The sequence below is a fragment of the Ideonella margarita genome, assembly GCF_038066635.1.
GTDB classification, from domain to species: Bacteria; Pseudomonadota; Gammaproteobacteria; order Burkholderiales; family Burkholderiaceae_C; genus Ideonella; species Ideonella margarita.
The window spans coordinates 113,954-170,091 of record NZ_JBBUTI010000004.1 but is presented as its reverse complement, the minus strand read 5'-3'; the positions used below and the strand labels follow the sequence as shown (position 1 = coordinate 170,091).

Annotated in this window: 52 protein-coding genes, 3 tRNA genes and 1 riboswitch (2 of these 56 running past the window's edge); of the genes, 25 read left to right on the top strand and 30 right to left on the bottom strand. The window is 66.1% G+C overall.

Annotation, left to right across the window (positions count from 1 at the left end):
* The 4 genes from eno to AACH00_RS06130 all read left to right on the top strand — a co-directional run.
* Positions 1-1,086: the 3' portion of a phosphopyruvate hydratase gene (eno, locus tag AACH00_RS06145; RefSeq protein WP_341398205.1), read on the top strand. Its footprint begins 198 nt before the window's first position; only the last 1,086 of its 1,284 coding nucleotides appear in the window; the start codon falls outside the window, past its left edge; it ends in the stop codon at positions 1,084-1,086.
* Between the two features lie 94 nt (positions 1,087-1,180).
* Positions 1,181-1,456 (top strand): septum formation initiator family protein, encoded by a 276-nt coding sequence (locus tag AACH00_RS06140; protein ID WP_341398204.1) that lies wholly within the window; start codon positions 1,181-1,183, stop codon positions 1,454-1,456.
* A 54-nt stretch (positions 1,457-1,510) separates the two neighbouring features.
* Positions 1,511-2,197, top strand: coding sequence for a nicotinamide riboside transporter PnuC (pnuC, locus tag AACH00_RS06135; protein ID WP_341398203.1), 687 nt, complete (start codon positions 1,511-1,513; stop codon positions 2,195-2,197).
* On the top strand, positions 2,190-2,915 hold the full coding sequence (locus AACH00_RS06130; protein WP_341398202.1) for an AAA family ATPase: 726 nt from the start codon (positions 2,190-2,192) through the stop codon (positions 2,913-2,915). Before pnuC ends, AACH00_RS06130 begins: the two co-directional genes overlap by 8 nt.
* Before the next feature lie 17 nt (positions 2,916-2,932).
* On the opposite strand, the gene hslO is transcribed toward AACH00_RS06130, so the two are convergent.
* The gene (gene hslO, locus AACH00_RS06125; protein ID WP_341398201.1) at positions 2,933-3,889 is read right to left on the bottom strand and encodes an Hsp33 family molecular chaperone HslO; all 957 of its coding nucleotides are present in this window, start codon (positions 3,887-3,889) and stop codon (positions 2,933-2,935) included.
* 57 nt (positions 3,890-3,946) lie between these two features.
* On the opposite strand from hslO, the gene AACH00_RS06120 reads away from it, so the two are divergent.
* The 3 genes from AACH00_RS06120 to AACH00_RS06110 all read left to right on the top strand — a co-directional run bounded on the left by AACH00_RS06120 (position 3,947) and on the right by AACH00_RS06110 (position 6,504).
* Positions 3,947-4,774: a ferritin-like domain-containing protein gene (locus AACH00_RS06120; RefSeq protein WP_341398200.1), complete on the top strand. Its 828-nt coding sequence runs from the start codon at positions 3,947-3,949 to the stop codon at positions 4,772-4,774.
* Between the two features lie 95 nt (positions 4,775-4,869).
* Positions 4,870-5,733, top strand: coding sequence for a basic amino acid ABC transporter substrate-binding protein (locus AACH00_RS06115; protein ID WP_341398199.1), 864 nt, complete (start codon positions 4,870-4,872; stop codon positions 5,731-5,733).
* Between the two features lie 18 nt (positions 5,734-5,751).
* Positions 5,752-6,504 carry an amino acid ABC transporter permease gene (locus AACH00_RS06110; protein WP_341398198.1) on the top strand — a complete coding sequence of 251 codons (753 nt, stop codon included), beginning with the start codon at positions 5,752-5,754 and terminating at the stop codon, positions 6,502-6,504.
* Between the two features lie 120 nt (positions 6,505-6,624).
* Here the strand turns inward: AACH00_RS06110 and lpdA are convergent, their stop codons facing one another.
* Genes lpdA through aceE form a run of 3 tightly spaced genes read right to left on the bottom strand, consistent with a single transcriptional unit; the run spans position 6,625 to position 12,892 of the window.
* Positions 6,625-8,457: a dihydrolipoyl dehydrogenase gene (lpdA, locus tag AACH00_RS06105; protein ID WP_341398197.1), complete on the bottom strand. Its 1,833-nt coding sequence runs from the start codon at positions 8,455-8,457 to the stop codon at positions 6,625-6,627.
* 16 nt (positions 8,458-8,473) lie between these two features.
* The gene (gene aceF, locus AACH00_RS06100; protein ID WP_341398196.1) at positions 8,474-10,165 is read right to left on the bottom strand and encodes a dihydrolipoyllysine-residue acetyltransferase; all 1,692 of its coding nucleotides are present in this window, start codon (positions 10,163-10,165) and stop codon (positions 8,474-8,476) included.
* 21 nt (positions 10,166-10,186) lie between these two features.
* A complete protein-coding gene (gene aceE / locus AACH00_RS06095; RefSeq protein ID WP_341398195.1) occupies positions 10,187-12,892 on the bottom strand; it encodes a pyruvate dehydrogenase (acetyl-transferring), homodimeric type in 2,706 nt (901 codons plus the stop codon).
* A 186-nt stretch (positions 12,893-13,078) separates the two neighbouring features.
* Here aceE and AACH00_RS06090 point away from each other — a divergent pair, with 186 nt between their 5' ends.
* From AACH00_RS06090 to AACH00_RS06070, 5 genes are all read left to right on the top strand, one after another.
* On the top strand, positions 13,079-15,649 hold the full coding sequence (locus AACH00_RS06090) for a PAS domain S-box protein (protein ID WP_341398194.1): 2,571 nt from the start codon (positions 13,079-13,081) through the stop codon (positions 15,647-15,649).
* Positions 15,646-16,269, top strand: a complete 624-nt coding sequence (locus tag AACH00_RS06085; RefSeq protein ID WP_341398193.1) for a response regulator transcription factor — start codon at positions 15,646-15,648, stop codon at positions 16,267-16,269. The genes AACH00_RS06090 and AACH00_RS06085 overlap by 4 nt, the downstream gene beginning before the upstream one ends.
* An 88-nt stretch (positions 16,270-16,357) precedes the next feature.
* The gene (gene folD / locus AACH00_RS06080; protein WP_341398192.1) at positions 16,358-17,218 is read left to right on the top strand and encodes a bifunctional methylenetetrahydrofolate dehydrogenase/methenyltetrahydrofolate cyclohydrolase FolD; all 861 of its coding nucleotides are present in this window, start codon (positions 16,358-16,360) and stop codon (positions 17,216-17,218) included.
* A 52-nt stretch (positions 17,219-17,270) separates the two neighbouring features.
* Positions 17,271-19,298, top strand: coding sequence for a M3 family metallopeptidase (locus tag AACH00_RS06075; RefSeq protein WP_341398191.1), 2,028 nt, complete (start codon positions 17,271-17,273; stop codon positions 19,296-19,298).
* Positions 19,299-19,333: 35 nt separating this feature from the next.
* Positions 19,334-19,948 carry a glutaredoxin family protein gene (locus AACH00_RS06070; RefSeq protein ID WP_341398190.1) on the top strand — a complete coding sequence of 205 codons (615 nt, stop codon included), beginning with the start codon at positions 19,334-19,336 and terminating at the stop codon, positions 19,946-19,948.
* A gap of 33 nt (positions 19,949-19,981) precedes the next feature.
* On the opposite strand, the gene AACH00_RS06065 is transcribed toward AACH00_RS06070, so the two are convergent.
* The 7 genes from AACH00_RS06065 to AACH00_RS06035 all read right to left on the bottom strand — a co-directional run bounded on the left by AACH00_RS06065 (position 19,982) and on the right by AACH00_RS06035 (position 27,311).
* A complete protein-coding gene (locus tag AACH00_RS06065; protein ID WP_341398189.1) occupies positions 19,982-21,232 on the bottom strand; it encodes an MFS transporter in 1,251 nt (416 codons plus the stop codon).
* Positions 21,229-22,530, bottom strand: a complete 1,302-nt coding sequence (locus AACH00_RS06060; RefSeq protein WP_341398188.1) for a DNA recombination protein RmuC — start codon at positions 22,528-22,530, stop codon at positions 21,229-21,231. Before AACH00_RS06060 ends, AACH00_RS06065 begins: the two co-directional genes overlap by 4 nt.
* A 32-nt stretch (positions 22,531-22,562) precedes the next feature.
* Positions 22,563-23,570, bottom strand: coding sequence for a 2-hydroxyacid dehydrogenase (locus tag AACH00_RS06055; protein ID WP_341398187.1), 1,008 nt, complete (start codon positions 23,568-23,570; stop codon positions 22,563-22,565).
* Positions 23,571-23,600: 30 nt separating this feature from the next.
* The gene (locus tag AACH00_RS06050) at positions 23,601-25,016 is read right to left on the bottom strand and encodes a sodium:proton antiporter (RefSeq protein ID WP_423221902.1); all 1,416 of its coding nucleotides are present in this window, start codon (positions 25,014-25,016) and stop codon (positions 23,601-23,603) included.
* A 102-nt stretch (positions 25,017-25,118) separates the two neighbouring features.
* A complete protein-coding gene (locus AACH00_RS06045) occupies positions 25,119-25,823 on the bottom strand; it encodes a nitroreductase (RefSeq protein WP_341398186.1) in 705 nt (234 codons plus the stop codon).
* The gene (locus tag AACH00_RS06040; protein WP_341398185.1) at positions 25,820-26,308 is read right to left on the bottom strand and encodes an acyl-CoA thioesterase; all 489 of its coding nucleotides are present in this window, start codon (positions 26,306-26,308) and stop codon (positions 25,820-25,822) included. Before AACH00_RS06040 ends, AACH00_RS06045 begins: the two co-directional genes overlap by 4 nt.
* 46 nt (positions 26,309-26,354) lie before the next feature.
* Positions 26,355-27,311, bottom strand: coding sequence for a histone deacetylase family protein (locus tag AACH00_RS06035; protein ID WP_341398184.1), 957 nt, complete (start codon positions 27,309-27,311; stop codon positions 26,355-26,357).
* A gap of 225 nt (positions 27,312-27,536) precedes the next feature.
* On the opposite strand from AACH00_RS06035, the gene phaP reads away from it, so the two are divergent.
* Positions 27,537-28,088, top strand: a complete 552-nt coding sequence (phaP, locus tag AACH00_RS06030; RefSeq protein ID WP_341398183.1) for a TIGR01841 family phasin — start codon at positions 27,537-27,539, stop codon at positions 28,086-28,088.
* A 152-nt stretch (positions 28,089-28,240) separates the two neighbouring features.
* On the opposite strand, the gene AACH00_RS06025 is transcribed toward phaP, so the two are convergent.
* Complete coding sequence (locus AACH00_RS06025) at positions 28,241-29,170, bottom strand: patatin-like phospholipase family protein (protein ID WP_341398182.1); 930 nt, start codon at positions 29,168-29,170, stop codon at positions 28,241-28,243.
* Positions 29,171-29,310: 140 nt separating this feature from the next.
* Here AACH00_RS06025 and AACH00_RS06020 point away from each other — a divergent pair, with 140 nt between their 5' ends.
* From AACH00_RS06020 to AACH00_RS05965, 12 genes are all read left to right on the top strand, one after another.
* Positions 29,311-31,017 carry a nitrite/sulfite reductase gene (locus AACH00_RS06020; protein ID WP_341398181.1) on the top strand — a complete coding sequence of 569 codons (1,707 nt, stop codon included), beginning with the start codon at positions 29,311-29,313 and terminating at the stop codon, positions 31,015-31,017.
* Between the two features lie 8 nt (positions 31,018-31,025).
* Positions 31,026-31,514, top strand: a complete 489-nt coding sequence (locus AACH00_RS06015; protein WP_341398180.1) for a DUF934 domain-containing protein — start codon at positions 31,026-31,028, stop codon at positions 31,512-31,514.
* Complete coding sequence (locus tag AACH00_RS06010; protein WP_341398179.1) at positions 31,511-32,329, top strand: phosphoadenylyl-sulfate reductase; 819 nt, start codon at positions 31,511-31,513, stop codon at positions 32,327-32,329. The genes AACH00_RS06015 and AACH00_RS06010 overlap by 4 nt, the downstream gene beginning before the upstream one ends.
* Before the next feature lie 13 nt (positions 32,330-32,342).
* Positions 32,343-33,116, top strand: coding sequence for a uroporphyrinogen-III C-methyltransferase (cobA, locus tag AACH00_RS06005; protein WP_341398178.1), 774 nt, complete (start codon positions 32,343-32,345; stop codon positions 33,114-33,116).
* Between the two features lie 105 nt (positions 33,117-33,221).
* Complete coding sequence (gene fdxA / locus AACH00_RS06000) at positions 33,222-33,545, top strand: ferredoxin FdxA (protein WP_300455724.1); 324 nt, start codon at positions 33,222-33,224, stop codon at positions 33,543-33,545.
* 156 nt (positions 33,546-33,701) lie between these two features.
* Positions 33,702-33,804: riboswitch (TPP riboswitch) on the top strand.
* A gap of 83 nt (positions 33,805-33,887) precedes the next feature.
* Positions 33,888-36,056, top strand: coding sequence for a TonB-dependent siderophore receptor (locus AACH00_RS05995; protein WP_341398177.1), 2,169 nt, complete (start codon positions 33,888-33,890; stop codon positions 36,054-36,056).
* 37 nt (positions 36,057-36,093) lie between these two features.
* A tRNA-Asn gene (locus tag AACH00_RS05990) sits at positions 36,094-36,169 on the top strand.
* Positions 36,170-36,221: 52 nt separating this feature from the next.
* Positions 36,222-36,297, top strand: a tRNA-Asn gene (locus AACH00_RS05985).
* A 332-nt stretch (positions 36,298-36,629) separates the two neighbouring features.
* Entirely contained in the window at positions 36,630-36,860 is a 231-nt protein-coding gene (locus AACH00_RS05980; RefSeq protein WP_341398465.1) for a hypothetical protein, read from the top strand.
* Between the two features lie 115 nt (positions 36,861-36,975).
* Complete coding sequence (locus tag AACH00_RS05975; RefSeq protein WP_341398176.1) at positions 36,976-37,329, top strand: H-NS histone family protein; 354 nt, start codon at positions 36,976-36,978, stop codon at positions 37,327-37,329.
* Between the two features lie 84 nt (positions 37,330-37,413).
* Complete coding sequence (locus AACH00_RS05970; protein ID WP_341398175.1) at positions 37,414-38,949, top strand: hypothetical protein; 1,536 nt, start codon at positions 37,414-37,416, stop codon at positions 38,947-38,949.
* A complete protein-coding gene (locus AACH00_RS05965; RefSeq protein ID WP_341398174.1) occupies positions 38,924-39,208 on the top strand; it encodes a hypothetical protein in 285 nt (94 codons plus the stop codon). The genes AACH00_RS05970 and AACH00_RS05965 overlap by 26 nt, the downstream gene beginning before the upstream one ends.
* 49 nt (positions 39,209-39,257) lie before the next feature.
* Here AACH00_RS05965 and AACH00_RS05960 read toward each other — a convergent pair.
* The 18 genes from AACH00_RS05960 to AACH00_RS05875 form a co-directional block, all read right to left on the bottom strand.
* Positions 39,258-39,334, bottom strand: a tRNA-Pro gene (locus AACH00_RS05960).
* A 31-nt stretch (positions 39,335-39,365) separates the two neighbouring features.
* Positions 39,366-39,818 (bottom strand): MerR family transcriptional regulator, encoded by a 453-nt coding sequence (locus tag AACH00_RS05955; protein WP_341398173.1) that lies wholly within the window; start codon positions 39,816-39,818, stop codon positions 39,366-39,368.
* Positions 39,819-39,865: 47 nt separating this feature from the next.
* A complete protein-coding gene (locus tag AACH00_RS05950) occupies positions 39,866-40,240 on the bottom strand; it encodes an integration host factor subunit alpha (RefSeq protein ID WP_341398172.1) in 375 nt (124 codons plus the stop codon).
* Between the two features lie 11 nt (positions 40,241-40,251).
* Positions 40,252-42,675 carry a phenylalanine--tRNA ligase subunit beta gene (pheT, locus tag AACH00_RS05945; protein WP_341398171.1) on the bottom strand — a complete coding sequence of 808 codons (2,424 nt, stop codon included), beginning with the start codon at positions 42,673-42,675 and terminating at the stop codon, positions 40,252-40,254.
* 51 nt (positions 42,676-42,726) lie between these two features.
* The gene (pheS, locus tag AACH00_RS05940) at positions 42,727-43,782 is read right to left on the bottom strand and encodes a phenylalanine--tRNA ligase subunit alpha (protein WP_341398169.1); all 1,056 of its coding nucleotides are present in this window, start codon (positions 43,780-43,782) and stop codon (positions 42,727-42,729) included.
* A gap of 109 nt (positions 43,783-43,891) precedes the next feature.
* On the bottom strand, positions 43,892-44,248 hold the full coding sequence (gene rplT, locus AACH00_RS05935) for a 50S ribosomal protein L20 (protein ID WP_341398168.1): 357 nt from the start codon (positions 44,246-44,248) through the stop codon (positions 43,892-43,894).
* A gap of 27 nt (positions 44,249-44,275) precedes the next feature.
* The gene (gene rpmI / locus AACH00_RS05930; protein ID WP_341398167.1) at positions 44,276-44,479 is read right to left on the bottom strand and encodes a 50S ribosomal protein L35; all 204 of its coding nucleotides are present in this window, start codon (positions 44,477-44,479) and stop codon (positions 44,276-44,278) included.
* A 120-nt stretch (positions 44,480-44,599) separates the two neighbouring features.
* On the bottom strand, positions 44,600-45,124 hold the full coding sequence (infC, locus tag AACH00_RS05925; protein ID WP_341398166.1) for a translation initiation factor IF-3: 525 nt from the start codon (positions 45,122-45,124) through the stop codon (positions 44,600-44,602).
* 107 nt (positions 45,125-45,231) lie between these two features.
* Entirely contained in the window at positions 45,232-47,151 is a 1,920-nt protein-coding gene (gene thrS / locus AACH00_RS05920) for a threonine--tRNA ligase (RefSeq protein ID WP_341398165.1), read from the bottom strand.
* A gap of 217 nt (positions 47,152-47,368) precedes the next feature.
* Positions 47,369-48,451, bottom strand: a complete 1,083-nt coding sequence (locus AACH00_RS05915; RefSeq protein ID WP_341398164.1) for a patatin-like phospholipase family protein — start codon at positions 48,449-48,451, stop codon at positions 47,369-47,371.
* Positions 48,452-48,468: 17 nt separating this feature from the next.
* Positions 48,469-50,817, bottom strand: a complete 2,349-nt coding sequence (locus AACH00_RS05910; RefSeq protein WP_341398163.1) for a Tex family protein — start codon at positions 50,815-50,817, stop codon at positions 48,469-48,471.
* A 159-nt stretch (positions 50,818-50,976) separates the two neighbouring features.
* On the bottom strand, positions 50,977-51,879 hold the full coding sequence (locus tag AACH00_RS05905) for an SDR family oxidoreductase (protein WP_341398162.1): 903 nt from the start codon (positions 51,877-51,879) through the stop codon (positions 50,977-50,979).
* A gap of 31 nt (positions 51,880-51,910) precedes the next feature.
* Positions 51,911-52,876, bottom strand: coding sequence for a glutathione S-transferase family protein (locus tag AACH00_RS05900; RefSeq protein WP_341398161.1), 966 nt, complete (start codon positions 52,874-52,876; stop codon positions 51,911-51,913).
* Positions 52,864-53,367 carry a GNAT family N-acetyltransferase gene (locus AACH00_RS05895; RefSeq protein WP_341398160.1) on the bottom strand — a complete coding sequence of 168 codons (504 nt, stop codon included), beginning with the start codon at positions 53,365-53,367 and terminating at the stop codon, positions 52,864-52,866. Before AACH00_RS05895 ends, AACH00_RS05900 begins: the two co-directional genes overlap by 13 nt.
* Complete coding sequence (locus AACH00_RS05890; RefSeq protein WP_341398159.1) at positions 53,367-54,386, bottom strand: NADP-dependent oxidoreductase; 1,020 nt, start codon at positions 54,384-54,386, stop codon at positions 53,367-53,369. The genes AACH00_RS05895 and AACH00_RS05890 overlap by 1 nt, the downstream gene beginning before the upstream one ends.
* A gap of 16 nt (positions 54,387-54,402) precedes the next feature.
* On the bottom strand, positions 54,403-54,879 hold the full coding sequence (locus AACH00_RS05885) for a PaaI family thioesterase (RefSeq protein WP_341398158.1): 477 nt from the start codon (positions 54,877-54,879) through the stop codon (positions 54,403-54,405).
* Positions 54,880-54,886: 7 nt separating this feature from the next.
* Positions 54,887-55,678, bottom strand: a complete 792-nt coding sequence (locus AACH00_RS05880) for an SDR family oxidoreductase (RefSeq protein WP_341398157.1) — start codon at positions 55,676-55,678, stop codon at positions 54,887-54,889.
* Between the two features lie 21 nt (positions 55,679-55,699).
* A protein-coding gene (locus tag AACH00_RS05875; protein ID WP_341398156.1) for an acyl-CoA dehydrogenase family protein crosses the window boundary here: on the bottom strand, positions 55,700-56,138 show its end. Its footprint extends 1,424 nt past the window's final position; 439 of the gene's 1,863 nt are visible here — the last part of the coding sequence; the start codon falls outside the window, past its right edge; the stop codon is at positions 55,700-55,702.

The following is a 56,138-nucleotide window of genomic DNA, read 5'->3' as shown; positions in this document are numbered from 1 at the left end:
GCCGTCCAGAACATCAACACCGAAATCTGCGAAGCCGTGCTGGGCCTCGACGCCAGCGAACAGGCCTTCCTGGACAAGACCCTGATCGACCTCGACGGCACCGACAACAAGAGCCGCCTGGGCGCCAACGCCATGCTGGCCGTGTCGATGGCCGTGGCCCGTGCAGCCGCTGAAGAAGCCGGCCTGCCGCTGTACCGCTACTTCGGCGGCATGGGCGGCGTGCAACTGCCGGTGCCGATGATGAACGTCATCAACGGCGGCGCACACGCCAACAACAGCCTCGACCTGCAAGAGTTCATGATCATTCCGGTGGGCGCTCCGACCTTCCGTGAAGCGCTGCGCTACGGCACCGAGGTGTTCCACGCGCTGAAGAAGATCATCGACGCCAAGGGCCTGAGCACCACCGTCGGCGACGAAGGCGGTTTTGCACCGAGCCTGCCAAGCCATGAAGCCGCCATCCAGCTGATCCTGGAAGCCATCGACAAGGCTGGCTACACCGCCGGCGAGCAGATCGCCATCGGCCTGGACTGCGCTGCTTCCGAGTTCTACAAGGATGGCAAGTACCACCTCGAAGGCGAAGGCCTGACGCTGACCGCCGCCGAGTGGACCGACATCCTGGCCACCTGGTGCGACAAGTACCCGATCATCTCGATCGAAGACGGCATGGCCGAAGGCGACTGGGACGGCTGGAAGCACCTGACCGAGCGTCTGGGCAAGCAAGTCCAGATCGTGGGTGACGACCTGTTCGTCACCAACACCAAGATCCTGAAGGAAGGCATCGACAAGGGCATCGCCAACTCGATCCTGATCAAGATCAACCAGATCGGCACCCTGAGCGAAACGTTCGCCGCCATCGAGATGGCCAAGCGCGCCGGCTACACCGCCGTCATCAGCCACCGCTCGGGCGAAACCGAAGACTCGACCATCGCCGACATCGCGGTGGGCCTGAACGCCGGCCAGATCAAGACGGGCTCGGCCAGCCGTTCGGACCGCATGGCCAAGTACAACCAGCTGCTGCGCATCGAGGAAGACCTCGGCGAAGTGGCCGTGTACCCGGGCCGCGGCGCGTTCTACAACCTGCGCTGATCGCCTGCGCCGTTTAGCCGCTCCGCTCGGGGCGGCTAAACGGCCAGCTCACGCACAACGGCTCGTGCACAACACCTCGTGCACAATCACGCCCATGCGCATCGTCCCCATCGTCTTCGCCGTGCTGGCCTTGCTGGTGCAGGCCGAACTCTGGTTCGGCAAAGGGGGCGTTCCTCACGTGATGGCCTTGAAGGCCGAACTGGCTGAACAAAAGGCCAGCAACGAGCGCCTGCGTGAAGGCAACGGCCGCCTGGCCGCTGAAGTCGCCGACCTCAAGGACGGCCTCGAGATGGTCGAGGAAAAGGCCCGGCTGGAGCTGGGCATGATCAAGCCGGACGAGACACTCGTGGTGGTTTCGGGCGCCCGCTGATCAGCTCCGCAGACCCCATCTCCTCCTCCACCCTCCCCGTACCCGATTTCCCGGATGGATAGCCTCCTGCAGGCCCTGGCGCCGCTCATGGCGTCGGCCTTCACCCTGTGGGGCAGCCCTGTCACCTGGACCGAGATCCTGGCCTTTGGCCTGTCGATCTGGATGGTGGTGTGCAACATGCGTGTCCACCCCTTGGGCTGGCCGCTGGCCATGCTCGCGTCAGCCCTTTATGGCCTGCTCTTCGCGTACAGCAAGCTCTACGGCGAGGCTTCGCTCCAGATCTTCTTCATCGTGGTGGCCGGCTGGGGCTGGTGGCAATGGCGGCGTGGCCGTGATGCCAGCGGCCAGGCGCTCACCGTTCGCTCGATGAGCCGCCTGTGGCGCATCCGGGCCGCCGCATTGACGCTGCTGGCATGGCCGCTGCTGGCCGCGCTGCTGATGCGCCACACCGACAGCGACACCCCGTGGCTGGACGCCCTGCCCACGGTGGCCAGCGTCACCGGCCAGATCCTGCTGGGCCGCAAGCTCATCGACAACTGGCCGATGTGGGTTGCCGTCAATCTGGTCAGCATGGCCCTGTTCGCCCACAAGGCCCTGTGGCTGACCGTGGTGCTCTACGGCGTGTTCACGTTGATGGCCATGGCCGGCTGGCGTGCCTGGGCACAGCTGGCGGGGCACCAGGATGCCCGAGCGGCGGCGCGTGAGGCGTCCGCCACCAAGCCCGGGTCGGCGCATGTCTGAGGCCACAACGGCAGGCGCGTCGCGCCCGCGATCGCCCGGTTTGATCATCGCGGTGGTGGGTGCCGAAAGCACGGGCAAGAGCACGCTGGCGCAGGGCCTGGCCGCGCGTCTGGCGGCCGACACCGGCCTGAGCTGTACCTGGGTGCCGGAGGCCCTGCGCGAGTGGTGCGACGCGCACGGCCGCACGCCGGCCCTGAATGAACAACAAGGCATTGCCGAGCTGCAGGCCCGGCGCATTGAAACCGCGGCACAGGCCTTTGACATCGTGCTGGCCGACACCACGCCGCTGATGACGGCGGTGTATCACCGGCAGGTTTTTGATGACCGCTCGCTCGATGCCATGGCCACCGCCTGGCAACGGCGTTGCGCCCTCACCCTGCTCACCGCGCTCGACCTGCCCTGGGTGGCCGACGGCCTGCAACGTGATGGCCCGCATGTGCGCGGCCCGGTGGACGCCAACCTGCGCGAGCTGCTGCTGGGCGCCGGACTGCCGTTCACGGTGGTGTCCGGTCTCGACGAGCACCGGCTCGAAGCCGCGGTGGACGCGGTCAGCAGCCTGGTGCGCTATCGGCGCACACCGCGCGCCGGCCTGCTGACCCGGCTGCAGCAGCGCGATGCGGCCCAGCCTGCCTGGACCTGGGCCTGCGACAACTGCGACGTGCCCGACTGCGAGCACGCGCTGTTCAAACCCGCCAGCACCGGTCTTCGCCTGCGTTGATCCGGCGAGCCGCGTTCTTACTGGAGCGCGTCGGAAGCCGGCGGCAGCAAGGTATCGGGAGTGAACACGCCGCCCACGTCGACCCGGTCGAAGTGGTACTTGGCGCCGCAGAACTCGCAGCCGATCTCGATGTTGCCGCGCTCTTCCAGGATCTCGAGCGCCTCGGCTTCACCCAGCCCTTGCAGCATCGACTTCACGCGGTCGCGCGAGCAGGTGCAGCTGAAGCTGGGCGTGAGCGGCTCGAAGCGGCGCACGTCCTCTTCCCAGAACAGGCGGCGCAGCACGGTGTCGGCGTCGAGGGTCAACAGCTCTTCACGGGTCAGCGTGGCCGCCAGGTGGGCGATGCGGTTGAACGACTCCGACAGGCCGATGTCGTCTTCATTGCGACGGCCACCGAGGTTGCCCTCGCCCTCCACCGGCAGGCGCTGGATCAGCAGGCCGGCGGCGACCTCGCCATTGGCCGCCAGGATCAGGCGCGTATCAAGCTGCTCGGACTGCAGCATGTAATGCTCCAGCACCTCGGACATCTTCTGCAGCGGCTCGCGCTGGTCGCCATGCAATGGCACCACGCCCTGGTAGGGCTGCTGCCCCGGCAGACGGTCCTTCGGGTCGAGGGTAATGGCGCAGCGACCCACGCCGTTCACGTTCATCATGGCCGCCACCTGGGCGTCAGGTGCCACGTCGCCCACCACGGTGGCCGTGGCGCGAAAGCTCAGGTCCGACCGTGACTCGGCCACAGCCAGCTTCACCGGGCCGTCGCCGAACACCTGCAGCACCAGCGAGCCGTTGAACTTGATGTTCGCCTGCATCAGGGTGGCCGCGGCACTCATCTCGCCCAGCAGGTCACGCACCGGTTCGGGGAAGGCGCCACTCGCCTCTCGACGACGCAACACCTCCTGCCAACTGTCGGTCAGACGCACGAGCATGCCGCGCACGGGCAGGCCTTCAAACAGGAATTTGTGGAGTTCGCTCATCGGGAAAAGGGCAAGGTGCAGCAGACGCATGCCCACCGCAAAGCGATAATTTTACGGATGGAACTGAGAACGCGCGCCCTGAAGGTCTTGCGCCTGGTTGACCCCGTCACGAAAGCAGCCGCCACACGGGCGCTGGCCACCGACGTTCGCGCGGGCCTGGCGCTCGATCCTGCCCTGGCTCTGGCAGCGCCTGAAGGCGCCCTTCCCGGCCGCCCAGAGCTTCCGAAGCTGGTGCCTGCCGACCAGGTGCCGCGCCGCAGCCCCTTCACGCTGGCCGGCCGGGCTGCGCTGCTGCACGCCATCTGCCACATCGAGTTCAACGCCATCAACCTGGCCCTGGACGCCGTCTGGCGCTTCGCCAACATGCCCACGGCGTATTACCTGGACTGGCTGCGCGTGGCCGACGAGGAGGCGCTGCATTTCAGCCTGCTCAACGAACACCTCGAAAGCCTGGGCCACCACTACGGTGACTTCGACGCCCACGACGGCCTGTGGGCCATGACCGAGCGCACGTCCGCCGACATCACCGCCCGCATGGCGCTGGTGCCGCGCACACTCGAAGCTCGCGGTCTGGATGCCACACCACCGATCCAGAACAAGCTGCGCCAGGCCGGTGACCATCGCGCCGTCGAGATCCTCGACATCATCTTGCGCGACGAGATCGGCCACGTCGCCATCGGCAACCACTGGTACCGCTGGCTGTGTGAGCAACAAGGTCTCGACCCCACCTCGCTGTACCCGGAACTGGTGGAGCGCTATCTGGCGCCACGCCTGAAAGGGCCCTTCAACTTTGGCGCGCGGCGCGAGGCCGGATTCACCGAGGTGGAGCTGGACTGGCTGGCGGGGATGGCCGGCCGCAAGAAGCACCATCCCGGTGCGGGTTGATACCGGGCCGCTTGGCGCGGAAGTTGCACGCCCACCGCATTACACTGCGTTCACGCCGCTGCGCGCACCCACAAATGTTCACTCACGAGGTATTCATGGCTTCCATTTCGACCCGTCGTTTTCTGAAGGCTTCCAGCGCCCTGGTTGCTGGCTTGGTGCTGGCCGCCTGCGGCAAGCAAGACGCTCCTGCGGCCCCGGCTGCCGAGGCCTCGGCCCCGGCTTCGGCTGCTGCGCCGGCCAAGGTGTACGTGGTGGGCACCGATGCGGCCTACGCACCGTTCGAGTATCAGAACGAAAAGGGTGAGATCGTCGGTTTCTCGGTTGACCTGCTGACCGCCGTTGCTGAAAAGGGCGGCTTCCAGATCAAGTTCGTCAACACCCCGTGGGAAGGCATCTTCAACGCCCTGGGCCAAGGCGACCGCGACCTGCTGATCTCGTCGATCACGATCACCGACGAGCGCAAGCAGACGATGGATTTCTCTGACCCGTACTTCGACGCCGTTCAGCTGATCGCCGTGAAGGAGGCCTCGAAGGTCACCAAGTTCGACGACCTGAAGAAGCTGAAGGTGGGCGTCCAGACCGGCACCACCGGCGACGAAGTCGTGACCAAGCTGCAAGGCAAGACCTCGGCCAACATCAAGCGCTTCGAGTCGACCCCGCTGGCCCTGAAGGAGCTGGAAGCTGGTGGCGTTGATGCCGTCGTCGCCGACAACGGTGTGGTCATCCACTACGTGGCCAACAACCCGGCCGTCAAGTTCAAGACCGTCGCCGACACCAAGTCGTTCGCGCCTGAGCAGTACGGCGTCGCCGTGAAGAAGGGCAATGCCGAACTGCTGGCCATGGTCAACAAGGGTGTGGCCGCCATGAAGGCTGACGGCACCTACGCCGCCATCTACAAGAAGACCTTCGGTACCGAGCCGGCCGCTGCTGCTGCTCCGGCCTCCGCAGCCTCGAACTGAACCTGAAAGGCGGCGCCTGTGGATTTGCGTTGGGAGATTCTGGCCGGCTACTGGCCGTTGTTCATGGCGGGCCTCTGGACCACCATCGAACTGACGATCGTGGCCATCGTGGTCGGGCTGGGTCTGGGTGCCGTGCTGGGGCTGATCAGCAGCTCCAAGGACGCACCGCGGCCCAAGTCGGCAGCGGTGGCGCTGACCATGAAGGTGGTGCGTGGCATCACCATGGCCTACGTCACGTTCTTCCGGGGCACGCCGCTTTTTGTCCAGATCCTGCTGGTGCACTTCGCCGTCATGCCGGCGCTGGTGCACCCCGACTCCGGCCTGCTGCTGGCCGGTGAAGCCGCCCGCGATTTCCGCCAGAACCACGGAGCCTTCTTTTCAGGCGCCGTGGCCCTGTCGCTGAACGCAGGCGCCTACATCTCGGAAATCTTCCGGGCGGGCATCCAGAGCATCCACACCGGCCAGACCCAGGCCGCGTGGAGCCTGGGTCTGACGCACAACCAGGCCATGCGCTTCATCATCCTGCCCCAGGCGTTCCGGCGCATGGTGCCGGCGCTGGTGAATGAAGGCGTCACGCTGATCAAGGACTCGTCGCTGGTTTCGGCCATCGGCCTGGCTGAGCTGGCCCTGGCGGCACGCACGGTGGCAGGCGCGTACTCACGCTACTGGGAGCCCTACCTCGCCATCTCGGCGATGTACCTGGTGCTGACGCTGCTGCTGTCGACGCTGGCCCAGCGCCTGGAAGCGCCCGCGCATCTGCGGGGACGCTGAGGCAGCCAGCCGGGTTGCCGCCCAATGCGGCAGCCACGGCCCCAACAAAAAAGCCCGCGCATCGCTGCACGGGCTTTTTTCATGTCCGCCGCCGTGAGGCAGCGGGGTCTCAGCGCTGGATCAGCGCTTGGTTGGCGGCAGGTCGGTGCACGAACCGTGCGCCACTTCTGCGGCCATGCCGATGCTTTCGCCCAGCGTCGGGTGCGGGTGGATGGTCTTGCCGATGTCGACAGCGTCAGCGCCCATCTCGATGGCCAGCGCGATCTCGCCGATCATGTCGCCGGCGTGCGTGCCCACCATGCCACCGCCGAGGATCTTGCCGTGGCCATGCGCCTCGGGCGAATCATCAAACAGCAGCTTGGTGACGCCTTCGTCGCGACCGTTGGCAATGGCGCGGCCAGACGCCGTCCACGGGAACAGGCCCTTCTTGACCTTGATGCCCTGCGCCTTGGCTTGGTCTTCGGTCAAGCCGACCCAGGCCACTTCCGGATCGGTGTAGGCCACCGACGGAATGACGCGTGCGTTGAACGCGGCGCTGGCCAGCGACTTGTCGCCCTGCAGCTCACCCGCGACCACCTCGGCGGCCACATGCGCTTCGTGCACGGCCTTGTGCGCCAGCATCGGCTGGCCCACCAGATCGCCGATGGCGAAGATGTGCGGCACGTTGGTGCGCATCTGGATGTCCACCGGGATGAAGCCCCGATCGGTCACCGCCACGCCAGCCTTGTCGGCGCTGATCTTCTTGCCATTCGGCGTGCGGCCCACGGCCTGCAGCACCAGGTCATAGGTCTGCTCGCTGATCGTGCCGTCGGCAGCTTCGAACTTGACCTTGATGCCGTCCGGCGTGGCTTCGGCGCCCACCGTCTTGGTCTTCAACATGATGTTGTCGAAGCGGTGCGCGTTCATCTTCTGCCAGATCTTGACGAGGTCGCGGTCAGCGCCCTGCATCAGGCCGTCGAGCATTTCCACCACGTCCAGGCGGGCGCCCAGCGTGGAATAGACGGTGCCCATTTCCAGGCCGATGATGCCGCCACCCACGATCAGCATCTTCTTCGGCACCGACTTCAGCGCCAGGGCGCCAGTCGAGTCGACGATGCGCTCATCGGCCGGGAAGAACGGCAGACGCACGGCTTGCGAGCCCGCCGCGATGATCGCCTTCTTGAACTTCACGACCTTGGCCGTGCCGGTCTTTTCCTGCGCGGTGCCGGTGGTTTCCTCGACCTGCACATGGAACGGATCGATGAACTGACCCAGGCCGCGCACGGTGGTGACCTTGCGCATCTTGGCCATGGCAGCCAGGCCGCCGGTCAGCTTGCCGATGACCTTTTCCTTGTGGCCACGCAGCTTGTCGATGTTGACGGTCGGGGCGCCGAAATCAACGCCCAGGTCGGCCATGTGGCTCACCTCGTCCATCACGGCAGCCACGTGCAGCAGCGCCTTCGAGGGGATGCAACCCACGTTCAGGCAGACGCCGCCCAAGGTGGCGTAACGCTCGACGATGACGACCTTCAGGCCGAGGTCAGCCGCGCGGAACGCCGCCGAGTACCCGCCCGGGCCGGCGCCCAGCACCAGCAGGTCGCACTCGATGTCGGCGGCGCCGCTGTAGCTGCCGGCAGCGCCAGCAACCACCACCGGTGCTGCGGCAGGCGCTGCAGCCGGTGCGGACGCGGGTGCTGGTGCCGGGGCAGCCACCGGTGCCGGCGCAGCGGCTTCACCCGCGGCCTCCAGCATCAGGATCAGCGAGCCCTGGTTGACCTTGTCACCCAGCGCGACCTTCATTTCCTTCACCACGCCGGCATGCGACGAGGGAATCTCCATCGACGCCTTGTCGGATTCCACCGTCACCAGGCTCTGGTCCACCTTCACCGTGTCGCCGGGCTTCACCAGCAGTTCGATGACACCAACGTCCTTGAAGTCGCCGATGTCCGGCACTTTCACTTCGATCATGGCCATGTCGTGTGCCTCCGGGTCACAGCGCGATGCGGCGGAAATCCGCCAGCAGCGACGCGAAGTAGACGTTGAAGCGTGCGGCGGCAGCGCCGTCGATCACGCGGTGATCCCACGACAGTGACAGCGGCAGCGTCAGGCGCGGCTGGAAGGCCTTGCCGTCCCACTTCGGCTCGATGCTGCTCTTGCACACGCCCATGATGGCCACTTCCGGCGCATTGATGATGGGGGTGAAGTACTTGCCACCGATGCCGCCCAGCGACGAGATGCTGAAGCAGCCACCCGTCATGTCGGCCGGGCCCAGCTTGCCGTCACGGGCCTTCTTGGCCAGCTCCGACATTTCCTGGCTGATCTGGAAGATGCCCTTCTTGTCGGCATCGCGGATCACCGGCACCACCAGGCCATTCGGCGTGTCCGCCGCAAAGCCGATGTGGAAGTAGTTCTTCAGCACCAGGGTGTCGCCGTCGAGCGAGCTGTTGAACTCGGGGAACTTCTTCAGGGCTGCCACGGCGGCCTTGATCATGAAGGCCAGCATCGTCACCTTGACGCCGGATTTCTCGTTCTCCTTGTTCAGCTGAACGCGGAAGGCTTCCAGGTCGGTGATGTCCGCGTCGTCATGGTTGGTGACGTGCGGAATGACGACCCAGTTGCGGTGCAGGTTGGCGCCGCTGATCTTCTTGATGCGCGAGAGGTCCTTGCGCTCGACCGGGCCGAACTTGGTGAAGTCGACCTGCGGCCAGGGCAGCAGGCCCGGGAACGCGCCACCCGCAGCAGCCGGTGCTGCGGCCGGGGCCTTGGCCTTCTGGGCGGCCGTTTGCAGGCTGCCGGCCATCACGCCCTTGACGAAGCTTTCCAGGTCGGTCTGGGTGATGCGGCCCTTGTGGCCCGAACCCTTGATCTCTTCCAGCGGCAGGCCCAGCTCGCGAGCGAACTTGCGGATGCTCGGCGATGCATGTGGCAGACCAGCCGTCGGCGTGCCCGGGTTGTGCGCAGGCAGGGCTGCAGCAGCAGCCACAGGCGCAGCAACAGCCACCGAGGCCACGGCAGGTGCAGCAGCAACAGCGCTGGCCGCAGCAGCAACCGGCGCAGCTGCAGGAGCAGCCACCACCGCAGGCGCAGCAGCGCCAGCAGCGCCTTCGAGCACCAACACCAGCGAGCCGATGTTGATCTTGTCGCCCAGAGCCACCTTCAGCTCCTTGACGACACCGGCGTGCGACGACGGAATCTCCATCGAGGCCTTGTCCGATTCAACGGTGATCAGGCTCTGCTCGACCTTGACGGTGTCGCCCACCTTGACCAGGATTTCAATGACGGCGACGTCCTTGAAGTCCCCGATGTCGGGCACCAGCACGTCGATGCGGCAAGCGGCCACCGGCGCGGCAGCCGCGGCCACCGGGGCCGGCGCAGGCGCTGCCACCGGAGCTGCTGCAGCAGCAACCGCCGGCGCAGCAGCAGGCGCGGCAACCGCAGCGTCGCCAGCGGTTTCCAGAATCAGCAGCAAGCTGCCTTCGTTCATGGTGTCGCCGAGCTTGACCTTCAGCTCCTTCACCACACCGGCGTGCGACGACGGAATCTCCATCGAGGCCTTGTCCGATTCAACGGTGATCAAGCTCTGCTCGACCTTCACCGTGTCGCCGACCTTGACCAGCAGTTCGATGATCGCGACGTCCTTGAAATCCCCGATGTCGGGGACCTTCACTTCAACCAATGCCATGGTGTTTGTCTCCTGGCCCGCTTACGCGTAGAGCGGATTGATCTTGTCGGCCTTGATGCCGTACTTCTGGATCGCTTCGGCCACCTTCGCCGCCGGCACGCTGCCTTCTTCGGCCAGGGCCTTCAGCGCCGCGACCACGATGTAGTGGCGGTTGATCTCGAAGTGCTCACGCAGCTTGCTGCGGAAGTCGCTGCGACCAAAGCCGTCGGTGCCCAGCACCTTGAACGTGCGGCCCTTCGGGATGAAGGCGCGCACCTGATCGGCGTAGACCTTCATGTAGTCGGTCGAGGCGATCACCGGGCCGTTGTGGCCAGCCAGCTGTTGCGCGATGAACGGCACGCGGGCTTCGTCGGTCGGGTGCAGCAGGTTCCAGCGTTCGCAATCCTGGCCGTCGCGGGCCAGCTCGTTGAAGCTCGGGCAGCTCCACACGTTGGCAGCCACGCCCCACTCTTCTTCCAGCAGCACCTTGGCGGCCATCGATTCGCGCAGGATGGTGCCTGAGCCCAGCAGGTTGACGCGCGGGGTCTTCTTCGCGCCTTCTTCCAGCAGGTACATGCCCTTGATGATCTCTTCCTCGGTGCCGGCACGCAGGCCAGGCATCGGGTAGTTTTCATTCAGCAGCGTCAGGTAGTAGAAGACGTTTTCCTGCTTCTCGACCATGCGCTTCAGGCCGTGCTGCATGATCACGCCGACTTCGTGCGCGAAGGTCGGGTCGTAGCTCACGCAGTTCGGGATCGTGCCGGCCAGGATGTGGCTGTGGCCGTCTTCGTGCTGCAGGCCTTCGCCGTTCAGCGTGGTACGGCCCGAGGTGCCGCCCAGCAGGAAGCCGCGAGCCTGCATGTCGCCCGCAGCCCAGGCCAGGTCGCCAATGCGCTGGAAGCCGAACATCGAGTAGTACACATAGAACGGCACCATGATGCGGTTCGACGTGCTGTACGAGGTGGCGGCAGCGATCCAGCTGGACATGCCGCCGGCTTCGTTGATGCCTTCCTGCAGGATCTGGCCGGCCTTGTCCTCGCGGTAGTACATGACCTGGTCCTTGTCGACCGGGGTGTACTGCTGGCCTGCCGGGTTGTAGATACCTACCTGGCGGAACAGACCTTCCATGCCGAACGTGCGGGCCTCATCGACCAGGATGGGCACGATGCGCGGGCCGAGGGCCTGGTCGCGCAGCAGTTGGGTCAGGAAGCGCACATAGGCCTGGGTGGTGCTGATCTCGCGACCTTCCACCGTCGGCTCCAGCACGGCCTTGAAGGTTTCCAGCGCGGGCACCGTGAAGCTTTCGTCAGCCTTGGTGCGGCGATGCGGCAGGTAGCCACCCAGTGCCTTGCGACGCTCATGCAGGTACTGCATTTCGGGCGTGTCGTCGGCCGGCTTGTAGAACGGCAGGTTCGGCAACTCGCTGTCCGGCACCGGAATGTTGAAGCGGTCGCGGAAGGCCTTGATGTCTTCGTCGGTCAGCTTCTTGGTCTGGTGAACGGTGTTCTTGCCTTCACCGATCTTGCCCATGCCGAAGCCCTTGACGGTCTTGATCAGCAGCACGGTCGGTTGACCTTCGTGCTTGACCGCCGCCGCGTAGGCTGCATAGACCTTCTGCGGATCATGGCCGCCGCGACGCAGCTTCCAGATATCTTCGTCAGACATCTTGGAGACCATCTCCAGCGTCTCCGGCGAGCGGCCGAAGAAGTTCTTGCGGACGAAGGCACCGTCATTGGCCTTGAAAGCCTGGTAATCGCCGTCCAGCGTGTCCATCATGATCTTGCGCAGGGCGCCGCCCTTGTCGCGAGCCAGCAGCGGATCCCACTCACTGCCCCACAGCAGCTTGATGACGTTCCAGCCAGCGCCGCGGAATTCGCCTTCGAGTTCCTGAACGACCTTGCCGTTGCCGCGCACCGGGCCGTCCAGACGCTGCAGGTTGCAGTTGATGACGAAGATCAGGTTGTCCAGCTTTTCGCGGGCAGCCAGGCCGATCGCGCCAAGCGATTCAACCTCGTCCATTTCCCCGTCGCCGCAGAACACCCAGACCTTGCGGTTTTCGGTGTTGGCAATGCCACGGGCGTGCAGGTACTTCAGGAAACGAGCCTGGTAGATGGCCATCAAGGGGCCCAGGCCCATCGAGACGGTCGGGAACTGCCAGAACTCGGGCATCAGCTTCGGATGCGGGTAGCTCGACAGGCCCTTGCCCTCCACTTCCTGGCGGAAGTGCAGCAGTTGCTCTTCGGTCAGGCGGCCTTCCAGGTAGGCGCGGGCATACACGCCAGGCGACACGTGGCCCTGGATGTAGAGGCAATCGCCGCCGTGGTTTTCGCTCTCGGCGTGCCAGAAGTGGTTGAAGCCGGCACCAAACATGTGGGCCAGCGAAGCGAAGGAGCCGATGTGGCCACCCAGATCGCCGCCGTCAGCCGGGTTGTGGCGATTGGCCTTGACGACCATGGCCATGGCGTTCCAGCGCATGTAGGCGCGCAGGCGCTCTTCGATCTCGATGTTGCCCGGGCAACGCTCTTCGTCGTCCGGGGCGATGGTGTTCACGTAGCCGGTGTTGGCCGAGAACGGCATATCGACGCTGTGCTGGCGTGCTTCTTCGAGCAACTGCTCCAGCAGGAAGTGCGCCCGTTCGGGGCCCTCGGCGTTGATGACGGCCGACAGGGCGTCCAGCCACTCTCGGGTTTCCTGGGCATCCACATCGTTGGTGAACGCGCCCGGCAGGGAATCAGGCATGGCGGACATGAGTTGTCTCCTCTAAAAAGCCATTGGATTCTTTGTCGGGCCGGAGTTTGGCACAACTTTTCTCGATTTTCAAATGGCGAACACGCATTTCACATTGTGAATAAGTGGCATCCATGCCTAAAGTTGCTGCACCGCTGCAGACCTGTGACGGACCGCTCACCCCGGCCGGCCAGATAATGCGCCGCGATGCCTGTGAACCTCGACCTGCCACGCCCCGCCCCCTCCCGCCTGAAACGCCTGTTCGGCCGCTGGTGGCGCCAGCAATCGCCTGCCCGGCAGGACCGGCTGGCCACGCTCGCGCCGCTGCTCTCGGTGCTGATGTTCCTCTCGGCCATTACCGCTGCGTTCTGGTACCTGCGCAATGAGGAAATCGACCGGGCCACCGACGCCGTGCGGCGCGACACCGAAGTCGCCCAGCAGCAGATGCGGCTGCACCTGATCGAGAACCAGGAACAGCTGGTGCGCATCGCCCGCGAACTCGTCACGCGCGACATCAATGCCGGCGAGTTCCTCGACCAGGCCGCCACCTTCCAGCGCGAGCGCCCCGAGGTTCGCCAGCTCACCTGGGTGAACGCGGCGCGCAAGGTGCGGGCGTCACAGACCGTGATCAGCTTCCAGCAGGAAGTGTCGAACGACGGCACGACACCCGACCCCTCGCTGCCATCAGACGGCAAGCGCACGGAATCCGAGTTCACCTTCCTGGCAGCCCGCGACACCCGCCAGCCGGTGTACTCGCGCCCCTTCACCGATGCCGACGGCACGCCGGTGTTCCAGATCCAGGTCCCGCTGATCGACCGGGGCAACTTCGCCGGCACGTTGATCGTCGAGTACTCGATCGAGGCGCTGGTGCGCTTCTTCGTGCCCACCGAGGTCTCGCGCCGCCACGCCATGCAGGTGCTGGGCCCGGACGAGCAGGTGCTGGCCAGCACCGTGACCGTGATGCCTGGCCAGCCGGTGGCCAAACCATCACTGCTGCATGACCTGCCGCTGGCGCCGATGTCGAACGGCCTGGTGCTGCGCGGCCAGGGCTACCGCACCTCCATCGGCCTGATCGGCAACACGCTGTTCTGGATGGTGGTGGCGCTGTCGGTGCTGACGGTGTGGATGCTGCTGGGCACCTGGCGCCACATGCGCCGCCGCACGCAGATCCAGAACGCGCTGGTGCAGGAAACCAATTTCCGCCGGGCGATGGAAAACTCCATGCTGACCGGCATGCGCGCGATGGACATGGAAGGCAAGGTCACCTACGTGAACCCGGCCTTCTGCGCGATGACCGGCTACTCAGAAGTCGACCTGGTTGGCGGCCGGCCGCCCTTCCCCTACTGGCCCCCTGACCGCATCGACGAGAACACCCGCCTGCTGCAGCAGGAGTTGCAGGGCCGCAGCCCGGCCGGCGGCATCGAGGTGAAGGTGATGCGCAAGGACGGCTCGGTCTTTGATGCGCGCATGTATGTGTCGCCGCTGATCGACCCCAAGGGCCTGCAGACCGGCTGGATGACGTCGATGACGAACATCACCGAGGCCAAGCGCATCCGCGACCAGCTCAGCGCCTCGCATGAGCGCTTCACCACCGTGCTGGAAGGGCTGGACGCGGCGGTGTCGGTGCTGTCGGTGCAGCAGGGCGAGCTGCTGTTTGCCAACCGCAGCTACCGGCTGTGGTTTGGCGTGGACGCCCGCGGCCACACCCAGCTGGCCAATACCAGCGCGGCCCTGGCCTTCGTGCCTGAGCCTGACGAAGACGTGGACGGGCTCTCCGGCCTGCCGACCCAGGAGCTGACCGAAGCCGGCGCGCAGCCGCGCGAGGTATATGTCGAATCGCTGCAGATGTGGTTCGACGTGCGCTCGCGCTACCTGCAATGGACCGACGGCCGCCTGGCCCAGATGCTGATCGCGACCGACATCACCGCCCGCCGCCGGGTGGAGGAACAGGTGCAGCAGCAGGCCGAGAAGGCCCAGGTCACCAGCCGCCTGATCACCATGGGCGAGATGGCCTCGTCGGTGGCGCACGAGCTGAACCAGCCGCTGACCGCCATCAACAACTACTGCAACGGCATGGTCAGCCGCGTGCGCAATGAATCGATCAACACCGAAGACCTGATCGCGGCGCTGCAGAAGACCGCCCGGCAGGCTGAGCGCGCCGGGCAGATCATTCACCGCATCCGCGCCTTCGTGAAGAAGAGCGAGCCGCAGCGCCAACCGGCGCAGGCCTTCGAGATCGTCGACGACGCGGTGGAGCTGGCCGGCATCGAGCTGCGCCGGCGCAAGGTGGCCATCCACACCTACGTGGCGCAGCGCCTGCCCACGCTGATGGTCGATCCGATCCTGATCGAGCAGGTGCTGATGAACCTGCTGAAGAACGCCGCCGAAGCCATCGACAGCGCCCAGCTGCCGCCGTCGCGCCGCAACATCGAGCTGCGCGTGGTGCCGCGCCACACCCCCGACCAGGGCGGCACGATCGAGTTCAGCGTGACCGACATGGGCCCGGGCATGAAGGAAGAAGTGCTCGCGCGGCTGTACGAAGCCTTCTTCTCGACCAAGGCCGAAGGCCTGGGCATCGGGCTTTCCCTGTGCCGGTCCATCATCGAGTCCCACAGGGGTCGGATGAAGGCCGAGAACCTCTACAATGGCTCGATCGTTACGGGGTGCCGGTTCGCCTTCACCCTGCCCGTCGATCTGACCCAACGCGCAGACCTCCACAACGTGCCTGATGTGCCCGATGCGGCTGCAGCGGCCAACCCCAACGCGACTTCTTCATGAGCCTGATTCCGAAAAAAGGTACTGTCTACGTGGTCGATGACGACGAGGCTGTGCGTGACTCCCTGCAATGGTTGCTGGAAGGCAAGGACTACCGCGTCAAGTGCTTTGACTCGGCCGAATCCTTCCTCTCGCGCTTCGACCCGCGCGAAGTGGCCTGCCTGATCGCCGACATCCGCATGGACGGCATGAGCGGCCTGGAGTTGCAAGACCGTCTGCTCGAGCGCCGCAGCCCACTGCCGGTGGTGTTCATCACCGGCCACGGCGACGTGCCGATGGCCGTGACCACGATGAAGAAGGGCGCGATGGACTTCATCGAGAAGCCTTTCAAGGAAGAAGAGCTGGTCTCGCTGGTGGAGCGCATGCTCGACCAGGCCCGCGTCGCCTTCTCGCAGTACCAGGAACAGGCCAGCCGCGACGCCCTGCTGTCGCGCCTGACCACCCGTGAGGCCCAGGTGCTTGAGCGCATCGTGGCCGGCCGCCTGAACAAGCAGATCGCCGACGACCTCGGCATCAGCATCAAGACGGTGGAGGCGCACCGCGCCAACATCATGGAAAAGCTCAACGCCAACACCGTGGCCGATCTGCTGAAGATCGCGCTCGGCGCTTCGCACAAGGGCTGAGCCCACCGGCAGCGCACTTCCCAACGGGGCCCTCGGGCCCCGTTTCAACTTTCCGAACCCGCTTCGCACCCCTTTCCAGGAACCACCCATGACCGCCCAAGTGATCGACGGCAACGCCCTGTCCCGCCAACTCCGCGCTGAAGTCGCCACCCGGGCGGCCGCGCTCACCGCCCGCGGCGTTAAGCCCGGCCTGGCCGTCATCCTGGTGGGCGACAACCCGGCCAGCCAGGTGTACGTGCGCAACAAGGTCAAGGCCTGCGAAGAGGCCGGCCTGCACTCGGTGCTGGAAAAGTACGACGCGACCATGACCGAGGCGGAGCTGCTGGCCCGCGTCGAGGCGCTGAACAACGACCCGGCCATCCACGGCATCCTGGTGCAGCTGCCGCTGCCGGCGCACCTCGACGACCACAAGGTGATCGAAGCCATCTCGCCCACCAAGGACGTTGACGGCTTCCACGTGGCCAGCGCCGGCGCCCTGATGGTCGGCGAGCCCGGCTTCAAGGCCTGCACGCCCTACGGTTGCATGAAGATGCTGGAATCGATCGGCATGGGCAACCTGCGCGGCAAGCATGCCGTCGTCATCGGACGCTCGAACATCGTGGGCAAGCCCATGGCCATGATGCTGCTGCAGGCCAATGCGACGGTCACGGTCTGCCACAGCGGCACGGCCGATCTGGCCTTCCACACCCGCCAGGCGGATGTGGTGGTGGCGGCCGTCGGCAAGCGCAATGTGCTGACCGCCGACATGGTCAAGCCGGGCGCCGTGGTCATCGACGTGGGCATGAACCGCAATGACGAAGGAAAGCTCTGCGGTGACGTAGATTACGAGGGCGTGAAGGACGTGGCCGGCTGGATCACCCCGGTGCCGGGCGGTGTGGGCCCGATGACCATCACGATGCTGCTGGTCAGCACCGTGGAAGCGGCCGAACGTGGCCTGAGCGCAGCCTGATCCACGGCCTGATCACCCGAGAACCTTTGCCTCTTTTTCGAGTCTGCCCAACATGACCACCAATCCGCTGCTGCAATTTGACGGCCTGCCCGCCTTCGACGCCATTCGCCCCGAGCATGTGGCCCCCGCCATCGAGCAGTTGCTGAAGGAAGCCGACGTGGCCCTGGAAGCCGCGGTGGGTGCTGATGTGCCGGCAGACTACGACGCACTGGATCACACCCTGACGGTGGCGATCGAGCGCCTGGGCCGGGCCTGGGGCGCCGTCAGCCACCTCAACCATGTGGCCGACACCCCAGAGCTGCGCGCCGCGCATGCCGAAGCCCTGCCCAAGGTCACCGAGTTCTTCACCCGCCAGGGCAGCGACGAGCGCCTGTATGCCAAGTACCGCGCGCTGAACGACAGCCCGGCCGCAGCCGCCCTGACCGCGCCCCGCCGCCAGGTGCTGGCCCATGCGATGCGCGATTTCCGCTTGGGCGGCGCTGATCTGCAAGGCGAGGCCAAGGCTCGCTTCGCCGCCATTCAAGACCGCATGGCCGAGCTGGGCCAGGCCTTCTCGAACCACGTGCTCGACGCCACCGACGCATTCGCGCACTACGCCAGCGAAGCCGAGGTCAAGGGCCTGCCCGACGACGCCCTGCAGGCCGCCCGCGCGGCCGCCGAGGCCGACGGCCAGGCCGGCTACAAGTTCACCCTGCACGCGCCCAGCTATATCCCCGTGATGCAGTACGCCGAGCACCGGCCGCTGCGCGAGGCGCTTTACCGCGGCTACGTGACGCGCGCCTCCGACCTCGGCCCGGCCGAGCGTGACAACAGCGCCGTGATGACCGAGCTTCTGCAACTGCGCCAGGAAGAAGCCCGCCTGCTCGGCTTTGCCAGCTACGCCGAAGTGTCGCTGGCAGCCAAGATGGCCAGCACGCCGGCTGAAGTGATGCAGTTCCTGCGAGACCTGGCCGCCAAGGCCCGCCCTAGCGCCCTGAACGACCTGGCCGAGCTGCGCGAATTCGCCGCCCGCGAGCTGGGCCTGGCCGATCTGCAGGCCTGGGATACCGCCTTCGCCAGCGAAAAGCTGAAAGAAGCGCGCTACGCATTCAGCGACCAGGACGTGAAGGCCTATTTCCCGCTGCCCAAGGTGCTGGACGGCCTGTTCCGCATCATCGAGACGCTGTTCGAAGTGGCGATCCGCCCGGCCGAAGCGGCCGTGTGGCACCCGGCCGTGCGCTTCTTCCGCATCGAGCGCGCCGGCCAGCTGGTGGGCGAGTTCTACCTCGACCCGCATGCCCGCCAAGGCAAGCGCCCCGGTGCCTGGATGGACGATGTGCGCGGCCGCTGGCAGCGCCCTGACACCCACGCGCTGCAAACCCCGGTGGCGCATCTGGTGTGCAACTTCGCATCGCCCGTTGGTGACAAGCCGGCCCTGCTGACCCACGACGACGTCATCACGCTGTTCCACGAGTTTGGCCATGGCCTGCACCACCTTCTGACCAACATCAGCGACCTGGGCGTGTCGGGCATTTCCGGCGTCGAGTGGGACGCTGTCGAGCTGCCCAGCCAGTTCATGGAGAACTTCTGCTGGGAGTGGGACGTGCTCAAGCACCTCACTGCCCACGTCGACACCGCCGAGCCGATGCCCCGCGCGCTCTACGACAAGATGCTGGCCGCGAAGAACTTCCAGAGCGGCCTGCAGACGCTGCGTCAGGTTGAATTTGGTCTGTTCGACATGCGCATTCACACCGAAACCGACGCCGCGACCCGCGTGCTCGAGGTGGTGGGCGAGGTGCGCGCTGAAGTGGCCGTGATGCCCAGCCCGGCATTCAACCGCATGCCGCACACGTTCTCGCACGTGTTCGCGGGTGGCTACTCGGCGGGCTACTACAGCTACAAGTGGGCCGAGGTGCTGTCGGCCGACGCCTGGAGCGCCTTCGAGGAAGAAGGCGTGCTGAACCCCGACACCGGCCGCCGCTACCGCACGCAGATCCTGGAAGCCGGTGGCAGCCGCCCGGCCATGGAGAGCTTCAAGGCCTTCCGCGGCCGCGAGCCGTCGATCGACGCCCTGCTGCGCCACCAGGGCATGGCCCACTGACCGCCCTGCCCGCGACCACTCATCCGGACACGCCCATGACCACCCACTCGATTCGACTGCTGCCAGCCGCGCTGCTGCTGGCGATGGTGCTGCCCGCAGCGGCCCAGTACAAGGTGACCGGCCCCGACGGCCGCGTCACCTACACCGACCAGCCGCCGACGCAAACCGGCGCCAAGGTGCAGAGCGTGAACCTGAGCGGTGCGGGCAGCGGACCTGATCTCTCAGCCCTGCCCACGGCGTTGCGGCAGGTGGCCTCGCGCTACCCGGTCACGCTGTACGCCAGCAAGAACTGCGCACCGTGTGACAGCGGCCGGCAATTGCTGACCCAGCGCGGCATTCCGTTCACAGAAAAGCGGGTCGATTCACAAGCCGACATCGCCGCCCTGCTGCGCCAGAACGCAGACGGCACGGTGCCGCAACTGACCATCGGCAGCCAGCGCCTGAAGGGCCTGGTCAGCGCCGACTGGCAGTCGTACCTGGATGCGGCGGGCTACCCGCGTGAATCGGCGCTGCCTGCCACTTACCGCGCACCAGCCGCCGTGGCCCTGGCACCGGCCGCACCTGCACCGGCCCCTGTGACGGCACCGGCGCCCGTCAAGAAGACGGACGAGCCGGCACCGCGCACCGACGGACCGAACATCCGTTTCTGACCGACGGACCCCTGCCGGCGCAGGGCGCAGCGCTCAGCCTGGCAGTGCGTGCCCATGCAGCAGCCGCGCCGGCCACAGCGCCAGCGCCACCAGGCCAGCCATCAGCAGCAGAGGCGCTGCCGGCAAACCGGTGAGGTTGGCCAGCAGGCCGAAGCCCAGCGGCATGACGATGGTGGCGGCGTTGGTGGCCACCATGCGCACACCCAGCGCCTGACCGTGGCGATCTGCCGGCGTGACCTGGTGCAACAGCGCCAGGATCATCGGCTGCACCGAGCCCAGCGCGAGGCCCAGCAAGGCCGAGCCGGCCAGCATGCCGGCCGTACCCGGCAACCAGGCATACGACACACACAGCGCACTGGCCATCACCATGGCGTACCGCAGGGCGCGCCCCTCGTCGATGGACGCCGACCAGCGTGAAATGCCCAGCCGCACCACCGTGGCCGCCACGGCGAATGCGCCCAGCAACAGGCCGATGGTGGAGGCACTCAAGCTCCGTGCATGCCCAAGCACCGGCACGACGAAGCTGTGGGCGTCCCAGCAAGAAGACAGCGCCAGGTTCACCGCCAGCAGCGGCACGAACATCGGCAGCGCCAGCAGCGTGAGCGCCGACACCGGCGCGCGGCCCGCAGCCTGGGCGCTGGCGCGGGCGCTCTGGCGCGGCAGCCGGCTGGCAATCAACCAGGCCAGCACCGGCAGCACCGCCGCAAACACGAAGCCCGAGGCGTAACCGACGTGGTCGATCAGCAGACCCACGGTGATGGGCGCCAGCGCGTTCGACACCGCCGGCCCCAGGGCCACCCAGCTGAACACGCGTTTCAGGTCAGCGGCGTCACGCGCCATCAGGCCGGCCTCGCGCTGAATGGCCACTGCCGCCACGGCAATCGCACCGCCGGTGGCCAGGGCCGCCAGCGCCAGCGCCGCCGGATGCTGGGTCACAGCCGCCAGACCGGCGCCGCAGGTGGCCATCACCACACCCACACCGAGCGGACGGTGCAGGCCGTGGCGATCGGCCAACCGGCCGGCCCACATCGACATGACGATCGGCGCCACCGCGAACAGCGACAACAAGCCGCCCACCACCCATTCGGCATAACCCAGTGACAGCACCAGCAAGCTGGCCGCGACCCGCGTCGCAGCCATGCTGGCGTGCACGCAGATCAGGGCGCCGATGACGAGCGGGAAGTCGGCCTGGCGGTGCCCGGCGGGTTCAACAGTGGCTGGCGCATCGTCCGCAGGCGTTTCCGCGCTGGTGTTGGGTGGTAGTGCCGGAGGTACTGCCTTCATGCGGCGCCGTCTTCGTCAACGGGCGCGGTGCCCAGCAGCGCCTGCACCTGGTGCTCGGGCAGGCTTTCAACGCCCTTGAGCTTGCGGGCCATGACCCGGGTGCGCGTCTCCGCCGCGTCGATGCTCTGGCTGGCCTCATCGAGCTTTTTCTTGGTCTTGGCCAGCACGTCGCCGAACTTGCCGAACTCGGTCTTGACCGCACCCAGCACCTCCCACACCTCGGCGCTGCGCTTTTCCAGCGCCAACGTGCGAAAGCCCATCTGCAAGCTCGACAGGGTGGCGAGCAAGGTGGTGGGGCCGACCAGGCTGATGCGGTGCTCACGCTGCAAGCCCTCCACCAGCCCCGGGCGGCGCAGTGCCTCGGCATACAGGCCTTCGGTGGGCACGAACAACAAGCCGAAGTCGGTGGTGTAAGGCGCGGCGATGTACTTCTCGCGGATCGTGCGGGCTTCCAGCCGCAAGCGCTGCTCCAGCGCCTTGCCTGCGGCCTCGGCGGCCACCGGATCGGCAGCGTCCTGCGCGTTCAGCAGGCGCTCGTAGTCTTCGCGCGGAAATTTCGCATCGATGGGCAACCACAGCGGCCCGGCCGCCCCGCCCTGCCCGGGCAAGCGGATGGCGAACTCCACCCGCGCATTGCTGCCGGGCACGGTTTCAACATTGGCGCCGTACTGCTCGGGCGTGAAGACCTGCTCCAGCAGGCCCGCCAGTTGCACTTCGCCAAACACGCCACGCGTCTTGACGTTGTTGAGCACCCGGTTGAGCGAGCCGACATCACGAGCCAGTGATTGCATTTCACCAAGACCCTGGTGCACCTGTTCCAGCCGCTCCGCCACCTGGCGGAAGCTTTCGCCGAGGCGCTGCTCCAGCGTGGCGTGGAGCTTTTCATCGACCGTCGCGCGCATCTGGTCGAGCTTCTGCTCATTGCCGGCCTGCAGTTGCTGCAGCTGGCGGGCGACGGCCTCGCGCACCTCGGCCAGGCGCCGCTCATTGCTGGCCGACAAGGCCTGCCACTGCGCCTGCTGGGTGCGGGCCTGCTCGGCCGATTGCTGCACCAGGCTTTGCTGGAACAGGCTCAAGCCTTGCAGCAGTTCTTCGCGGGTGCCGCGTGCGGCGGTCTGCACCTCGGTGCGCAATTCGCGCTCGAGGCGTTCGTTGTCACCCCGCTGCTGACGCAGCAGCGCGATCACCTCATCGGCCGAACCGCCTGCGCCGCCGCCCCGCCACAGCAAGGCCAGCAACAGGAGAACAACAACACCCGACAGGGACAATTGAAGGGCGTCAAGCATCGACAAGGGCATGCGGCCATTGTCGCAGCAGGCCCGCCCCGGTGTCAGCGCAGGGGCAACACTTCCGGGTTCAGGGCCGTGGGTGGCGCCTGGCCTGTCAGGGCTGCACGCAAGTTGCTGGCCGCCAGCTGGCACATGGCCAAACGGGTGGGCAAGCTGGCACTGGCGATGTGCGGCGTGAGCACCACGTTCGGCACCTCCAGCAGGCCCGGGTGCACCGCAGGTTCACCCTCGAACACGTCCAGCCCGGCGCCGGCGATGCGTCGCTCAGCCAGGGCCTGCGCCAGCGCAGCGTCGTCCACCACGCCGCCACGCGCCACGTTGATCAAGGTGGCGCTGGGCTTCATCAGCGCCAGCTCTGCCGCGCCAATCAGGTGGTGCGAGGTTGGACCATAGGGCACGACGATCACCAGGTGGTCCGCCGCCTTCAGCAGGCCGGGCAGATCGAGGTAACGCGCGCCCAATGCCGCCTCGTCCTCGGCCGGCAGACGCGACCGGTTGTGATAGACCAGCGACATGCCGAAGCCGTGTACGCCGCGGCGCGCAATGGCCTGGCCGATGCGCCCCATGCCGAGGATGCCCAGCGTGCTGCCGTGGATGTCGGCGCCGGCCATGCCGTCGACGCTCCACTGCTTCCAGTGGCCGGCGCGCAGGTACTGCTCAGCCTCGGTGATGCGGCGGGCGGTGGCCATCATCAAGGCGAAGCCGAAGTCGGCCGTGGTCTCGGTCAACACCCCCGGGGCGTTGCTCACCACCACGCCGCGCGCGGTGGCGGCCGGCACGTCGATGTTGTTGTAGCCCACGGCCATGCTGCACACGGCGCGCAGCGTCGGGCACGCGGCCAGCAGCGTGGCGTCGATCGGCTCGGTGCCCGCCACGAACACGCCGTCGCAACCTTGCAGGCGGGCAATCAGCTCGTCGCGGCTCAGCGGCTCGTCGGTGTCGTGGGTGCTGACGTCGAAGTGCTCGCGCAGCTGCGCCACCACTTCAGGAAAGATCCGGCGCGCCACGAAGACGCGCGGGCGTCGGGCATTCAGGGTGTCATCAGACATGGCTTGTTTCCTTGAAGAGGTGATGCGGCATCACCGGAACCAGATCAATGTGATCAGGGCAAACATGGGCAGCAGCACGGCGGCCGACCACGCCATGTAGCCAAAGAAGCTGGGCATGCGCAAGCCCCGCTCTTCGGCAATCGCCTTGACCATGAAGTTCGGCGCGTTGCCGATGTAGGTGTTGGCGCCCATGAACACCGAACCCGCCGATATGGCGCCGAGCACCGGCGCGAGCGTGGTCATCAGCGTGGCCGGGTCACCGCCCGCGAGGTTGAAGAACACCAGGTAGGTTGGTGCGTTGTCGAGAAAGGATGACAGGGCCCCCGACAGCCAGAAATACGCGACTGGCGATGGCGCGCCAGCCGCATCACTGGCGGCCAGCACCAGGCCGGCGAACCGCCCGTGCACACCAGCCTTGAGCATGGCCAGCACCGGCATCATCGTCAGGAAGATGCCGACGAACAGCTTGGCCACCTCCAGCATAGGCCCCCAGCTGAACTGGTTGCGCGCCCGCACGCCCGCCGGGGTGATCCACAGCGACACCCCGATCACCACCAGCAGCAGCGCGTCGCGCACCAGTTGCTCCAGGCCCATCTCCACACCCGCCACGCTCACGGCCACACCCGGCTTCCACAGGCCGCTCATCAGCACCAGCGCCACCACGGCCGCGAGGGGCAGGAAGTTGACGGCGCCGTCCAGGCCGAGGCGGCCGTTGTCGGGCGTCGGGTCCAGCGGCAGCAGGGCCTCATGGGTGAACCAGTAGCGGTCGAGCAGGTAAAAGATCGCCAGCAGGCCCAGCACCAGAAACAGCGTCTGCGGGCCGATGTGCTTCAGCGTCCAGAAGAAGTCTACGCCCTTGAGGAAGCCGAGGAACAAGGGCGGATCGCCCAGGGGCGTCAGCGCACCGCCGGCATTGCTGACGATGAAGATGAAAAACACCATCACGTGCGCCACATGGCGACGGTTGTCGTTCGCCCGGATCAGCGGCCGCACCATCAGCATCGACGCGCCGGTGGTGCCCATCACGCTGGCCAGCGCGGCGCCCACAGCCAGCAGCGCCGTGTTGGTCAGCGGGCTGCCATGCAGATTGCCGCGCACATGAATGCCGCCGGCCGTGGTGAACAGCGCGGTCAGCAGCACGATGAACGGCAAGTACTCGGTCAGCAGGGTGTGGGCCAGCACACCGCCCACCAGCCCGACGCCCAGATGGCCGGCCAGCGGCAGCAGCAAAGCCAGCGACCACGCCGCCGTGATCTTGCCGAAGTGGCGGTGCCACACGCCGGGCATCAGCAGCGGCATCACCGCGATTGACAGCAACATGCCGGCAAATGGCAGCGCCCACCGCACGCCAAGGCTGTCGCCAGGCAACTCGGCGGCCATGGCCGGCGCATTCATCAAGGCCAGGCACAGGGCCAGGGCCCACCGCGGGGCCGACTGCAATCTCATGGAGCGAATCCGGTTCAGGCGTGCCCAGGCTGACACGCGTCAAGCCTTTGATTCTAGAAAGGTCGCGGCCGTGGCACCGGGCTGCCCACCCCCGACGGGCAGTCAGTCCGTCAGAAACCGGGCAAAGCCCGAGACCGGCTCACGCTGCGTGACCAGCGTGTTCTCGATGGCGCCGGGATCGGCGTGGCCCAGGGCCATGCCGCACACCACCATCTGCTCGGGCGCCAGTTGCAGCTCCTCGGCGATGACGCGGTGGAACTGGGTGAACGCGGCCTGCGGGCAGGTGTCGAGGCCTTCGCCGCGGGCGGCCACCATCACGCTCTGGATGAACATGCCGTAGTCGAGCCAGCTGCCTTGCTGCATCACCCGGTCGATCGTGAAGATCAGGCCGACGGGCGCGTCGAAGAAGCGGAAGTTCCGCGCGTGCTGCGCATGCATGCGGTCCTTGTCGGCCTTGCCGATGCCGAGCAGGCTGTACAAATCCCAGCCCACCTGGCGACGCCGATCGATGTAGGGCGACACCCACTTCTCGGGGTAGTAGGCGTACTCCTCGGTGTGCGCGGCGCGGCTGGCCGGGTCATCAAATGCCGCCGAGACCTTGTCGGTCAGGCGCTGCAGCGCGGCGCCGGTCAGCACATGCACCTGCCAGGGCTGGGTGTTGGTGCCGGAAGGTGCGCGTGCTGCCACCTGCAAGATGCGCTCAATGGTGGCCCGGGGCACCGGCGTAGGCAGGTACGCGCGGATGGAGCGACGGGACGTGATGGCCGCATGGACGGCGGCGGCGTTGCGGGGATCAGGGGTCGTCATGCGGGCACTTTCAAGGCAAGTAGCACCTGGCGCAGTGGCTCAGGCAAGGGCACGGGCCGGCGCGTGGCGCGGTCCACATAGACATGCACGAAGTGGCCGGCGGCCGCACTCAGCGGCTCACCTTCGGCGAACAGGCCCACTTCGTAGCGCACGCTGGAGGCGCCGATGTGCGCCACCCGCAGGCCGGCTGCCACCGTTTGCGGAAAGGCCAGCGGTGCGAAGTAGTTGCAGGCCGTCTCGATGACCAGACCGATCACCTCGCCGGCGTGGATGTCGAGCACGCCGGCATCCAGCAAGTGGCCGTTCACCGCCGTGTCGAAGTAGCTGTAGTAGACGACGTTGTTGACGTGGCCGTAGATGTCGTTGTCCATCCAGCGGGTGCCAATCTGGCGGAACGTGGCGTAGGCCTCACGCCGCTGGGCCTGCGGCCGGCTCGGCGGGGCGGCAGCAGCACCCGGTGCTTGAGAGGAAGGCGATGTGCTCATGCGTGAAGATTCTTCCATTGCCCGGCTTGACACGCTGTCGCAGAAGCTACGCCCGGGCCCGAGAGGAAACCCGAAGGTCTGGCCACTGCGCGGCGCTCTGGGCGGCCAGCGCCAGGGTGTTGGCCTGCACAGCCACCGTGGCGTTGATGTCGTTCCCGTAACCGCCCGCCATGCTCACGGCCACCGGAATGCCGCGCTCGCGCAGGGCACTGAACACCCGCCGGTCACGCTCGGCCAAGCCTTGTGCCGTGATCTTCAGCCGGCCCAGGCGATCGCCTTCGTGGGGGTCTGCGCCGGCCAGATAAAACGCCAGGCCCGGAGGGTCAGCAGCATGGATTTGCCAGATGCGGTCCAAGGCCTGGTCCAGCGCTTCCAGGTACGGCGCATCGGTGCAGCCGTCCGGCAACTCCACATCCAGATCACTGGCTTCCTTGCGGAACGGGAAGTTGCGTGCGCCGTGCATCGAGAAGGTGAACACCGACGGGTCATCGGCAAAGATCGACGCCGTGCCGTTGCCCTGGTGCACATCTAGGTCGATCACCAGCACCCGCAGCAAGCGGCGGTGGCTGCGGTGCCATTCGGCCTGCATCAGCCGGGCCGCCACTGCCACGTCGTTGAACACGCAGAAGCCCGAGCCCTTGTGGGCATAGGCATGGTGCGTACCGCCGGCCAGGTTGGCCGCCACGCCATCTGACAGCGCACTGCGCGCCGCGGCAATCGTGGCCCCGACCGAGCGGCGCGAGCGCTCGGCCATCGCGACTGACCACGGAAACCCGATCTCGCGCTGTTGGGCGTCTGACAACCAGCCCTCGGCCACGGCGCTCACGTAGGCCGGCTCATGGGCCAGGGCCAGCTCGCCGTCAGACGCTGCCGGCGCCGGTGCCAGCACCACGCCGGGCAGGCCTGCCTCGACGGCCTCGCGCAGCAGCCGGTACTTCGCCATCGGGAAGCGGTGGCCTTCGGGCAAGGGCAGGACGAAGTGGTCGGAGGTATAGGCCTGCATAGTCATCACATTGAGGTTCAAGCCATTGTGCCCAGCGTGGCTGGAGGGCGTTGTCACAGCCCTGCCATGGCCCCGTCCGAGACTCCGGCCAAGGGCGTTTGCAGACTTTTGCTGCACTGCAACAAAAAGTGCTTGCAATCGCTGCGACACGCCCTCATACTTCGATTCATGTTGCAGCGCACAAAAGGCTGCTGAGTGTTCCCCCACCTATTAAAGGAGATTCACATGCTGACTGCTGAACAACTGATGGCCGCACAAAAGGCCAACATCGAAACCCTGTTCGACCTGACCAACAAGGCCTTTGAAGGCGTTGAAAAGCTGGTTGAGCTGAACCTGCAAGTGGCCAAGGCCTCGATGGGCGAAGCTGCTGAAACCACCAAGGCCGCCCTGTCGGTCAAGGACGCGCAAGAGCTGATGAGCCTGCAAGCTGGCCTGCTGCAACCGGCCGCCGAAAAGGCCGCCTCTTACAGCCGTCACCTGTACGACATCGCCGCTGCCACCAACGCCGAGCTGACCAAGGCTGCTGAAGTCCAGCTGGCTGACGTGCAGAAGAAGTTCATGGCCACCGTCGACACCGCCGTCAAGAACGCACCGGCCGGCAGCGAAAACGCCGTCGCCCTGGTGAAGTCGGCTGTTGCTGCTGCCAACAACGCCTACGAAACCGTGCACAAGGCTGCCAAGCAAGCCGCTGACGTGGCCGAAGCCAACTTCCAAGCCATCACCAGCACGGCTGTCAAGGCCACCCAGACGGCCCCCAAGGCCCGTCGCTCGGTCTGATTCAAGACGCTGTCATCGCGTACAAGCCGGGCTGACCGAACTGGTCGGCCCGTGCGTGAAGGTTGTCTCCTCGGTGCCCCAGGAAGACTGGCTTCAAGGTACCGTTCAAGCCCGGCCTCGTGCCGGGCTTTTTTACGTCTGTGCCGCGGGTTTCAGTGCGTCAGCGCCAGGATGCGCGCCTTCAGCGCCGGCAGCATCGCCAGCGCGGCTTCCCGGCCGGAGGCGATGGCTTTCTGACGCGCTGAAAAATCGGCGCTCGACACGCCCAGCAGCGCCGGGCGGATCACCACGTCAGCGTCCTTCAGCTCCAGCCGGTTGATGCTGCGCCCCATGATCGAGAAGGTCTGCAGCAGCATGCGGAAGGCGTCGCCGGTGGCGGCGCCATCCGGCGGCGAGGTGATGTCGACGGCGATGACCAGCTGCGCGCCCATTTGCCGCGCCTGCCGCACCGGCACCGGCGACACCAGCCCGCCGTCCACATATTCACGCTCACCGATCTTCACCGGCTGGAACACCGCCGGCACCGCACTCGACGCGCGCACGGCCATGCCGGTGTCACCGCGCCTGAAAAGGATGGGCTCGCCATCGGCCAGGTCAGTGGCCACGATGCCCAGCGGCAGCTTCATCTGCTCAATCGGCAGATTGCCCGTCTGGCTGCGCACATAGCGCGCCAGCGCCTCACCGCGAATCAGGCCGCGGCCCGGGAACGACCAGTCGGTGAGCGCGGATTCGTCCATGCCCTGCGCCAAGGTGGCCAGCTCATGCCCCTTCTTGCCCGAGGCATACAGCGCGGCCACCAGGCTGCCGGCGGAGGTCCCCGCCACCAGATCGACCTTGATGCCCTGCTCTTCCAGCACCTGGATCACCCCGATGTGGGCGAAACCCCGCGCGGCGCCACCGCCGAGGGCCAGGCCAATCACGGGCGGCTTCGGCGGCAGGCGCGGCGGTGGTGGCACCACCACCTGAGGCGGCTCAACGGGTGCGGGGGTGGTCTGGCAGCCGGTCAGGGCCCAGGCGGCGGCGGCAGCCCACACCAGGCCCTGGCGGCGGCGCTGCTGCTGCGTGCTCAATTCGTCTTGCATCGGCAGCATTCTAGAAGCCCGTCACCGCCCCGCACGGCGCCTTAGCTTGAATCGCAATAAGCAATCTATTTTTGATTTGTTTCCAAGCATATGAGGTTTTTGTACAGTCCGGATCGGGCCTGTTTTGCCCCTTTCGAGCCATGTACCAATATTCCGCCTTTGACCGTCAATTCGTTCGCCAGCGCGCTGCGCAGTTCCGCGACCAGCTGGAGCGCAACCTGAGCGGAGAACTGGCCGACGACGACTTCAAGCCGCTGCGCCTGCAGAACGGCTGGTACGTCCAGCGCCACGCACCGATGCTGCGTGTGGCCGTGCCGTACGGCGAGCTGTCGAGCCGCCAGTTGCGCCAGCTGGCTGTCATCGCCCGTGATTTCGACCGCGGCTTCGGCCACTTCACCACGCGCCAGAACCTGCAGTACAACTGGATCCCGCTGACCAAGGCCGCCGACGTGATGGACAAGCTGGCGGAAGTCGACATGCACGGCATCCAGACCTCCGGCAACTGCATCCGCAACATCACCAGCGATGCGCTGGCCGGCATCGCCCCGGACGAAGTCGTTGATCCGCGCCCCTACTGCGAAATCCTGCGCCAGTGGAGCACGCTGCACCCCGAGTTCGCTTTCCTGCCGCGCAAGTTCAAGATCGCCGTGACCGGCGCCACCGAAGACCGCGCCGCCATCGCCTGGCATGACGTCGGCCTGCAGCTGCTGAAGAACGACGCCGGTGAGGTGGGCTTCAAGGTGCTGGTAGGCGGCGGCATGGGCCGCACGCCGGTCATCGGCACGGTCATCAACACCTTCGTGCCGTGGCAGCAGATCCTGGTCTTCCTCGAAGCCATCGTCCGCGTCTACAACCGCTACGGCCGCCGCGACAACGCCTACAAGGCCCGCATCAAGATCCTGGTGAAGGCCGAAGGCCAGAAGTTCATCGATGCGGTGAACACCGAGTTCGCCAAGATCATCGACAGCGACGCGGACGGCCGCGAGCACATCATCCCGGTGTCCGAGCTGGAGCGCGTGGCCCGCAACTTCGTCGTGCCGCACGGCGTGCGCCCGGCCACTGCCGGCTTCGACCCGCACCGCACCGGCCCGGCCCCTGCCGCCTTCCTGCGCTGGCTCGAGCGCAACGTGCATGGCCACAAGGTGCCGGGTTACCGCGCCGTGACCCTGTCGCTCAAGCGCGCCGGCATCGCCCCGGGTGACGCCACCACCGAACAGATGGAGCTGGCCGCCACGCTGTCAGACCGCTATTCGCTGGGCGAGCTGCGCGTGACGCACGACCAGAACCTGCTGCTGCCCTGGGTGCGTGAAGCCGACCTGCTGGCCGTGTGGCACGCTGCCAAGGACGCCGGTTTCGCCACGCCGAACATCGGCCTGCTGACCGACATGATCGCCTGCCCGGGCGGTGACTTCTGCTCGCTGGCGAATGCCCGCTCCATCCCGGTGGCGGCCAGCATCACCGAGCGCTTCACCGACCTCGACGCGGTCTACGACCTCGGCGACATCGACCTGCACATCAGCGGCTGCATGAACAGCTGCGGCCACCACCACACCGGCCACATCGGCATCCTCGGCATCGACAAGGATGGCGACGAGTGGTACCAGGTTTCGGTGGGCGGCTCTGATGGCTCGACCCTCAGCGGCGCGGCCGTGCCCGGCAAGGTCATCGGCCCGTCCTTCGCGGCCGAAGAAGTGCCGGACGTGATCGAAGCCCTGATCGACACCTTCCGCCGTGAACGCGAGGCTGGCGAGCGCTTCATCGACACCGTGCGCCGCATTGGCGTGGCACCGCTGCGCTCTGCTGCCGATGCCGTGCGCCATGAGACCGCCCAGCCCGCCAACGCTTGAGATCCGCCATGAAGTTCATTTCCTCCCACACCGATTCCTGGCACCGCGTTGGTGGCGAAGACGGCCCTGATCCGCACCCGAAGGCCGGCCCGAACCGCCTGCTGACGCTCGAGCAGTGGCATGCCGTGCGCGACACCTGGCCGGCCGACGTGCCCGCCGGCGTCGTGATCCCGAACACGCTCGACGTGGAAGAGCTGGCGGCTGACCTGCCGCGCCTGGCCCTGATCGCCGTGCAATTCCCGAAGTGGGTCGACGGCCGCGGCTACAGCCAGGCCCGCGTGCTGCGCTCGCGCCTGCGCTACACCGGCGAAGTGCGCGCCATCGGTGACGTGCTGGTCGACATGCTGCCGCTGCTGGCACGCACCGGCGTGGACGCCGTGCAGCTGCGCCACGACCAGAACGAAGCCAGCGCACGACGGGCGCTGTCGCTGGTGACCGACTTCTACCAGGGCGACGTGCGCGAGGCGCGTCCGCTCTTCGCGCGGGCCGGCTCATGAACGCCACCAGCTCTGACGCCGACGACGGCGCAGTGTCGGCCCTGCCTTGGGCGACGTTGCCTGAAGCCGGCCCCGCGGCGTCCAGCGCCATCTCGCTGTACGCCCGCCTGACGCCCGGCTTTGATGAGCGGCTGGCCGCCACGCTGGCCCTGCTGAAGCAGGCCGCGAGCGAGCACCCTGGCAGCGTCGTCCTGGCCAACAGCCTGGGCGCCGAAGACATGGTGCTGACCGACCTGATCGCGCGGCACCAATTGCCCATCGCCATCGGCACGCTGCAAACCGGCGCGCTGAACCCGGAAACGCTGGCCCTCATCCCGAAGATCGAGGCGCGATATGGCCTGACGGTAGAGCTCTACAGCCCGGTCGAGGAAAGCGTCGTGCACTTCGTGCGCCAGAACGGCGAGAAGGCGATGTACCAGAGCATCGAGCTGCGCAAGGCCTGCTGCCAGGTGCGCAAGCTGGAGCCGCTGGGCCGCATGCTGGCCAAGCGCACCGCCTGGGTCACCGGCCTGCGCCGGGAACAGTCGAACAACCGCGGTGCGATGCCCGACCGCGAAGTGGAAGCCAACGGTCGCGCCAAGTTCAACCCGCTGGTCGACTGGACATGGAACGACGTCTGGCACTACATCGAGACGCACCAGGTGCCCTACAACGCGCTGCATGACCAGTTCATGCCCAGCATCGGCTGCGCACCCTGCACCCGCGCCATCGCCGTGGGCGAAGAGTTCCGCGCCGGTCGCTGGTGGTGGGAAGACGAAAACGCCAAGGAATGCGGCCTGCACGTGAAGCAGGACAGCGCCGCGGTGTCAGCCTGAAGCAGCGAGCAACATGCCCAGCGGTCATGTCCACTTCGTCGGCGCCGGCCCCGGTGCGGCCGACCTGATCACCGTGCGCGGTGCCCGGGTGCTGGCCAGCGCCGAAGTGGTCTTGTTCGACGCCCTCACCGACCCTGCCTTCCGCGACCTGGCACCAAACGCGAATTGGGTGGACGTGGGCAAGCGCGGCTTCACCCACCATGCCACCGCCCAGCAGCGCATCAATGCCTTGCTGGTGCAGTTTGCGCGCACGGGTGCCCGCGTGGTTCGCCTCAAGGGCGGTGATCCGAGCGTGTTCGGTCGCCTGGAAGAAGAACTGCTGGCCCTGGACGCCGAAGGCATCCCGTTCGACGTGGTGCCCGGCGTGACGGCTGCGCTGGCTGCAGCCGCCGCCACGGCCCGCCCGCTCACCCGCCGTGGGCAGGGGCGCAGCGTGGCGCTCTCTACCGCGATGACCGAGCAGCGCGAATTGCGCGCCAGCCGCCGTGCCGACACCGAAGTGTTCTACATGGCCGGACGCCAACTGGCCAGCTTGTCGCGGCAATTGCTGGATGCCGGCTGGCCTGCCGACACACCGGCCTGCGTGGTGTCACGCGCGGGCTGGCCGGATCAGCTGGTCAGCGACCATGCCGTGAAAGACCTGGCTGCTGCCTGTGTGCTGCATGCCGGCCGGCCAGCGGTGGTCACGGTGGGCGTTGGCGCCACCAAGGTCGCCAGCCACCCCCAGCAACTACCTGAACCCGGGATTGCACAAGGCCTTGCCTCGTCCAGCCTCTCAAAGCCTTAAAATCATCAATTCGCCGTGCGCCGGCTGCCGCCTTTGAGGCAGCATGCTGCAACGGACTGCGTTCCCTGCGGGGCGCACATCAATCACCAACCACTGCCCGCCCCCATGACCCACGTCGTCACCGAAGCCTGCATCCGCTGCAAGTACACCGACTGCGTCGACGTCTGCCCCGTCGATTGCTTCCGCGAAGGCCCGAACTTCCTGACCATTGATCCGGACGAGTGCATCGATTGCGCCGTGTGCATCCCGGAATGCCCGGTGAATGCCATCCTGCCGGAAGAAGACGTGCCGGGCGACCAGCAGCAGTACATCAAGCTCAATGCAGATCTGGCCAAGCTCTGGCCGAGCATCACCAAGCGCAAGGCTGCACTGCCTGACGCTGACGAGTGGAAAGACCGCAAGGACAAGCTCGGCGAACTGCAGCGCTGAAGCCATGCGCCGTGATGGCGCAGCCTCAACGCCGCGTCATCGCTACGGCGCTGTCACATCAAGGCCCGCACTCCGCGGGCCTTTTTCATGCCGCAACGCGGTGTGCATTCAAACACGTTGATAATGATCGCTGTTGCAGTGCTTCCGGGCGCTGTGGCAATCCGCTAGGGGTGTTGTCGCCAGTTCTGGTGACGACTGAGAAAGTCCCTTCGAACCTGATTGAGGTAATCCTCGCGCAGGGAAGCAGCCATCGTTGAGATCGTGCCGTCGGCATTCCTGCCGGCTTTCGCGTCACGTGATCACGGCCATGCACCCTGCCATCGCCGTTCACGAAAGTCTCCGATGGCATCGATCCTTCTTGTTTCATCCGCTCTGGCCAACACGGCCCCCACGTCCGCCACGCCACGCCGTGTGCATTTCCGCCGGCATGGTCTGGCTCTGGCCGCCACGCTGGCCCTCTCACCGGCCGCCTGGGCGCAAGACAGCGCCAACGTCGTGCAGGTCACGGGCCGCGCCACCGCAGCGCCCGTCAGCGTGAGCGGCTTTGGCGATGTTTCGCCCGGCCGCTCGCCCTTCCAGTCCACCAGCAGCAACGCCGCTGGCCTGGCCGATATCGGCATCGACACGCTGGGCGAGATCACCCGTCTCGACGCCAGCCTGGGCGACGCCTACAACGCCCCCGGCTACTGGGCCGCCATGCGGGTGCGCGGCTACGCGCTGGACAACCGCTTCAACTACCGCCGCGACGGCCTGCCGATCAACGGTGAAACGGCGCTGGCGCTCGACAACAAGGAACGTGTCGAGGTGCTCAAGGGCACCAGTGGCGCGCAGGCCGGCACCAGCGCGCCGGGCGGTCTGGTCAATCTGGCGGTGAAGCGCCCGCGCGGCGGCAATACCAACCAGTTCCTGGTCGGTCTGTCCGAGGCCGGCAGCATGAAGCTGGCGGCCGACCTCGACCGCGTGGTCGACACGGCCACCCAGACCGGCGTGCGCCTGAACCTGAGCGCCGAGCAACTGGACCCGCTGGTGCGTGATGCAAAAGGCAGCCGCCACCTGTTTGCGCTCGCCGGCACCACCCAGCTGGGCCAGCGTGATCGCCTGGAGGGCGAGCTGGAAATCAGCCGCCAATCTCAACCCAGCATCCCCGGCTTCAGCTTGCTGGGCTCGACCTTGCCAGACGCCAGCACGGTCGACCCGCGCACCAACCTGAACAACCAGCGCTGGTCCTTGCCCGTGGTGTTCGACAGCCGCACAGCCAGCCTGCGCTGGACGCACACGCTCGACAGCAACTGGCAGGTGGTCAGTGAAGCCATGACCCAGCGCCTGACCACGGACGACCGCCTGGCCTTCCCGTTTGGTTGCAGCGCTGTCGACAACTACAGCAGCTACTGCGCAGACGGCACCTACGACCTGTACGACTTCCGCAGCGAAAACGAGCGCCGCAACACGCGCGTTTTCTCGGTGAAGCTGAACGGTGACGTGCAAACCGGCGCGGTGGCTCATCACCTGAGCCTGGGGTGGTTGAACAGCCGCTACGAGTCTCGTCTGGGCCGGCAGGCCTACAACTGGGCGGGCATCGGCAACGTGCAAGGCACGGCTGCCACCAGCCCGGCGCCCGAGCTGACCGACGAAAACACCAACCGCACCGAGCACAGCAATGAGCTGCAACTGCTCGACCGCATGCAGTGGGGCGATGCAGGCTTGTGGGCGGGTGTTCGCCACACGCGCCTGGAGCGCCAGAGCGTTCGAACCGATGGTTCGCGACCCATTGATTACGACCAGTCGTTCACCACGCCTTGGCTGGCCGTGACCTGGCAGGCCACGCCTGCAGACATGGCCTACCTGAGCTGGGGCCAGGGCATCGAAAGCGCCGTGACGCCGAACCGCAGCGGCTACGGCAACAGCGCCGGACAGCCCTTGCCTGCCCTCAAGAGCCGTCAGTTCGAAGCCGGCTTCAAGCATGAGAGTCAGACGCTCGGCTGGTCCGTCACTGGATTCGACATAAGCCGTCCGCAAGTGGCCGACACCGGATCGACCTACACCATCGACGGCCAGGCACGTCACCGGGGCCTGGAGGGCACGGTGGACCTGCGCGAAGGTGCCTGGAGTGTGCGCGGCAGTGCGATGTGGCTGAAGGCCCGCACCGAAGACAGCAGCACCGCTGCAAGCAACAACCTGGTGCCGGCGAACGTGGCCCAGCGTGTGGCGCGTGTGCAGATCGGCTACCAGGTGGCGGCCGTGCCGGGCCTGTCGGTGCAGACGCAGATCAGCCATGAAGGCAGCCGCTTCGTGCTGCCGGACAACTCGGTGAGCATCCCGGGCTGGACCACCCTCGGCCTTTCCAGCCGTTATGCCTTCAAGGCGCAGGGCATCGACTGGCTGTGGCGCGTGGGCGTGGACAACCTGACGGGCCGCCGCGCCTGGCAGGAAAGCCCCTATCAGTACGGCCATGTTTACCTGTACCCGCTGGCCGGAAGAACTTTTCGGACAAGTTTGCAGATCAACTTGTGAAAGTGCTGATTTTCTGCCTATAATCTGAGGCTTCACTTCCCCGATAGCTCAGTTGGTAGAGCGCCGGACTGTTAATCCGTAGGTCCCTGGTTCGAGCCCAGGTCGGGGAGCCAAATCAAGACGCCAAGGTGCCACCGCTTGCCTTGGCTGACACAAGCAGACAATTCCTCGATAGCTCAGTCGGTAGAGCGCCGGACTGTTAATCCGTAGGTCCCTGGTTCGAGCCCAGGTCGAGGAGCCACTCTCAAAGCCGCTTCAGATGTCTGAAGCGGCTTTTTTCTTGGTGACGTGCGCTCTGGCGTCCTTTGGAGTTGGGCGCATCCGCAGTGCAAGGCATTCGGTGCAGTGCGCCGAGCGCCACCAAAACGCAACCAAAACGCGCATCCGCCCGAATTTGGGGCGGCGGCTACGGGAAGTTGGCGTGATGTTGGGGTTTTGCCCGAGGCCAAAGCGTATCTGTACGCTGGCCCGAAACCTGCTGATCAGCGATAATCGGTGGTTGTTGGTGGAACGGGTGATCCTCGTTGACCAGCAGCCTGTTTTTTGATTCTTAGCGTATCCGAGGAGCTCATTCTGGCCAAGGACGATCCCAAGACCACCATCGACGCAGGTGGTTTGCGATACCGCTCTAAAGTGGCGGGTTCCCCCTTCTCTGCAACCGGTGCCTTTGGCGCCGCGACCATGTCGTGTTTCCTGTGCGGCAAGCACCGGCCACGCGCGCAGTTGAAGTCCCGCAAACTGCTGGGCAAAGCCCAGGCCGTTTGTGCCCCTTCTTGCAAGGAACTGGACCAGGCGCAATCCTGATTCCGATCCCCCACAGGCCACTCATCGAGTGGCCTGTTTGTTTTCCAGCATGCCTTCTTGAGCACCTGCTCAAATGCCACCAGGCCAGGCTTGATTGCCGCCATGTTTGCGTGAGATGAGCGACAACCCGCACGACCAGGACAACTGGCACTTCGACGCCGACCCCCGTACCGTCATGCTTGACCGTCGAGGCAAGGCCGCGGTGGTAGCCCGCATTGTTTCGCTGATGTCCTATTGGGGCATCACGCTGGACGATCTGGCCGGCGACACACCCGCAGCGTCGCCCTCCGCACCCGCCACACCCTTGCCTGTGAAGTACCGACACCCGGTCAGCGGTGAGACCTGGGATGGTCAGGGCGCACACCCCGACTGGTTGCGCAACGCGCTGCTGAAGGAAGGCTTGCGCGTGGATGAACTCAAGCCCGAATTTCAGGCCGCCGCACAACAGCCGCTCGAGCCAGACCGTTGAACGTGGGATACACCGCAGCGGCCAAGCTGGCTTGAACGACCGGACCTGATCACAATCAAGTCCTTCATTCAGAGGGACGGTTCGATGAGCATCGACAAGCTGGTGGTGACCCACCACGGCGCACTGACCAAAAAATACGGCACCGCCGGGGTGCAGCGCATCACCAAGGCGCTGCGCACACTGATCACGGCCGACAAGCGCCGCGGGCTGATCACCGCCGTGGTTCATCTCGACGTGGCCGCCGACATGACTGGCGCAGGCCAGGCCGTGGGTGCCGCGGCCGATGCCAAGGCTTGCAAGCAAGCCATCGACCGGCTTTGCAAGGCGCACGACCCGCACTATGTGATGCTGCTCGGAGGCCCCGACATTGTTCCGATGGTGCCGGTGCGCAACCCGGCCTGGAGCGAGAAGGACGGCGATGGCGATCAGGTGGTGCCCACCGACCTGCCCTACGCCTGCGACACCGCCTACAGCACCAATCCCAATCGCTTTCTGGGGCCGACCCGCGTGGTGGGCCGGCTGCCCGACGTCATCGGCAACACCGACAGCAGCTTGCTGGCCCAGTTGATCACTGCAGCGGCCCGCGCGGAGCCGCGCGCCCCGGAAGACTATCAATCGGGCTTCAGCATCACGGCGCAGGCCTGGCAGGCCTCGACCGAGCTGAGCCTGAAAAACATCCTTGGCACCACCGACGCCCTCCACAGCGTGCCCCCCGAAGGGCCAGCCTGGAGCAAGGGGCAGTTGTCAGCGCGTGTGCACTTCATCAACTGCCACGGCGCTGATGCTTCGTCGCAGTATTTCGGACAGCCACCGGGCGTTGAAGAATTCCCCGTGGCCCATGATGCCAAGCGCCTGCGAGACCGCGTGTCTGCCGGCACGGTGGTGGCTGCCGAGTGCTGCTACGGCGCCCAGCTTTACGACCCCAAGGACGCAGGCGGCCAGCACGGCATCGCCCTCGCCTATCTGCTGGACGGCGCCAGCGCCTTCTTTGGCAGCAGCACCATCGCCTACGGCCCGAGCGAAGGCAATGCATCCGCCGACTTGATCTGCCAGTTCTTCCTGCAGCAGGTATTGAGCGGCGCATCCACCGGCCGCGCAGCGCTGGAGGCCCGCCAGAAGTTTGCGGGGGCCCGCACCCACCTGGATCCGTACGACTTGAAGACGCTCATGCAGTTCTACCTGCTGGGCGACCCTTCGCTGCACCCGGTGTCGACCAACGGGCATGCCCTGACACGCACGGCGGCCTTCAAGAAGGCGTTCTCCAAGACACGTGATCGAAGCGTGCGCGGCCTGCGACGCGAAAAGCTGATCCGGGAAGGCAGCCACCTGGCGAAGGCGATGCCCGCGCTGGAGCCGATCGACACCGCACCGTCCACGTCAGTCGCCAAGACCCTCGCCGCCATGGCCAAGGAAACTGGCCTGGCGCCGTCGCAGCAGACACGGATGAGCTTTGCCGTGCAGCCGACCGTAAAAACCAAGCCGTCGACGCGGCAGGTGCACGTGATCAAGGGCCCCGTGCCGCAGGGCAGCAATGCCGCGGGTGTGGTGCGCATCGTGGCCATCGTGGCCACCGAAGATGACGGAGAACTGCTTCATGTCCGACGACTGCACGCCCGCTGAGGCCCCGCAAACCGTGCATGGCCGCGTGGTGCTTGAACGCACCGCGGCAGGCAGCAAGAGCGAGCGCGAAGCCGTGATGCTCGACATGGGAGGAGCCGGCAAGTTGCTGCTGCGCCGCGTGGGCGGGCACCCGCTGCGCGACGCGGTGCTGCACACCTGGGTCGGCCGGACACTGACCCTCAAGGGGTGGCGCCGTGAAGGCTTCTTTCTGGTGGACGCCCCAGAGGAGGCGTCAGCGAAAGATCAGGCCCCAGAATGAAAAACGGGTCACGACTTTCGGCGTGACCCGTTTTCTCTTTTCTTGTTTTTGGTCGGGGCGGCGGGATTCGAACTCGCGACCCCTTGCACCCCATGCAAGTGCGCTACCAGGCTGCGCTACGCCCCGACTAAGCAAGCATTGTATGCTGAAAACGCACTCAATTCAGGAGCAGCTCCCGAATTGCCAACAATTCGGTGCGCACCTGCGCCGGGCTCGGGTTCAGTGGAAGCGGTGACAGCGCAGCCAGCGTGCCCACCATAGCCGGGTCACTCAAATCGACATGTGCCGGCGCGTCGCTCTCGTCAAATGCAACGGCCTCAACCTCGTCCTGTGCACCGCGGTGTTGAACGACATCACCCAGCCGATTGCGTGCACCACTGATCGTGAAGCCCTGGTCATACAGCAAGCCGCGGATCTTGCGGATCAGCAGCACCTCATGGTGCTGGTAGTAGCGGCGATTGCCGCGCCGCTTCATCGGGCGAAGCTGGGTGAACTCCTGCTCCCAATAGCGCAGCACATACGGCTTGACGCCACAGAGCTCGCTGACCTCACCGATGGTGAAGTAGCGCTTGGCCGGGATGGCCGGCAGGCTTGCGGTCGCTTCATCCATGGCGTTTGGTGTTCCGAATCAGCAGCTTCAGGCAGAGCCTTGAAACTTTACTCGAACTCCTCCGGCGGCGGTGCATCACCCTGAACAACAGCCTTCAGTTTGTGGCTGGCGTGAAATGTCACCACATTTCGTGCCTTGATGGGAATCGACTCGCCCGTGCGGGGGTTGCGGCCGGGGCGTGGGGCCTTGCGGCGGATCGCGAAATTGCCGAACCCCGACAGCTTCACATCCTCACCGGCCACGAGCGTGTCGTTGACGATGTCGAAGAAGGCCTCGACCATGTCCTTGGATTCGCGCTTGTTCAGGCCCAGCCGCTCAAAGAGCAACTCGGCCAGCTCGGCCTTGGTCAGCGTCGGCGTCTCCACCGACGTGAGCATCAGACGCTCAGGCGCGGGCGTGCTGTCGGGTACGGCATTGCTCATCACCTCGCCCCTTACCCGCGCAGACGCGCACCAAAGGCCGTCTGCACGCGCTGCACGGCGGCAGCCACCGCAGCATCAATGCGGTCATCGGTCAGCGTGGCCGCGTCGTCCAGCAGGCTCAGGCGCACGGCCAGGCTGCGCTCGCCCTCCGCAAGGTCGGCGGTGGCCTGCTTGGGCTTGTAGATATCGAACAACACGGCGCTGCGCACCAGGCCTTCGGCATCTGCCGAGAGTGCGGCCACCAGCGCATCGTGCGCCACCTGGTCCGACACCACCAGCGCGAGGTCACGCTGCACCGACTGTTGCCGCGACACCAACTGCGCCTCCGGCACGGGCTGCTGCTGCACCACATCCAGATCAAGTTCGAACAGCACCGGCGCCTGGGCCAGGTCATAGCCCTGGCGCCACTTCGGGTGCAACTCACCCACATGGCCAATCGTCACGCCGTCCAGCTGCACCGCTGCGCAGCGGCCCGGGTGCAGGGCCGGATGTTCAGCCGGCACGAAGACCGGCTTGCGCGGCGACAGCAGCGCTTCGATGTCGCCCTTCACGTCGAAGAAGTCAACGGCTCGGTCAGCAGCCGACCATTGCAGCGGCACCGCCGAGCCATGGGCCAGACCGGACACGCGCATGGGCTGGCAAACGCCTTCCACGCTGTGGTCGCTCGACTTGATCGCAGCGTCGCGCCAGAAGACACGACCGATCTCGAACACGCGCACACGCGGTGCCTTGCGGGCCAGGTTGTACTTCAGCACCTGCACCAGGCTGCCCAGCAGGCTGGAACGCATCACGGCCAAAGGCGAGGCGATCGGGTTCAGCACCTTGATCGGGTCAGCGTTGCCGGCAAGCTCCTGCTCCCAGCGGGCTTCGACGAAGCTGAAGTTGATGGTTTCCTGGTAATCGAGCGCGGCCAGGGCATGGCGCACCGCGAAGCGGCTGCGCTGTGCTTCCGGACGGATGCGCGCGGTGACCGGGGCCAGCGGCGGCGTGGCGGGCAGGCGGGCAAAGCCCAGCACGCGGGCCACTTCCTCGATCAGGTCTTCCTCGATCGTGATGTCGAAGCGCCAGCTTGGCGGCGTGACCGTCAGCACGCCTTCGGTGGCCACGAAGGGCAAGCCGAGGCGGGTGAACACGGCTTCGCACTCGGCCTGCGTCAGCGGCATGCCGATGACCTTGGCGGCGCGTGCAATGCGCATGGCCACGGGGGTGCGCACCGGCATCGCGGGTTGCTGGTCGTCGATCGGACCGGCTTCGCCGCCACAGATGTCGATCACCAGCTGGGTGATGCGCTCGATGTGCTCCACCGTGTTCTGTGGATCCACACCACGCTCGAAGCGGTGGCCGGCGTCGGTCGAGAAGTTGTAGCGGCGCGAACGGCCGGCCACGGCACGCGGCCACCAGAACGCCGCTTCAACATAGATGTTGCGGGTGTCGTCAGACACGGCCGTGGCGTCACCGCCCATGATGCCGGCCAGCGATTCCACCGCCTGCTCATCGGCGATCACGCCGACCTCGGCGTCCAGCGACACCGTGTTGCCATTCAGCAGCTTCAGCGTTTCACCGGCCTTCGCCCAGCGCACCTGCAGGCCGCCGTGGATCTTGTCGAGGTCGAAGATGTGCGACGGGCGGCCGAACTCGAACATCACGTAGTTCGAAATGTCCACCAGCGGGCTGACAGCACGTTGGCCGCAACGGGCCAGACGCTCCACCATCCAGGCAGGCGTGACCGCCTTGGGGTTGACACCGCGAACCACACGTCCGCTGAAACGGCCGCACAGGTCGGTGTCCTGGATCGACACGGGCAGCACTTCGCCATGCTGCTGAGCCACGGCCGCAATGGCCGGCTGCAGCAGGGGCGAGCCGGTGAGTGCCGACACCTCGCGGGCGATGCCCATCACGCTCAGGCAGTGCGCCAGGTTTGGCGTGAGCTTCAGCGTGAACAGCGTGTCGTCGAGGTTCAGGTAGTCGCGGATCGACGTGCCCAGCGGCGCATCGGCCGGCAACTCGAGCAGGCCGCCGTGGTCTTCGCTGAGCTTCAGCTCGCGCGCCGAGCACAGCATGCCCTGGCTATCCACGCCGCGCAGCTTGCCCAGCTTGATCTTGAACGGCTGGCCGTCGTCGCCCGGGGGCAGCTCGGCGCCCACCATCGCCAGTGGCACCTTGATGCCCACGCGGGCGTTGGGTGCACCGCAGACGATCTGCAGCAGGCCACCTTGGCTCAAGGGGCCAGCGTCAACCTTGCAGACGCGCAGGCGGTCTGCATTCGGGTGCTGCTCCGCCTCGACGATTTCCGCCACGACGATCTGGGTGAAGGCAGGCGCCACCGGGCGCATCTCCTCCACTTCCAGGCCAGCCATGGTCAGCAGGTCGGCCAGTTGGGCCGTCGACAGCGGAGGGTTGCAGAACTCGCGCAGCCAGGATTCAGGGAATTGCATGTTGAAGTCCGAAAGTGTTCCGAATGGTGGGTGTCTGGATCGCCTCGGCGATCACTTGAACTGGCTCAGGAAGCGCAGATCACCATCAAAGAACAAGCGCAGGTCATTCACGCCGTAACGCAGCATCGTCAGGCGGTCAGGGCCCATGCCGAAGGCAAAGCCGATGTAGCGCTCCGGGTCGAGGCCGAAGTTGCGCACGACGTTCGGATGCACCTGGCCGGAGCCAGCCACTTCCAGCCAGCGACCCTTCAGCGGCCCACTGGCAAAGGCGATGTCCACTTCGGCCGACGGCTCGGTGAACGGGAAGAACGACGGCCGGAAGCGGATGTCCAGGTCATCGGTCTCGAAGAAGTTGCGGAAGAAGTCGGCGAACACCGCCTTCAGGTCCTTGAAGCTGACGTTCTCGCCGATCCACAGGCCTTCGCACTGGTGGAACATCGGCGAGTGCGTGGCGTCGCTGTCCACGCGGTACGTGCGGCCCGGCGCGATCACGCGGATCTCTGGGATGGCCTCACCGGCGGCCAGCGCAGCCGCGTGTTTTTTCACGTGCTGCACCGCGTAACGCACCTGCATCGGGCTGGTGTGGGTGCGCAGCAAATGGCCAGAGCCGTCCGGGGCCTTGGTGTCCACGTAGAACGTGTCGTGCATCGAGCGGGCCGGGTGATCCGCGGGCGTGTTCAATGCCGTGAAGTTGAACCAGTCTTCCTCGATCTCGGGGCCGTCCGCCACATCAAAACCCATCGAGCCGAAGATGGCTTCGATGCGCTCCAGGGTGCGCGACACGGGGTGCAGGCCGCCTTGGCTGCGGCTGCGACCGGGCAGGGTCACGTCGAGCGCTTCAGCCTTCAGCTGGGCCTGGAGTTCGGCGTCGGCCAGGGCTGCGCGGCGCTCCGTCAGCAGCGCTTCAACGCGCTGCTTGGTCTGATTGATCTCGGCGCCGCGGGTCTTCTTTTCTTCCGGCGACAGCGCAGCCATGCCCTTGAGCAGATCGGTCACCTGACCAGATTTGCCGAGGTAGCGTGCCTTGGCATTTTCAAGGTCGGCTGGCGTGGCGGCGCGGGCAAAGTCGGCCTGGGCGGCGGCCACAAGTTGATCGAGATCGTTCATGAAAGTCGGTGCTGAAAACAAAAAAGGCCGCACCAGAGGGTGACGGCCTTCGAGAGCCTGACAGGCCAGGCACCTTCCGCGAGCGGTCAGTGCCTGGCCTTCAAGGAGATCAAGCGAGTTGGGCCTTCACCTTGTCGACGATGCTGGCAAAAGCTGCCGGATCGTTGATGGCCATGTCGGACAGAACCTTGCGGTCGATCTCGATGGCGGCCTTCTTCAGACCGGCCATGAACTTGCTGTAGGTCAGGCCCAGGCTGCGGGCGCCAGCGTTGATACGGGCGATCCACAGTTGACGGAACACGCGCTTCTTGGCGCGACGGTCACGGTAGGCATATTGACCTGCCTTCATCACCGCCTGTTTGGCGATGCGGAAGACATTCTTGCGGCGGCCGCGGTAACCCTTGGCCAGAGCCAGGATCTTCTTGTGACGAGCGCGGGCGGTAACACCACGTTTGACGCGAGGCATGTGATAACTCCTTTTTGTCTAAGTGGATTACAGACCGGCGAACGGCAGCATTTGTGCGATGTGACCCATGTTGGTCTCATGCACATTCACCGAGCCACGCAGGTGACGCTTGTTCTTGGTGGTCTTCTTGGTCAGGATGTGACGCTTGAAGGCTTGACCGCGCTTGACGGTGCCACCCGGGCGAACACGGAAGCGCTTCTTGGCGCTGCTCTTGGTCTTCATCTTGGGCATGTAATGCTCCTTTTAATGAACCTCTGCTGGGCGGCAGCGCGAGCGCGCTGCACTTGATGGCCTGCAGTGGCCTTTTCATCTCCGTGGCCCGAGAGCCACGGGGTGAATGCTTGAACTGGCTTACTTCTTCTTCGGGGCCAGCACCATGATCATCTGACGGCCTTCCAGCTTGGGCATGTGCTCAACCAGTGCCACGTCAGACAGCTCGTCACGGATCCGCTCAAGCAGACGCATGCCGATGTCCTGGTGGGTGATTTCGCGGCCCCGGAAGCGCAGCGTGACCTTGCCCTTGTCGCCGTCTTCCGCGATGAAGCGACGCAGATTGCGCATCTTGATCTGGTAGTCGCCTTCGTCCGTACCCGGGCGGAACTTGACTTCCTTGACTTCGATGACCTTCTGCTTGGACTTCGCCTCGGCAGCGCGCTTCTGCTCCTGGTACTTGAACTTGCCGTAGTCCATCAGCCGGCAGACCGGCGGATCCGCTTGGGCGGCAATTTCGACCAGATCCACGTCGGCTTCGGCTGACATGCGCAAGGCATCCTGAATGCTGACGATGCCCAAGGGCTCGTTCTCGACGCCGTTCAGGCGCACGTTCAGGGCGGTGATCTCGCGGTTCAGTCGATGCTTGCGCTCGACATTGGGCATCCGACGGTCGGCAAAAGTAGCGATGGTGCAAACCCCTCAAACAGGTCTTCAGGCAAGAGGAAGACCCAACACAAAAACAATGGAACGCAAAAAACCGAGGCAGTAACTCAGACCTTGTTCGCAATGTCGCTCGAGAGCTTCTCTTGGAAGTCTGCAAGTGACATCACGCCCAGATCCTGGTTGCCTCGGGCGCGCACCGCAACGGCCCCGCTCGCCTTCTCCTTGTCGCCAACGACAAGGATATACGGGACCTTCTGCATTGAATGCTCGCGGATTTTATACGTGATTTTCTCGTTGCGCAAATCCGCCTCTGCCCTAACCCCTTGTTTTTGCAGAGCTTTCACCACATCCGTGACGTAATCGGCTTGTGCATCGGTGATCGAGGACACCACCACCTGCCGCGGAGCCAGCCAAATCGGCAGCGCACCGGCGTGTTGTTCGATCAGGATGCCGATGAAACGCTCAAGGCTGCCCACGATGGCGCGGTGCAGCACGATGGGGCGATGGCGGGCGCCGTCTTCGCCGACGTACTCGGCGTCCAGGCGCTCCGGCAGGTTCGGGTCGACCTGGATGGTGCCGCACTGCCAAGGGCGGCCCAGCGCGTCCTTCAGCGTGTACTCGATCTTCGGGCCGTAGAAGGCGCCTTCGCCGGGCAGGTACTCGAAGTCGCAGCCCGACGCGCGCAGGCCTTCCGCCAGCGCCTGCTCGGCACGGTCCCAGCTCTCCTCGGAGCCGATGCGCTTCTCCGGCCGGGTCGAGAGCTTGTAGATGATGTCGGTGAAGCCGAAGTCCTTGTAGACCTTCTGCAGCAGGGTCGTGAAGGCGATCACCTCGGACTGGATCTGCTCTTCCGTGCAGAAGATGTGGCCGTCGTCCTGGGTGAAGGCGCGCACGCGCATGATGCCGTGCAGGCCGCCGGTCGGCTCATTGCGATGGCACTGGCCGAACTCGCCGAACCGCAGCGGCAGGTCGCGGTAGCTCTTGATGCCTTGCTTGAAGATCAGGATGTGGCCGGGGCAGTTCATCGGCTTGAGCGCGTAGTCGCGCTTTTCCGATTCGGTCACGAACATGTTCTCGCGGTACTTGTCCCAGTGGCCGGTCTTCTCCCATAGGCCCTGGTCGAGGATCTGCGGGCCCTTGACTTCAAGGTAGCCGTTGTCGCGGTATACCTGGCGCATGTACTGCTCCACGCCCTGCCACACGGTCCAACCGCGCGGGTGCCAGAACACCGTGCCCGGCGAATGCTCGTCGATGTGGAACAGGTCCAGCTCACGGCCGAGGCGGCGGTGGTCGCGCTTCTCGGCCTCTTCCAGCATCGTCAGGTGCTGCTGCAGGTCTTCCTTGTTGGCCCAGGCGGTGCCGTAGATGCGCTGCAGCATCTCGTTGCGGTGGTCGCCGCGCCAGTAGGCGCCAGCCACCTTCATCAGCTTGAAGTGCTTGAGCTTGCCGGTGCTGGGCACGTGCGGGCCGCGGCACAGGTCTTCAAACGCGCCTTCGCTGTACAGCGACACATCCTGGCCTTCCGGGATGCTGCCGATGATCTCGGCCTTGTAGGCCTCACCCATCTGCTTGAAATGCGCGACGGCTTCGTCACGCGGCAGCACGCGGCGCACGACCTTCTCGTCCTTCTTGGCCAGCTCGGTCATCTTCTTCTCGATGGCCCCCAGGTCTTCCGGCGTGAACGGGCGCTTGTAGGCGAAGTCGTAATAGAAGCCGTGCTCGATGACCGGGCCGATGGTGACCTGGGCTTCCGGGAACAGCGACTTCACCGCATAGGCCAGCAAGTGGGCGGTGGAGTGGCGAATCAGTTCCAGGCCGTCCGCGTCCTTGTCGGTGACGATGGCCAGCGATTCATCGCTGTCGATCAGATGGCTGGTGTCCACCACGCGGGAGGTTTCACCCCGCCCGATGCGGCCACCCAGCGCAGCCTTGCCCAGGCTGGGCGCGATGGACGAGGCCACTTCCGCAACGGTCAGAGGGGCGGGGAACTCGCGCAGCGAGCCATCGGGCAAGGTGATCTTGATCATGTGGGAATCTCCAGAAACAAGAAAGCGCAGCTGTGGCAGCCGCGCTTTCTTGGGGAACAGGAACGAAGGGGACGTGTGTACTCCAGCCGCGGCCGACTAAACCTCAGTGACGAAGGTCCAAGTTCGCGGTGTCATAACCCGTGCTGCCTTTCCCGTTCTTGATCGGTTGATGTTGGTGGAATTGTAGCCGCATCGCCCGGGCCGGCGCTTGCCGCTGTCAGAGCGGCTCGGCATCGATGCCCTGCCCGCTTTCAACCAGCTGTGCGAACTCGTCGGCCAGGCGCTGGCTCTGCGCGATCGCCGCCTGCCAGGCCCGGATGCGGGCCGGCACATCATCGCCATATTGCTGGAAGTCGGCGCGGTCAGGCAGCTTGGCGCCCGGCAGTCCAGCCACCCATTCGGGCTTCGGCGCCAGTACCACCACGCGGTCGAGTGCCGAGGTGCTGCCGTGCCGCCACGGCAGGGCCTTGTCGAGCCAGCCGGGCACCAGCGTGTGCTGAAAATGCGGGTACAGGGCCAGGCCGTGCGTCATGCGCTGGTACGGCCAGTGCAGGTGGTAGTCAGTGATGCCGCCATCCCAGTAGGCGCCAGCTGGCCCGCCCGGAATGTCGTGCACCGCCTTCAACCAGAACGGGATGGAGCAGCTCGCCAGCACGCTGTCGACGAGGTTGCGGGCATCCAGCGGCCGCTGCAGGCTCCGGAAGTCATCCAGCGGCAGCGGCAAGGGTGAGCGCGGATCGGAAAACACCACGCGCTCCAGGCTCAGGCCCAGCGAGGCGCGGGTCAGCAGGTTGCCGGCAAACGCCAGGCCATAGCCCAGCGGCGTGCGCAGCCGCCCTTCCCGGCCCAGCAGCCCGCGGCCGTGGCTGGTCACCACATGCAGGCGCAGCCGCGGGTGGCTCAGCAGTTCAGCTGCACGGCTGCCGAGCTGCTGTTGCAGCGTCTCGCGGAATACCCGGCTGACGAGCGCCGCCTCCGGGGCCCGGCCGGGCGCGTGGTCGTAGGTCTGGTGCACATAGGCGTCCGCCATCGCAGCCAGTGACTGGTCCGCATCGGCCGCACACGCGGCGGCCATGCGCCAGCTGCCGATGGAGGCGCCGATCAGGTGCACCTCGTGGTTGCCGCGCGGCAACCACTGGCCAAACAGGAAGCGGTCGAGCGGGTTGAGGATCAAGCCCTTCGGACCACCGGCTGCCGCCGGGATGACCCGCACGTCATCGGGGCGCAGGCCGCGTTCACGCAGGTGGGCGCGGGCGATGGGCCCGGCCAGCACCCGCAGGGCCTTGAGCGGCGCGCGCATGGCTGGCCCGCCCCTGATCAGCGCTTGAGCTTGGCGAAGGCGGCCGCCATGGCGCTGGGCGAATCAGCTTGGCCACGGTTGCTGGCGCCACCTGCGCTGTAGCCACCGGCACCACGCTCACCGCGTGCGGGTGGGCGGTAGCTGTTGTCACCCCGCGCAGCGCCCTTGGGCACGGGCGCGGCATCGAGCTTCATGGTCAGCGAAATGCGCTTGCGCGACAGATCCACCTCCAGCACGCGCACCTTGACGATGTCGCCGGTCTTCACGACCTCGCGGGCATCGGTGACGAACTTGTTGGAGAGCTGGCTCACATGCACCAGGCCGTCCTGGTGCACGCCCAGGTCGACGAAGGCGCCGAACTGGGCCACGTTGGACACCGTGCCTTCCAGCACCATGCCTTCGGTCAGGTCCTTGATGTCTTCGACGCCGTCGTTGAAGCGCGCCACCTTGAAGTCCGGGCGCGGATCACGGCCCGGCTTTTCCAGCTCGGCCAGGATGTCTTTGACGGTGATGGCGCCAAAGCGCTCATCGGCCAGCAGCTCGGGGCGCAGCTTGCGCAGCACGTCCGAGTTGCCGATCAGCTCATGCACCGGCCGACCAGCAGCGGTGACGATCTTCTCGACCACCGGGTAGGTTTCCGGGTGCACGCCCGACAGATCCAGCGGATTGTCGCCATCGCGAATGCGCAGGAAGCCGGCCGATTGCTCGAAGGTCTTGGCACCCAGGCCCGCCACATCGAGCAGCTGCTTGCGGTTCAGGAAGCGGCCATTGGCCTCACGCCAGCGCACGATGCTGTTGGCCACGGCCGACGACAAACCCGACACCTGCGCCAGCAGCGGGGCCGAGGCGGTGTTCAGGTCCACGCCCACCGAGTTCACGCAGTCTTCCACCACGGTGTCCAGCGTGCGGGCAAGCTCGCTCTGGTTCACATCGTGCTGGTACTGGCCCACGCCGATGCTCTTCGGGTCGATCTTCACCAGCTCGGCCAGCGGGTCTTGCAGGCGGCGGGCAATCGACACCGCACCGCGCAGGCTCACGTCCAGGTCCGGCAGCTCCTTAGAGGCGAACTCGGAGGCCGAATACACCGAAGCGCCAGCTTCACTGACCACCACCTTCTCGATGTGCGTGCCCGGCGCCAGCTGCTGGATGCGCTTGATCAGGTCGGCCGCCAGCTTGTCGGTTTCACGGCTGGCCGTGCCGTTGCCGATGGCGATCAGGTTCACGCCGTGGGTGGCGCACAGGCGGCCCAGCGCATGGATGGAACCTTCCCAGTCCTTGCGCGGCTCATGCGGGTACACGGTGTGGGTGTCCAGCACCTTGCCGGTGTCGCTCACCACCGCCACCTTCACGCCGGTGCGGATGCCCGGGTCCAGGCCCATCACCACGCGCTTGCCGGCCGGCGCGGCCAGCAGCAGGTCGCGCAGGTTTTCGCTGAACACCTTGATCGCAACCTTCTCGGCCTCTTCGCGCAGGCGGCTGAACAGATCACGCTCCAGGCTCAACGCCAGCTTGACCTTCCAGGTCCAGGCGATGGTCTTGCGGATCAGCTCGTCGCCCGCACGCTTGCCATGCCGCCAGCCCAGATGGGTGGCGATGCGGCCTTCGGCCAGCGTCGGCTGGCCCGGCACCACCTCTTCGTCGAGCACCAGCTTGGCGTCGAGGAATTCCTGGGTGCGGCCACGGAACACCGCCAGCGCCCGGTGCGAGGGCACGGTGCGGATCGGTTCGTCGTAGTCGAAATAGTCACGGAACTTGGCCACGTCGGGGTTGTTGACGTCCTTGCCGTCCATCACCTTCGACTTGAACAGGCCCTCGGCCCACAGCCATTCGCGCAGCGTCTTGACCAGCGCGGCGTCTTCGGCCCAGCGCTCGCTCAGCAGGTCGCGCACGCCGTCGAGCACAGCGAACGCATCGGCAAAGCCCAGCTCAGCGTTGATGAAGGCCGCGGCCTCGGCGGCCGGCTCCAGCAGCGGGTCGGCAAACAGCTTGTCGGCCAGCGGCTCCAGGCCGGCTTCGCGGGCGATCATGCCCTTGGTGCGGCGCTTGGGCTTGTACGGCAGGTAGAGGTCTTCCAGCTCCTGCTTGGTGGGCACCAGCTCGATGGCCTGACGCAGCTCGGGCGTCAGCTTGCCTTGTTCATCAATGCTCTTGAGCACGGCCGCGCGGCGGTCTTCCAGCTCACGCAGGTAGCCCAGGCGGCTTTCAAGCTCACGCAGCTGGATGTCGTCGAGGCCGTCGGTGGCCTCCTTGCGGTAACGAGCGATGAAGGGCACGGTGGCGCCGCCATCCAGCAGGTTCACGGCGGCAGTCACTTGGGCCGGCCGAACCTTCAGTTCGGCGGCAATTTGCAGCAGGATCTTTTCCAAAACTTGTCGCTCAGGTGTGCGGTGAGCGCGCGAGTTTGCCAGAACGCAGCGGCCCGCCCGGTTTGCACCGGGCGGGCCGCCGTGAAATCGGGCCGGAGCGCGGGCTGAGCCGCAACAAAGGCGTCAGGCCCGCCATCCAGCCCGCTGCAACGCCCGATATCAGGCCCGAAGTTGCGCGCGCAACTGATCACCCAGCTCGGGGCGGTCCTTGAACGGGTCAGTCGGGTTGCGCAGCTGCATCACGTCTTCCAGACGGGTCTGCACACCGCCCAGCGCATGGGGGTGGCTGAACACGTAGAAGCGGCGCTCACGCATGGCGTCAAACACGAAGCCCATCACCTCGGCCGCGCTGATCTTGCCGCTGGTGACGGCCTTGTCGCTCATCGCCTGCGCGATCAGCTGGCTGCGCGTCGGGCGCACCTTCTCGCGCATGTCATCCGGCCGGTTGCGGTGGCTCTGGTGGATGCCGGTGGGCACGAAGAACGGGCACAGCACGCTGGCGGAGACCTGGTCAGTCACCAGCGCCAGGTCTTGATACAGCGTTTCGCTCAAGGACACCACCGCGTGCTTGGTGACGTTGTAGACGCCCATGTTCGGCGCGTTCAGCATGCCGGCCATCGAAGCGGTGTTGACGATGTGGCCCTCGTAATCAGGGTCTGCGGCGGCCGCTTCCAGCATCATCGGCGTGAACAGGCGCACGCCGTGGGCCACGCCCATCAGGTTGACGCCGATGACCCATTCCCAGTCCTTCTGCGTGTGTTCCCAGATCAGGCCACCCGCGCCCACACCGGCGTTGTTGAACACGAAATGCGGCACACCGAAGGTGTTGCGCGTAGCGATGGCCAGCGCCTCCACCTGATCGGCCTTCGACACATCCAGCTGGAACGGCAGCACCTGCGCGCCCAGTGCGGTGATCTCGGCGGCCGCGGCATCAAGCGCGCTCTGCTGCACGTCAGCCATGACCACGTTCATGCCCTCGCGGGCGGCGATGCGAGAGGCCTCGAGGCCGAAGCCGGACGCCGCGCCGGTGATGACCGCGGTGCGGCCCTTGAAGCTTTTCATGGTGTCTCCTTGCTCTTGGAATGGGTGGGCATCAGCGTGCGGCACGCACATCAAAGCCCAGCCGGGGGAAATGCACATGCACACGGCCTGCGCGCTCGTCCTCGCGCGCCAGCACGATCTCGTCATCGGTCAGGCCCACCAGCTCACCGCTGATCACGTCGCGGCCGCAATCGGTGGCGCACACCTGCACCGCAGCACCAGCTTCCAGGCCTTGGCCTTGGGCCACATGCACCGGCACATGGCGGCCTGCCTGCGCAGCAGCGTGGGCCTGCGCAATCGCGTCAGCCGACGACAGCCGCGATGCCTGGCCTTCACCGAAGACCGCCACGCGGTCGAACCAGGCGGCAACAAGCGTGAACGGCTGCAGCACATCAGCCACGGGCGATCCGGCCCGGCGCACGAACCAAACGCTCTGCGCCGCGCTCAGATCAGCGATGCAGGGCTGGCTGCCCAGCAGGAAGCCGCCGGGATTGGCGCTCAGCATCTGCTCCAGCCGCGCCAGGTAAGTGCGCAGCGCAGCACCCGCGTCGGCCACGGTGGGCCGGCGCATGTCAGGCGTGAAGGCCGCCCGGTCGGCAGCGAAGGCCTTCAGCACCTCGGGCGGCGGGTTGCCCAGCAGCGCACCGATGCCGGCGGGCTGCATGGCGTAGGGAATGGCGCACCAGAACAGGCTGCTGTCGGCCCACTGCGCCAGCGTTTCAGCCTGGCCACGGGTGGCTGCGGGGAACAGCGTGGCATCTGCCCGGCCGTGCGCGTCAAGCACCTTGGCCATCAACGCAGAGTCACACCAGATGTCTGCGCCGCGCTGCAGGAACGGCGTCTTGCGGTAGCCGCCGGTCAGCGCCACCACGTCAGGCTTGGGCATGATGGCCGGCACGTTGACGCTGTGCCAGTGCAGGCCGTGCCAGCCTATCAGCCAGCGGATCTTCTGCGAGAACGGCGAGCCGGCGTAGTGGTGCAGCACGAAGCCATCGGCCTCGGGGGTCAGATCGGGCATGGTGGCCTCAGCATCGACAGGTGGGGGATGTCGTCCTCGAGGTAAACCTCGGAACATGGCTGGTAGCCGAACTCGCCGTAGAACTTCGCGAGGTGGGCCTGCGCGCTGATGTGGTTGGCCTGGCCCGGCCAGGTGCGGTCGCAGCTGGCCACACCCTCCTGCACCAGCGCACGGCCGAGGCCGCTGCCGCGCACCGCCGGGTGGCTCACGACGCGACCCAGCGACGGCTCGTCGTACTTGTGCCCGGGGTCTACCGCCCGCAGGTACAGCACCAGCTCGCCGGCCGGCAGCCCTTGGTGGGGCTGCGCCAGGCGGCCAAGCAGGTGCCAGCTGTGCTGGTCGAGCCCATCGGGGTCCAGGTAGGGCCCCTGCTCGAGAATGAACACCCGGGCGCGCAGTTGCAGCGCGTCGTACAGGCCCTGCAGGCCCAGGTCTTCAAAGCGCACCCAGCTCCAGCGGATGGCCGGCGGCGAGACAGGCGCCATGCTCATCAGATCAGCTTGACCAGCTGCTTGCCGAAGTTCCGGCCTTTCAGCAGGCCGAGGAAGGCTTCGGGGGCGGCGGCAATGCCGTCGGCCACGGTTTCGCGGTACTTGAACTTGCCGGTGGCCACCATGCCGCCCAGCTCTTTCAACGCCTCGGGCCACACTTCCATGTGCTCGCTGACGATGAAGCCTTCAAGCTTCATGCGGTTGACGAGGATGAGCGACGGGTTGGTCATCGGGATCGGCTCGCCGTTGTAGCCGGAAATCATCCCGCAGAAGGCGATGCGGCTGAAGGCATTGGCGCGCAGCATCACGGCGTCGAGGATCATGCCGCCGACGTTCTCGAAGTAACCGTCGATGCCGTCCGGGCAGGCTTCCTTCAGTGCCTTGGACAGCGAGCGCACATCGTTGTGGGCCTTGTAGTCGATGCAGGCGTCAAAGCCCAATTCCTTCACCACGGCCTCGCACTTGGCCGGGCCGCCGGCAATGCCCACCACGCGGCAGCCGCGGGCCTTGGCCAGCTGGCCCACCGCGCCACCCACGGCGCCGCTGGCGGCACTCACCACCACGGTTTCGCCGGCCTTCGGGTTGATGATCTTGACCAGGCCGTACCAGCCCGTCACGCCGGGCATGCCGACGGCGCCCAGGTAGGCCGACAGCGGGATGTGGGTCGTGTCGACCTTCTGCAGCACGCCGCGCTGGTTGGCATTCACGCGCTGGTATTCCTGCCAGCCGCCCATGCCCACGACCTTGTCGCCTTCCTTGAAGTGCTCATTGCGGGAGGCCACCACCTCGCCCACCGTGCCACCGATCATCACGTCGTTCAGCGGTTGCGGTTGTGCGTAGCTCTTGCTCTCGTTCATGCGGCCGCGCATGTACGGGTCCAGGCTCAGGTAGTGGTTGCGCACCAGCACTTCGCCCTCCGCCAGGGCCTCGACCGGCACTTCGACGAGCTTGAAGTTGTCAGCGCTGGGCTCACCGGCCGGGCGGGATACCAGATGGATTTGACGATTGAGGGTGGTCATGATGTCGGTTTCCGTTTCAGGGTTGGTCGACAGCCGGCCCCGAGAGGCCGTCTGCACGTTGCAATGGTTTGAGCGTGCGGCCCTTGGCGGGCAGCGCACGCAGGTACTTGAAGGTGCCGGTGGCATGGGCCACCAGCGCGCCGTCACCGTTCACCACGCGGGCCTCGCAGAAGGCCATCGTGGCGGTGCGGTGCAGCAGTTGGCCCAGGGCCCGCAATTCGCCTTCACCGGGCCGCAGGAAGCTGGTCTTCATCTCGATGGTGGCGCAGCCCGGACCACTCAGATCCTCGCTGCGCGCCGCCATGGCCATGGCCACGTCGAGCATCGTCATCAGCACGCCGCCGTGGGCCACTTCCCAGGAATTCAGGTGGGCCTCGGTCAGATCAACGCGCAACTCGCTGGCGCCCTGGCCGCAGGCGTGCAGCTCCAGGCCCAGCTGTTCGACGAAGGGGATGCGCACCGGGAATGAGAGTGTGGATGGGGCTTGATTCATCCCGCCATCATCCGGCATGGATGGCGCTGACACCGCCATCCACCGCAAGAATCTGGCCGGTGATGTGCTTGCCCGCATCGGAGGCAAACAGCAGCGCTGCGCCCTTCAGGTCGTCGTCATCGCCGATGCGACGCAGCGGCGCCTTGGCGGCCATCTTGTCTTCGCCCAGCGCGGCCAGCAGGCCCTTGGTCATCTTGCTCGGGAAGAAGCCCGGCGCCAGCGCGTTCACCGTGATGCCGTGCGCGCCCCACTCGCCTGCCAGCGCACGGGTGAAGTTCACCACCGCGCCCTTGCTGGTGTTGTAGGCGATGGTCTTCATCTCCGTGGGGTTGCCGCCCAGGCCGGCGATGGACGCCACATTGATGATGCGACCACGACCCCGCGGAATCATGCTGGCCTTGGCCACCAGCTGGCTGATCACGAACAGGCTGCGGATGTTCAGGTTCATCACCTTGTCCCAGGCCTCCAGCGGGTGATCTTCGGCCGGTGCGCCCCAGGTGGCACCGGCGTTATTCACCAGGATGTCGATGTGGCCCAGGCGTTCCATCGTGTCGTTCACGATGCGCTCGGCGTCAGCCGGGTTGCTGGCGTCGCCCGCCACCCAGCGGGCATCAATGCCCTTGGCCTGCAGTGCGGCCACGGCCTCTTCCAGGTCAGCGGCCTTGCGTGAGCTCAGCATGATCTTCGCGCCGGCTTCGCCCAGGCTCTCGGCGATCTGCAGGCCGAGGCCGCGGGAGCCGCCCGTCACCAGCGCGGTGCGGCCAGACAGGTTCATCAGGGTGGAAATGGGGGTGCTCATCGGGTGTGTCTCCTCATGAATTCAGAACCAGGCGTCTTGCATCTCGCGGCAGACGGGCTCGCGCGCCGCCACCACGTTCAACCAGGCGCCAATCTTGGGCAACTCATAAACATGGAAATACCGGGCCGCGGCCAGCAGGCCGGCGTTGCGGGCCGCGTGCTCATCGGTGACCGGCTGCGAGGCCTTGGCCACCAGCGCCAGCTCCAGCCAGATCCAGCTCAGCACCACATGGCCAAAGGCCTGCAGGTAGGGCGTGGCGTTTGCCAGCGCTTCTTCCGGGTTGCCGGTGGCCCAGGCCGATTTGGTCGCGGCGCCCAGTTGCTGCACCGCGGCGGCCAGCCCGTTGGCCATGGCGGCCAGGCCGTCCACCTGACCGGCGCGGGTGATGGTGTCGCTCATGCGGCCGGCCAGCAGCTTCAGGCCGGCGCCGCCCTGCATCACCACCTTGCGGCCCAGCAGG

Coding starts and splice junctions, on each gene's coding strand:
- AACH00_RS05955 (WP_341398173.1), bottom strand. CDS start 39,818: ATGGATGAAGCGACCGCAAGCCTGCCGGCCATCCCGGCCAAGCGCTAC.
- thrS (WP_341398165.1), bottom strand. CDS start 47,151: ATGATCAAGATCACCTTGCCCGATGGCTCGCTGCGCGAGTTCCCCGCC.
- AACH00_RS06130 (WP_341398202.1), top strand. CDS start 2,190: ATGTCTGAGGCCACAACGGCAGGCGCGTCGCGCCCGCGATCGCCCGGT.
- AACH00_RS06140 (WP_341398204.1), top strand. CDS start 1,181: ATGCGCATCGTCCCCATCGTCTTCGCCGTGCTGGCCTTGCTGGTGCAG.
- AACH00_RS06055 (WP_341398187.1), bottom strand. CDS start 23,570: ATGTCTGATGACACCCTGAATGCCCGACGCCCGCGCGTCTTCGTGGCG.
- AACH00_RS06040 (WP_341398185.1), bottom strand. CDS start 26,308: ATGAGCACATCGCCTTCCTCTCAAGCACCGGGTGCTGCTGCCGCCCCG.
- AACH00_RS05915 (WP_341398164.1), bottom strand. CDS start 48,451: ATGCGCGCGCCGCTCAAGGCCCTGCGGGTGCTGGCCGGGCCCATCGCC.
- fdxA (WP_300455724.1), top strand. CDS start 33,222: ATGACCCACGTCGTCACCGAAGCCTGCATCCGCTGCAAGTACACCGAC.
- aceF (WP_341398196.1), bottom strand. CDS start 10,165: ATGGCATTGGTTGAAGTGAAGGTCCCCGACATCGGGGATTTCAAGGAC.
- AACH00_RS06015 (WP_341398180.1), top strand. CDS start 31,026: ATGAAGTTCATTTCCTCCCACACCGATTCCTGGCACCGCGTTGGTGGC.
- AACH00_RS06115 (WP_341398199.1), top strand. CDS start 4,870: ATGGCTTCCATTTCGACCCGTCGTTTTCTGAAGGCTTCCAGCGCCCTG.
- AACH00_RS05965 (WP_341398174.1), top strand. CDS start 38,924: ATGTCCGACGACTGCACGCCCGCTGAGGCCCCGCAAACCGTGCATGGC.
- hslO (WP_341398201.1), bottom strand. CDS start 3,889: ATGAGCGAACTCCACAAATTCCTGTTTGAAGGCCTGCCCGTGCGCGGC.
- AACH00_RS06010 (WP_341398179.1), top strand. CDS start 31,511: ATGAACGCCACCAGCTCTGACGCCGACGACGGCGCAGTGTCGGCCCTG.
- rplT (WP_341398168.1), bottom strand. CDS start 44,248: ATGCCTCGCGTCAAACGTGGTGTTACCGCCCGCGCTCGTCACAAGAAG.
- pnuC (WP_341398203.1), top strand. CDS start 1,511: ATGGATAGCCTCCTGCAGGCCCTGGCGCCGCTCATGGCGTCGGCCTTC.
- rpmI (WP_341398167.1), bottom strand. CDS start 44,479: ATGCCCAAGATGAAGACCAAGAGCAGCGCCAAGAAGCGCTTCCGTGTT.
- aceE (WP_341398195.1), bottom strand. CDS start 12,892: ATGTCCGCCATGCCTGATTCCCTGCCGGGCGCGTTCACCAACGATGTG.
- AACH00_RS06020 (WP_341398181.1), top strand. CDS start 29,311: ATGTACCAATATTCCGCCTTTGACCGTCAATTCGTTCGCCAGCGCGCT.
- AACH00_RS06025 (WP_341398182.1), bottom strand. CDS start 29,170: ATGCAAGACGAATTGAGCACGCAGCAGCAGCGCCGCCGCCAGGGCCTG.
- folD (WP_341398192.1), top strand. CDS start 16,358: ATGACCGCCCAAGTGATCGACGGCAACGCCCTGTCCCGCCAACTCCGC.
- AACH00_RS06120 (WP_341398200.1), top strand. CDS start 3,947: ATGGAACTGAGAACGCGCGCCCTGAAGGTCTTGCGCCTGGTTGACCCC.
- AACH00_RS05995 (WP_341398177.1), top strand. CDS start 33,888: ATGGCATCGATCCTTCTTGTTTCATCCGCTCTGGCCAACACGGCCCCC.
- pheS (WP_341398169.1), bottom strand. CDS start 43,782: ATGAACGATCTCGATCAACTTGTGGCCGCCGCCCAGGCCGACTTTGCC.
- AACH00_RS05900 (WP_341398161.1), bottom strand. CDS start 52,876: ATGCCCGATCTGACCCCCGAGGCCGATGGCTTCGTGCTGCACCACTAC.
- AACH00_RS06070 (WP_341398190.1), top strand. CDS start 19,334: ATGACCACCCACTCGATTCGACTGCTGCCAGCCGCGCTGCTGCTGGCG.
- AACH00_RS06075 (WP_341398191.1), top strand. CDS start 17,271: ATGACCACCAATCCGCTGCTGCAATTTGACGGCCTGCCCGCCTTCGAC.
- AACH00_RS05890 (WP_341398159.1), bottom strand. CDS start 54,386: ATGACCACCCTCAATCGTCAAATCCATCTGGTATCCCGCCCGGCCGGT.
- AACH00_RS06035 (WP_341398184.1), bottom strand. CDS start 27,311: ATGCAGGCCTATACCTCCGACCACTTCGTCCTGCCCTTGCCCGAAGGC.
- cobA (WP_341398178.1), top strand. CDS start 32,343: ATGCCCAGCGGTCATGTCCACTTCGTCGGCGCCGGCCCCGGTGCGGCC.
- AACH00_RS06085 (WP_341398193.1), top strand. CDS start 15,646: ATGAGCCTGATTCCGAAAAAAGGTACTGTCTACGTGGTCGATGACGAC.
- AACH00_RS06050 (WP_423221902.1), bottom strand. CDS start 25,016: ATGAGATTGCAGTCGGCCCCGCGGTGGGCCCTGGCCCTGTGCCTGGCC.
- AACH00_RS05970 (WP_341398175.1), top strand. CDS start 37,414: ATGAGCATCGACAAGCTGGTGGTGACCCACCACGGCGCACTGACCAAA.
- infC (WP_341398166.1), bottom strand. CDS start 45,124: ATGCCCAATGTCGAGCGCAAGCATCGACTGAACCGCGAGATCACCGCC.
- AACH00_RS05905 (WP_341398162.1), bottom strand. CDS start 51,879: ATGAAAAGCTTCAAGGGCCGCACCGCGGTCATCACCGGCGCGGCGTCC.
- phaP (WP_341398183.1), top strand. CDS start 27,537: ATGCTGACTGCTGAACAACTGATGGCCGCACAAAAGGCCAACATCGAA.
- AACH00_RS06060 (WP_341398188.1), bottom strand. CDS start 22,530: ATGCCCTTGTCGATGCTTGACGCCCTTCAATTGTCCCTGTCGGGTGTT.
- AACH00_RS06045 (WP_341398186.1), bottom strand. CDS start 25,823: ATGACGACCCCTGATCCCCGCAACGCCGCCGCCGTCCATGCGGCCATC.
- AACH00_RS05950 (WP_341398172.1), bottom strand. CDS start 40,240: ATGAGCAATGCCGTACCCGACAGCACGCCCGCGCCTGAGCGTCTGATG.
- AACH00_RS05975 (WP_341398176.1), top strand. CDS start 36,976: ATGAGCGACAACCCGCACGACCAGGACAACTGGCACTTCGACGCCGAC.
- lpdA (WP_341398197.1), bottom strand. CDS start 8,457: ATGGCCATGATCGAAGTGAAAGTGCCGGACATCGGCGACTTCAAGGAC.
- AACH00_RS06065 (WP_341398189.1), bottom strand. CDS start 21,232: ATGAAGGCAGTACCTCCGGCACTACCACCCAACACCAGCGCGGAAACG.
- AACH00_RS05880 (WP_341398157.1), bottom strand. CDS start 55,678: ATGAGCACCCCCATTTCCACCCTGATGAACCTGTCTGGCCGCACCGCG.
- AACH00_RS05885 (WP_341398158.1), bottom strand. CDS start 54,879: ATGAATCAAGCCCCATCCACACTCTCATTCCCGGTGCGCATCCCCTTC.
- AACH00_RS06090 (WP_341398194.1), top strand. CDS start 13,079: ATGCCTGTGAACCTCGACCTGCCACGCCCCGCCCCCTCCCGCCTGAAA.
- pheT (WP_341398171.1), bottom strand. CDS start 42,675: ATGCAATTCCCTGAATCCTGGCTGCGCGAGTTCTGCAACCCTCCGCTG.
- AACH00_RS05895 (WP_341398160.1), bottom strand. CDS start 53,367: ATGAGCATGGCGCCTGTCTCGCCGCCGGCCATCCGCTGGAGCTGGGTG.